General features: G+C 45.8%; 58 protein-coding genes and 1 other RNA gene (2 of these 59 only partly in view). 20 read left to right on the plus strand and 39 right to left on the minus strand.

From position 1 onward, the window contains the following. A protein-coding gene (locus G9G53_RS11970) for a YkvI family membrane protein (protein ID WP_165147779.1) crosses the window boundary here: on the plus strand, positions 1 to 1,099 show its 3' portion. The gene continues 8 nt to the left of window position 1, outside the view; 1,099 of the gene's 1,107 nt are visible here — the last part of the coding sequence; the start codon falls outside the window, past its left edge; its stop codon occupies positions 1,097 to 1,099. On the opposite strand, the gene G9G53_RS11975 is transcribed toward G9G53_RS11970, so the two are convergent. Continuing rightward, positions 1,096 to 2,220, minus strand: coding sequence for a glycosyltransferase family 4 protein (locus tag G9G53_RS11975; RefSeq protein ID WP_029516727.1), 1,125 nt, complete (start codon positions 2,218 to 2,220; stop codon positions 1,096 to 1,098). The two genes, G9G53_RS11970 and G9G53_RS11975, sit on opposite strands and share 4 nt — an antisense overlap. Before the next feature lie 205 nt (positions 2,221 to 2,425). Between G9G53_RS11975 and G9G53_RS11980 the strand changes: the two genes are divergently transcribed. Then, positions 2,426 to 3,607, plus strand: coding sequence for a GGDEF domain-containing protein (locus tag G9G53_RS11980; RefSeq protein WP_165147782.1), 1,182 nt, complete (start codon positions 2,426 to 2,428; stop codon positions 3,605 to 3,607). Between the two features lie 125 nt (positions 3,608 to 3,732). On the opposite strand, the gene G9G53_RS11985 is transcribed toward G9G53_RS11980, so the two are convergent. Both G9G53_RS11985 and G9G53_RS11990 read right to left on the minus strand, forming a co-directional pair. Next, positions 3,733 to 4,515 (minus strand): pseudouridine synthase, encoded by a 783-nt coding sequence (locus G9G53_RS11985; protein ID WP_029516725.1) that lies wholly within the window; start codon positions 4,513 to 4,515, stop codon positions 3,733 to 3,735. Beyond that, positions 4,512 to 6,176, minus strand: a complete 1,665-nt coding sequence (locus G9G53_RS11990; protein WP_029516724.1) for an RsmB/NOP family class I SAM-dependent RNA methyltransferase — start codon at positions 6,174 to 6,176, stop codon at positions 4,512 to 4,514. Before G9G53_RS11990 ends, G9G53_RS11985 begins: the two co-directional genes overlap by 4 nt. Before the next feature lie 163 nt (positions 6,177 to 6,339). Here G9G53_RS11990 and G9G53_RS11995 point away from each other — a divergent pair, with 163 nt between their 5' ends. Beyond that, positions 6,340 to 6,867, plus strand: a complete 528-nt coding sequence (locus G9G53_RS11995; protein ID WP_039270024.1) for a thioredoxin family protein — start codon at positions 6,340 to 6,342, stop codon at positions 6,865 to 6,867. 85 nt (positions 6,868 to 6,952) lie between these two features. Here G9G53_RS11995 and G9G53_RS12000 read toward each other — a convergent pair whose 3' ends face one another. From G9G53_RS12000 to G9G53_RS12010, 3 genes are read right to left on the minus strand one after another with little or no spacing between them, the layout of a single operon-like run. Beyond that, positions 6,953 to 7,522 carry a DUF309 domain-containing protein gene (locus G9G53_RS12000; protein WP_029516722.1) on the minus strand — a complete coding sequence of 190 codons (570 nt, stop codon included), beginning with the start codon at positions 7,520 to 7,522 and terminating at the stop codon, positions 6,953 to 6,955. Further along, a complete protein-coding gene (locus tag G9G53_RS12005; RefSeq protein WP_023988035.1) occupies positions 7,523 to 8,335 on the minus strand; it encodes a GTP pyrophosphokinase in 813 nt (270 codons plus the stop codon). A gap of 34 nt (positions 8,336 to 8,369) precedes the next feature. Then, a complete protein-coding gene (locus G9G53_RS12010; RefSeq protein ID WP_029516721.1) occupies positions 8,370 to 9,464 on the minus strand; it encodes a quinone-dependent dihydroorotate dehydrogenase in 1,095 nt (364 codons plus the stop codon). A 218-nt stretch (positions 9,465 to 9,682) separates the two neighbouring features. On the opposite strand from G9G53_RS12010, the gene G9G53_RS12015 reads away from it, so the two are divergent. Further along, the gene (locus G9G53_RS12015; protein WP_023988033.1) at positions 9,683 to 9,829 is read left to right on the plus strand and encodes a hypothetical protein; all 147 of its coding nucleotides are present in this window, start codon (positions 9,683 to 9,685) and stop codon (positions 9,827 to 9,829) included. Positions 9,830 to 9,856: 27 nt separating this feature from the next. Here the strand turns inward: G9G53_RS12015 and G9G53_RS12020 are convergent, their stop codons facing one another. The 3 genes from G9G53_RS12020 to G9G53_RS12030 all read right to left on the minus strand — a co-directional run bounded on the left by G9G53_RS12020 (position 9,857) and on the right by G9G53_RS12030 (position 13,231). After that, positions 9,857 to 11,281 carry a L,D-transpeptidase gene (locus G9G53_RS12020; protein ID WP_165147785.1) on the minus strand — a complete coding sequence of 475 codons (1,425 nt, stop codon included), beginning with the start codon at positions 11,279 to 11,281 and terminating at the stop codon, positions 9,857 to 9,859. A 268-nt stretch (positions 11,282 to 11,549) separates the two neighbouring features. Beyond that, a complete protein-coding gene (locus G9G53_RS12025; RefSeq protein WP_013309730.1) occupies positions 11,550 to 11,792 on the minus strand; it encodes a ferredoxin in 243 nt (80 codons plus the stop codon). A gap of 158 nt (positions 11,793 to 11,950) precedes the next feature. Next, a complete protein-coding gene (locus G9G53_RS12030; protein ID WP_165147788.1) occupies positions 11,951 to 13,231 on the minus strand; it encodes a DNA polymerase IV in 1,281 nt (426 codons plus the stop codon). A 292-nt stretch (positions 13,232 to 13,523) separates the two neighbouring features. Here G9G53_RS12030 and cimA point away from each other — a divergent pair, with 292 nt between their 5' ends. After that, positions 13,524 to 15,140 (plus strand): citramalate synthase, encoded by a 1,617-nt coding sequence (gene cimA / locus G9G53_RS12035; protein ID WP_165147791.1) that lies wholly within the window; start codon positions 13,524 to 13,526, stop codon positions 15,138 to 15,140. A gap of 39 nt (positions 15,141 to 15,179) precedes the next feature. Here cimA and G9G53_RS12040 read toward each other — a convergent pair whose 3' ends face one another. The 4 genes from G9G53_RS12040 to G9G53_RS12055 all read right to left on the minus strand — a co-directional run bounded on the left by G9G53_RS12040 (position 15,180) and on the right by G9G53_RS12055 (position 19,269). Continuing rightward, positions 15,180 to 15,824, minus strand: a complete 645-nt coding sequence (locus G9G53_RS12040; RefSeq protein ID WP_165147794.1) for a TlpA family protein disulfide reductase — start codon at positions 15,822 to 15,824, stop codon at positions 15,180 to 15,182. Positions 15,825 to 16,000: 176 nt separating this feature from the next. Further along, the gene (locus G9G53_RS12045) at positions 16,001 to 16,738 is read right to left on the minus strand and encodes an exonuclease domain-containing protein (RefSeq protein WP_029516716.1); all 738 of its coding nucleotides are present in this window, start codon (positions 16,736 to 16,738) and stop codon (positions 16,001 to 16,003) included. Then, positions 16,735 to 17,817 carry a DUF294 nucleotidyltransferase-like domain-containing protein gene (locus G9G53_RS12050; RefSeq protein WP_029516715.1) on the minus strand — a complete coding sequence of 361 codons (1,083 nt, stop codon included), beginning with the start codon at positions 17,815 to 17,817 and terminating at the stop codon, positions 16,735 to 16,737. The genes G9G53_RS12045 and G9G53_RS12050 overlap by 4 nt, the downstream gene beginning before the upstream one ends. A 48-nt stretch (positions 17,818 to 17,865) precedes the next feature. After that, entirely contained in the window at positions 17,866 to 19,269 is a 1,404-nt protein-coding gene (locus G9G53_RS12055) for an ammonium transporter (RefSeq protein WP_029516714.1), read from the minus strand. Between the two features lie 294 nt (positions 19,270 to 19,563). Here G9G53_RS12055 and G9G53_RS12060 point away from each other — a divergent pair, with 294 nt between their 5' ends. Continuing rightward, on the plus strand, positions 19,564 to 19,995 hold the full coding sequence (locus G9G53_RS12060; protein WP_049816952.1) for a MerR family transcriptional regulator: 432 nt from the start codon (positions 19,564 to 19,566) through the stop codon (positions 19,993 to 19,995). Between the two features lie 42 nt (positions 19,996 to 20,037). Continuing rightward, positions 20,038 to 20,709: a zinc metallopeptidase gene (locus G9G53_RS12065; protein ID WP_023988023.1), complete on the plus strand. Its 672-nt coding sequence runs from the start codon at positions 20,038 to 20,040 to the stop codon at positions 20,707 to 20,709. Between the two features lie 79 nt (positions 20,710 to 20,788). Here the strand turns inward: G9G53_RS12065 and G9G53_RS12070 are convergent, their stop codons facing one another. Together G9G53_RS12070 and G9G53_RS12075 are read right to left on the minus strand one after the other, a co-directional pair. Further along, entirely contained in the window at positions 20,789 to 21,727 is a 939-nt protein-coding gene (locus G9G53_RS12070) for a LysR family transcriptional regulator (protein WP_029516713.1), read from the minus strand. 97 nt (positions 21,728 to 21,824) lie between these two features. Next, on the minus strand, positions 21,825 to 22,448 hold the full coding sequence (locus G9G53_RS12075; RefSeq protein WP_165147797.1) for a rhomboid family intramembrane serine protease: 624 nt from the start codon (positions 22,446 to 22,448) through the stop codon (positions 21,825 to 21,827). A gap of 119 nt (positions 22,449 to 22,567) precedes the next feature. On the opposite strand from G9G53_RS12075, the gene tpx reads away from it, so the two are divergent. Further along, positions 22,568 to 23,086: a thiol peroxidase gene (tpx, locus tag G9G53_RS12080; protein WP_029516711.1), complete on the plus strand. Its 519-nt coding sequence runs from the start codon at positions 22,568 to 22,570 to the stop codon at positions 23,084 to 23,086. 92 nt (positions 23,087 to 23,178) lie between these two features. Here tpx and G9G53_RS12085 read toward each other — a convergent pair whose 3' ends face one another. The 4 genes from G9G53_RS12085 to G9G53_RS12100 form a co-directional block, all read right to left on the minus strand. After that, positions 23,179 to 23,571: a DUF1499 domain-containing protein gene (locus G9G53_RS12085; protein WP_013309718.1), complete on the minus strand. Its 393-nt coding sequence runs from the start codon at positions 23,569 to 23,571 to the stop codon at positions 23,179 to 23,181. 210 nt (positions 23,572 to 23,781) lie between these two features. Further along, a non-coding RNA gene (ssrS, locus tag G9G53_RS12090) (6S RNA) lies at positions 23,782 to 23,976 on the minus strand. Between the two features lie 58 nt (positions 23,977 to 24,034). Beyond that, positions 24,035 to 24,796 (minus strand): YesL family protein, encoded by a 762-nt coding sequence (locus tag G9G53_RS12095; protein ID WP_165147800.1) that lies wholly within the window; start codon positions 24,794 to 24,796, stop codon positions 24,035 to 24,037. A gap of 223 nt (positions 24,797 to 25,019) precedes the next feature. Next, complete coding sequence (locus tag G9G53_RS12100) at positions 25,020 to 26,609, minus strand: DEAD/DEAH box helicase (protein ID WP_029516709.1); 1,590 nt, start codon at positions 26,607 to 26,609, stop codon at positions 25,020 to 25,022. A 325-nt stretch (positions 26,610 to 26,934) separates the two neighbouring features. Here G9G53_RS12100 and G9G53_RS12105 point away from each other — a divergent pair, with 325 nt between their 5' ends. The 4 genes from G9G53_RS12105 (at position 26,935) to G9G53_RS12120 (ending at position 31,079) form a co-directional block, all read left to right on the plus strand. Further along, complete coding sequence (locus G9G53_RS12105) at positions 26,935 to 27,756, plus strand: YitT family protein (protein WP_029516708.1); 822 nt, start codon at positions 26,935 to 26,937, stop codon at positions 27,754 to 27,756. Between the two features lie 172 nt (positions 27,757 to 27,928). Next, positions 27,929 to 28,117, plus strand: coding sequence for a hypothetical protein (locus G9G53_RS12110; RefSeq protein ID WP_080658605.1), 189 nt, complete (start codon positions 27,929 to 27,931; stop codon positions 28,115 to 28,117). A gap of 216 nt (positions 28,118 to 28,333) precedes the next feature. After that, entirely contained in the window at positions 28,334 to 29,512 is a 1,179-nt protein-coding gene (locus tag G9G53_RS12115; protein ID WP_165147802.1) for a putative glycoside hydrolase, read from the plus strand. A gap of 196 nt (positions 29,513 to 29,708) precedes the next feature. Beyond that, entirely contained in the window at positions 29,709 to 31,079 is a 1,371-nt protein-coding gene (locus G9G53_RS12120) for an MATE family efflux transporter (protein ID WP_165147804.1), read from the plus strand. Here G9G53_RS12120 and G9G53_RS12125 read toward each other — a convergent pair. The 5 genes from G9G53_RS12125 to G9G53_RS12145 form a co-directional block, all read right to left on the minus strand. Then, complete coding sequence (locus G9G53_RS12125) at positions 31,076 to 31,285, minus strand: DUF3906 family protein (RefSeq protein WP_013309710.1); 210 nt, start codon at positions 31,283 to 31,285, stop codon at positions 31,076 to 31,078. The two genes, G9G53_RS12120 and G9G53_RS12125, sit on opposite strands and share 4 nt — an antisense overlap. A 117-nt stretch (positions 31,286 to 31,402) precedes the next feature. Further along, the gene (pfkA, locus tag G9G53_RS12130) at positions 31,403 to 32,374 is read right to left on the minus strand and encodes a 6-phosphofructokinase (protein WP_039269999.1); all 972 of its coding nucleotides are present in this window, start codon (positions 32,372 to 32,374) and stop codon (positions 31,403 to 31,405) included. Positions 32,375 to 32,397: 23 nt separating this feature from the next. Beyond that, positions 32,398 to 33,477 carry a tetraprenyl-beta-curcumene synthase family protein gene (locus G9G53_RS12135; protein WP_029516703.1) on the minus strand — a complete coding sequence of 360 codons (1,080 nt, stop codon included), beginning with the start codon at positions 33,475 to 33,477 and terminating at the stop codon, positions 32,398 to 32,400. A 237-nt stretch (positions 33,478 to 33,714) separates the two neighbouring features. After that, positions 33,715 to 35,130: an MATE family efflux transporter gene (locus tag G9G53_RS12140; protein WP_165147808.1), complete on the minus strand. Its 1,416-nt coding sequence runs from the start codon at positions 35,128 to 35,130 to the stop codon at positions 33,715 to 33,717. 208 nt (positions 35,131 to 35,338) lie between these two features. Further along, positions 35,339 to 35,536 carry a cold shock domain-containing protein gene (locus G9G53_RS12145; RefSeq protein ID WP_013309706.1) on the minus strand — a complete coding sequence of 66 codons (198 nt, stop codon included), beginning with the start codon at positions 35,534 to 35,536 and terminating at the stop codon, positions 35,339 to 35,341. A 173-nt stretch (positions 35,537 to 35,709) separates the two neighbouring features. Here G9G53_RS12145 and G9G53_RS12150 point away from each other — a divergent pair, with 173 nt between their 5' ends. The 5 genes from G9G53_RS12150 to G9G53_RS12170 all read left to right on the plus strand — a co-directional run bounded on the left by G9G53_RS12150 (position 35,710) and on the right by G9G53_RS12170 (position 39,665). Further along, positions 35,710 to 35,943 (plus strand): hypothetical protein, encoded by a 234-nt coding sequence (locus tag G9G53_RS12150; RefSeq protein WP_013309704.1) that lies wholly within the window; start codon positions 35,710 to 35,712, stop codon positions 35,941 to 35,943. A gap of 7 nt (positions 35,944 to 35,950) precedes the next feature. Continuing rightward, on the plus strand, positions 35,951 to 36,139 hold the full coding sequence (locus G9G53_RS26445; protein WP_029516701.1) for a hypothetical protein: 189 nt from the start codon (positions 35,951 to 35,953) through the stop codon (positions 36,137 to 36,139). Between the two features lie 199 nt (positions 36,140 to 36,338). Next, the gene (gene pepF, locus G9G53_RS12160) at positions 36,339 to 38,135 is read left to right on the plus strand and encodes an oligoendopeptidase F (protein ID WP_029516700.1); all 1,797 of its coding nucleotides are present in this window, start codon (positions 36,339 to 36,341) and stop codon (positions 38,133 to 38,135) included. A gap of 56 nt (positions 38,136 to 38,191) precedes the next feature. Beyond that, a complete protein-coding gene (locus tag G9G53_RS12165) occupies positions 38,192 to 38,614 on the plus strand; it encodes a LapA family protein (RefSeq protein ID WP_039269994.1) in 423 nt (140 codons plus the stop codon). Positions 38,615 to 38,627: 13 nt separating this feature from the next. Next, positions 38,628 to 39,665 (plus strand): M42 family metallopeptidase, encoded by a 1,038-nt coding sequence (locus G9G53_RS12170; RefSeq protein ID WP_165147810.1) that lies wholly within the window; start codon positions 38,628 to 38,630, stop codon positions 39,663 to 39,665. 151 nt (positions 39,666 to 39,816) lie between these two features. On the opposite strand, the gene G9G53_RS12175 is transcribed toward G9G53_RS12170, so the two are convergent. The 9 genes from G9G53_RS12175 to hemE all read right to left on the minus strand — a co-directional run bounded on the left by G9G53_RS12175 (position 39,817) and on the right by hemE (position 50,129). Continuing rightward, positions 39,817 to 41,766: an ABC-F family ATP-binding cassette domain-containing protein gene (locus G9G53_RS12175; protein WP_165147812.1), complete on the minus strand. Its 1,950-nt coding sequence runs from the start codon at positions 41,764 to 41,766 to the stop codon at positions 39,817 to 39,819. A 127-nt stretch (positions 41,767 to 41,893) separates the two neighbouring features. After that, the gene (locus G9G53_RS12180; protein WP_165147814.1) at positions 41,894 to 42,466 is read right to left on the minus strand and encodes a TetR/AcrR family transcriptional regulator; all 573 of its coding nucleotides are present in this window, start codon (positions 42,464 to 42,466) and stop codon (positions 41,894 to 41,896) included. Between the two features lie 82 nt (positions 42,467 to 42,548). Then, positions 42,549 to 43,355: a DUF92 domain-containing protein gene (locus G9G53_RS12185; protein WP_029516695.1), complete on the minus strand. Its 807-nt coding sequence runs from the start codon at positions 43,353 to 43,355 to the stop codon at positions 42,549 to 42,551. Positions 43,356 to 43,523: 168 nt separating this feature from the next. Next, positions 43,524 to 44,147 carry a fumarylacetoacetate hydrolase family protein gene (locus tag G9G53_RS12190; RefSeq protein WP_029516694.1) on the minus strand — a complete coding sequence of 208 codons (624 nt, stop codon included), beginning with the start codon at positions 44,145 to 44,147 and terminating at the stop codon, positions 43,524 to 43,526. 38 nt (positions 44,148 to 44,185) lie between these two features. Next, positions 44,186 to 44,956: a glycerophosphodiester phosphodiesterase gene (locus G9G53_RS12195; RefSeq protein ID WP_029516693.1), complete on the minus strand. Its 771-nt coding sequence runs from the start codon at positions 44,954 to 44,956 to the stop codon at positions 44,186 to 44,188. Between the two features lie 81 nt (positions 44,957 to 45,037). Beyond that, on the minus strand, positions 45,038 to 46,519 hold the full coding sequence (locus tag G9G53_RS12200; RefSeq protein WP_165147816.1) for a CapA family protein: 1,482 nt from the start codon (positions 46,517 to 46,519) through the stop codon (positions 45,038 to 45,040). 137 nt (positions 46,520 to 46,656) lie between these two features. Beyond that, positions 46,657 to 48,102, minus strand: a complete 1,446-nt coding sequence (gene hemG / locus G9G53_RS12205; protein ID WP_039269985.1) for a protoporphyrinogen oxidase — start codon at positions 48,100 to 48,102, stop codon at positions 46,657 to 46,659. Positions 48,103 to 48,109: 7 nt separating this feature from the next. Beyond that, complete coding sequence (gene hemH / locus G9G53_RS12210; protein ID WP_165147818.1) at positions 48,110 to 49,051, minus strand: ferrochelatase; 942 nt, start codon at positions 49,049 to 49,051, stop codon at positions 48,110 to 48,112. A 31-nt stretch (positions 49,052 to 49,082) separates the two neighbouring features. Further along, positions 49,083 to 50,129, minus strand: a complete 1,047-nt coding sequence (gene hemE, locus G9G53_RS12215) for a uroporphyrinogen decarboxylase (protein ID WP_039269982.1) — start codon at positions 50,127 to 50,129, stop codon at positions 49,083 to 49,085. 235 nt (positions 50,130 to 50,364) lie between these two features. Between hemE and G9G53_RS12220 the strand changes: the two genes are divergently transcribed. Further along, on the plus strand, positions 50,365 to 51,585 hold the full coding sequence (locus G9G53_RS12220; protein WP_029516688.1) for an MFS transporter: 1,221 nt from the start codon (positions 50,365 to 50,367) through the stop codon (positions 51,583 to 51,585). Between the two features lie 113 nt (positions 51,586 to 51,698). On the opposite strand, the gene G9G53_RS12225 is transcribed toward G9G53_RS12220, so the two are convergent. Then, entirely contained in the window at positions 51,699 to 52,343 is a 645-nt protein-coding gene (locus tag G9G53_RS12225) for an O-methyltransferase (RefSeq protein ID WP_185156353.1), read from the minus strand. A 157-nt stretch (positions 52,344 to 52,500) separates the two neighbouring features. On the opposite strand from G9G53_RS12225, the gene G9G53_RS12230 reads away from it, so the two are divergent. Further along, positions 52,501 to 53,661, plus strand: coding sequence for a THUMP domain-containing class I SAM-dependent RNA methyltransferase (locus G9G53_RS12230; RefSeq protein WP_023987994.1), 1,161 nt, complete (start codon positions 52,501 to 52,503; stop codon positions 53,659 to 53,661). A gap of 188 nt (positions 53,662 to 53,849) precedes the next feature. Then, positions 53,850 to 55,832 carry an LTA synthase family protein gene (locus G9G53_RS12235; RefSeq protein ID WP_165147820.1) on the plus strand — a complete coding sequence of 661 codons (1,983 nt, stop codon included), beginning with the start codon at positions 53,850 to 53,852 and terminating at the stop codon, positions 55,830 to 55,832. 199 nt (positions 55,833 to 56,031) lie between these two features. On the opposite strand, the gene G9G53_RS12240 is transcribed toward G9G53_RS12235, so the two are convergent. The 5 genes from G9G53_RS12240 to G9G53_RS12260 form a co-directional block, all read right to left on the minus strand. Then, entirely contained in the window at positions 56,032 to 56,301 is a 270-nt protein-coding gene (locus tag G9G53_RS12240; RefSeq protein ID WP_023987992.1) for a hypothetical protein, read from the minus strand. 94 nt (positions 56,302 to 56,395) lie between these two features. Continuing rightward, on the minus strand, positions 56,396 to 56,617 hold the full coding sequence (locus tag G9G53_RS12245) for a DUF1450 domain-containing protein (protein ID WP_007429791.1): 222 nt from the start codon (positions 56,615 to 56,617) through the stop codon (positions 56,396 to 56,398). Between the two features lie 23 nt (positions 56,618 to 56,640). Further along, a complete protein-coding gene (locus G9G53_RS12250; RefSeq protein WP_013370462.1) occupies positions 56,641 to 56,943 on the minus strand; it encodes a heme biosynthesis protein HemY in 303 nt (100 codons plus the stop codon). A 140-nt stretch (positions 56,944 to 57,083) separates the two neighbouring features. Next, the gene (locus G9G53_RS12255; protein WP_029516685.1) at positions 57,084 to 57,350 is read right to left on the minus strand and encodes a hypothetical protein; all 267 of its coding nucleotides are present in this window, start codon (positions 57,348 to 57,350) and stop codon (positions 57,084 to 57,086) included. Positions 57,351 to 57,486: 136 nt separating this feature from the next. Further along, on the minus strand, positions 57,487 to 57,671 hold the final stretch of the coding sequence (locus G9G53_RS12260) for a M14 family metallopeptidase (protein WP_165147822.1). The gene runs 1,036 nt beyond the window's last position; only the last 185 of its 1,221 coding nucleotides appear in the window; the start codon falls outside the window, past its right edge; its stop codon occupies positions 57,487 to 57,489.

Here is a 57,671-nt window from a genome sequence, read left to right on the forward strand (position 1 = left end):
TAATATTCATGTTTTTCAGATTGCTTTTACATACATCGGCACAATCGTCGGTGCCGGATTTGCTACCGGACAAGAAATTCTGCAATTTTTTACGCAGTACGGTCGTTGGGCTACTCTCACTATTATGCTGTCCACAATCATATTTGTATGGTTGGGTACGAAAATGATGCTGATCGCTCATGATATTTCAGCCAAATCTTACGAGGACCTGAACAAACATCTTTTTGGCGCCAATGCCGGGAAATGGATTAGCTGGTTCACGCTCATCGTGCTGATTGGCGTAAACAGCGTCATGTTGGCAGGAGCCGGCTCTGTTTTTGTAGAGCACCTTCACCTGCATTACCAAACCGGACTGCTTATTACACTGATTGGTACTTATTTGCTGCTAAGTAAAGGCATTAAAGCCATCTTACACATGAACACCGTGGTTGTCCCTCTGATGATCATCATGTCTCTTCTGCTCGTTCACAGCACGCTCTCCATGCCCAATCCTCAGAGTTTTATTACGAATACGACAGATCACAGTACATTTCGAACCTTGCTCTCTCCACTGCTGTACACGTCCTTCAACCTAACTATGGCCCAAGCCGTGCTTGTACCACTTGGCAGCCAAACCTTTTCCCGAAGAACCATCCGCTGGGGCGGAGTTTTGGGCGGAGTTGGTGTCGGGTTTATGCTGATGGCTGCACACTTTGCCATGTCAGCACATATGCCGGGTATTCAGCAATTTGAAATCCCTATGGGAAGCATTGCTTATCGTCTGGGTGCCTTCGTCGAAATCATATACATTCTACTCATTTTCATGGAAATCTTCAGTACCTTTGTGGCCGACATTTACGGAGTCAGTCTGCAAATTCGTCAACATGTCCAAATTTCGCCCAAGCTCATCACACTATTCATTATGCTCACCTGTTTTTTAATCAGTCAGTTCGGCTTTAGCTCACTGTTATCTGTTCTTTATCCTATTTTCGGGATGCTCAGTCTGATGTGGGTTAGTAAACTGATCATGGCAGGACGCGGGAGACCTTTCCGTTCCTCACGTCCTCACTCCAGCCTTCGGCATTCTGATCCCAAATCAGGTGATACTCGTCATGGTTAGTGTGGAAATTTCAAATACATTTTCTTCAACTCGTTAACCGCTCGACTCAAAGAATAGCTTGATTTAGCCTTATCGCAGGCAGATCTAGCCAACTCATAACGATAGGCAGGATCAGCGATGACCTTTTCTAATGCGTCTGCTAGTGCCTTCGGATGGTCGGGTGGCACGAGCAGACCATTGACCCCATCCTCAATCTGCTCCGGTATTCCTCCCACTTCTGTGCCTACCAATGCCAGACAACTCAACGCTGCTTCCGCAAATACCGAACCAAAGGCCTCCGCTCGAGAAGGCAAAACAAATACATCAAAGAAAGGCATAAACTCTTCTGGATGAAGGGTATATCCATAAAAAATCGTCTCATGGTATATATCAAGCTCTCGCGCCATCTCTTCCAGCTCAGGGCGAACCGGGCCATCTCCAATAATATGAAGCACAAATTCCATATTTCTTTTTTTAAGTTCAGCACAGGCCCGCAATAAAATATCCAATCCTTTCGCCGGAACAAGGCGGCAAACGGTTATGAGCTGTGTCACTTCATTTTCGTGTGGAATGGGCTTGAAGCGCTTCTCATCATATCCATTCGGAATGACTGCAATGTCTTGCGGATTCTGAACGTAAGGAGTTAAATAATGCTGAAAAGAATGAGATACCGCTATCAGGCGATCCGCCTTCTGCTCCATTTCCCCGTACAGTGATACCAAGAATTGGTGTTCAGGCCCGTTCTCCTCTATTTTCCCGTTTAGGATTAACTCCTTCTCATAGGAAGAGTGAATCGTCTGTACAAGCGGGATGTCAGGAAAAACAGTTTTCATAGCAATCCCGGCAATGGGGTGATGAGCATGAATGAGGTCATAGGGCTTCTGAATACGAAGCCGGGTCCACCACAAATAGTCACGGTACGTCTGAATATATTTTTGAACGATTGGATATTGTTCATATCTCGTCCAGTCAAAGGTATCAAAAATTACTTCGTCCCTACCCTTGTTACGAATCCGTTTAGGGATTGAAAATAGCTCCATTTCCCAACGGGGGGATGTAAATCGCTCTTGCAGATATGGAATCATGGATGAAACACCTCCCGGTTGCTCGGGTGGGAAAAAGAGAGCCTGTAGCAATTTCATGACGTGCTTCCCCTTTCAAGCATTAGACTGCCCGGATCACAGATGTATGTATAGGTTTCCGGATTTTCTGAAAGATGATATATTGAGAATAAATGTTAGTCACAAAAGAAAATTATAACATTTTAAATGGGATAAATCCTGTCTATTGTATCGGAACGATATCATCCGTTCAATAGATTGACTATTTTTGCAAATGGAGTCGGTGATGTTGACGTTGTTGTCCTTATCGGGAACCTTGGGTTTCCCATCTCTGGCCGAGGCCGTAAGTGCAGCCTGCGGTTTGTATATTATACTCATGATGGCACTGATGTGCGTGATCATATATAGCAGACAACGAAAAAAAGCCTATATCCTTTTTTCAGTTGCCGCTATTATTATTATGACATATGAAGCCATGAATCTCTATTCAGCAGGCGGAGGCAAGATGCAACTCCAAGGAATCGTGTGGAAAAATGTACTGGAGGCGTCTGCCTTCGTACTCATCAATGCCGCCGTATTTCAACTATACCGGAAGCTAAAACGTGTGCAGACATGGACCTTGCTACTGCTGGGTGCGTTATTGATATTGCCGGTTACTGCCTGGACAGCAGGTTTGTTGCCCGCTTGGATCAGCGCAGCGAAACTGGTTGGGTTCACTCTATTTTATCGAGTACTGGTACTTATACTAAGCCTTGTGTTTATCACCCCACGAATCGGACAGCCAAAGAAGTATGTAGCGGGCTTATTCATGTATTTGCTCTGGCTCGGCTATTTGTGGCTGGGAAATGACATCCCTGAAGAAGCTGGCAGGTCAAACACAGTCCTATATATGTCATTTTTACCATTGCTGTACTACACTACGTTATTCCTCATCCTGTTTGAACGGATTGTGGAGCTGCTCCAAAGGATTTACCGTTCTTCCATCACCGATGGTCTGACCGGGCTATATAACCGTAAATATTTTTCAGGACGACTACGGCGATATATGGATCAAGGAATCCGCGTGTCGGTCATTTTTTGCGATATTGACAATTTCAAAAAGTTGAATGATACGCAGGGCCATGCTCGTGCGGATGAAGTACTCAAACAGGTGGCACAGATTATGGAGGATGAACTGGATGAAATCGGACTGACCGGACGATACGGTGGCGAGGAACTGGTCGCAATGGTTGTGGATCGACGTGCCAAGGTTGGACATGTCGCAGAACGTATCCGCGAGCGGGTCGCGGAGGAAAGCATTGTCACAATCAGTGTCGGACACAGTACAGTGAAGAAGGAAATGAACCCGGATGAACTGGTCAAACAGGCCGATCAAGCGATGTACATATCCAAAACGACAGGTAAAAACAAGGTTACAGCTTATAAAGCAGCCGAAGTGAAAAAAAGTCGGGCAGCACGCGCACAATAAATTGTAAACTGCGATTCGTTGTTAAAAGTTGAGTTTGAATAATTCTCTGTCTGGTTGTCTATACCACAAAATGACGCACAGGAATCTCATAAGAGCCTGTGCGTCATTTATATTTAATCTGCTCATCAAACTTCTGACGTTGCAGATGCTATATCCCGGCCGATCCATGTCAGCTCTTCACTAGTCAGCTCTCGATAGCTGCCCAGTGGAAGCTGTTCATCCAGCTTCAATGGTCCCATGGCCGTTCTTTTCAAATAGGTCACCTTTTTACCAACCGCCTCGAACATACGCTTCACTTGATGAAATTTACCCTCATGGATGACAAGCGAAATATAGGAAATGACTTCTCCATCTGCCTGGTACGGATGTTCGTGGCGAAGAATAGTCAACTGTGCGGGAAGGGTAACATACCCATCATCCAGTTCCACTCCTGCTGTAAATTGAAGAATATCCTCCTCCGTGACATGACCCGACACGGTAGCTTCATACGTTTTAGGAACATGCCGCCGTGGAGAAAGTAGCTCATGCGCTAGTTTACCGTCGTTGGTCAATAGCAATAATCCTTCTGTATCTTTATCTAAACGTCCTACTGGAAAAGGCTCAAAATGTCGTTCCTCCGCACTCAGCAAATCCAGTACCGTCCGCTCCCTTGTATCTTCAGTTGCAGAGATGACACCTGGTGGCTTGTGCAGCATGATATAAATATACTCCCGAAAAACAACACGTTCCCCGTTCACTTCAATCTGATCCTGGTATGGATGAACCTGTAAGCCGCTATCCTTGGTGGTCTTCCCGTTTACCGTGATTATCCCTTGCTTCACCTGTCGCTTGATATCACTACGGGTGCCATATCCCATATGGGTTAAAACTTTATCCAAACGTTGCGTTTGTCTCCCTTTTCCACTCATACCGATGTCCACCTCCAGCCTGTAGGGTATTCATTTTTGAGCATGCCATCCTGCCATTTGCCCCACCCAGCCGAATAACCATCAATGCACACGAGAGTATGGCCTTTGGGCTGGACTTCGTTCCGCAGTGCCATTCTCTCAACGGGGATGGACAAGGTCTCCCCTTTTAAATACCGGATGGCCTCAGCATCTGAACTGGAGAGATTGATGCTTCTAACCGCCTCTGAAGAGCGTAATGCCACCGCCAGCGGGTGTGAAGGCACAAAGCGACCATTCTTGTCAGTACCCATAAACCAGCCTGGTCGCACCACCTTAAGGCCGTCCAAACGATGTGATGCCAGTGGCGACTGATAAATGCGATCTCCATAAACCACCGTATAGCCTGTAAAAGACACTTCCAGTTGCTCCTTCACAAATTGGTGATAGGATTCCAGCACATCCTGTGGGGAGCGTACAGCGGATTTTACATTTTCTTTGCCAGATCGGGACTTAATGCCACCCAAGCCGCGCGCGGACCTTCCTTTACCGGACTTCCCGTCCATTCCTTTTCCACTTCGTTTAGGCTCACCAGTTCCATGTCTTCCTTGACGGCTTGGTGTCTGCGCTTCCCTGACGGATAAAAACGGCTTCTTCCGTGGATACGCTGCATCTATATTCAATGCCCTATCATCCTTGTCCTCAAATGGAGTCAAATCCTCCGATTCAGTGTGATCTTCTATCGCAGCGGCATGCCCCCCCTGATGCTGCAATACAGCGATATAATGGCCTTCTCCCTCTACGAGATGCGGCCAAAGGCGTGCTGTTCCCCGCAGCTCGGGGTATGCTGACGCGACCTCTTCACTCATCCATTCCGGGTGGCCTGGTGCAAAGCCTGCTTCTGACGAAACAGGGACTACGTCAAAATCGGGGTGAGCCTCCAGAAATTCTGCGATCATTCCTTCATTTTCTTCTGGCGCAAAGGTGCAGGTCGAATAGACAATTCTCCCTCCTGCGCTCAGCATTGAGGCCGCTACACGCAAAATGTCCCGTTGCATGACTATACATTTATCTACCGAATGCGTTTCCCATTGTTTTGCCATGTCCTCATCCTTGCGGAACATACCTTCTCCCGAGCAAGGTGCATCAATTAGTATCTTGTCAAAAAAATGTGGAAAGGCATCGGCGATTCGATCCGGGCTTTCATTCAGTACCACGGCATTACGCACACCGTACAATTCCACATTTTTAGCCAACGCTTTGGTTCGGTCCGCGCTAATATCATTTGTCACCAATACGCCGCTTCCTTGTAATTTGGCAGCTATTTGGGTTGATTTCCCGCCCGGTGCAGCACATAAGTCCAATACAGCTTCGTCCTGAGCTACATTGAGCAGCTCAACCGGAGACATTGCACTCGGTTCCTGTACATAGTACAGCCCCGCATGGTAGTAAGGGTGTAATCCCGGCTTTGTACCGTGCGGAATATAAAAACCCGTGGCACACCACGGAATCGGCCGCAGTTCGAACGGAGAACGTTTCTTAAAGTCCTCTACCGGAATTTTTAATGTATTGACGCGAATCCCGGCATGGGGCGTGTGGTCATAGGCAGTCATAAATGCTTCAAATTCTTCGCCGAGCAATTGCTCCATGCGCTTTACAAATGCTGTGGGGAGCTGTACACCCATAATCGTAATCATCCTGTCCTTTTAAAATAAATTTTATTGTACCATATTCAACCTGTTATCTTGTAATATCGGTGTGATTTACAAACTTTCACTACAAGATGTAATGTTGTATAATAATAAGATTCATAGCTGCATATTTTGAATTTTGATAGGAGAGATTGCATTGAACGCACAAAAATCCAACAAAAAAAAACTTATACCTGTCATCGGCTTTTTTGTTGTGCTGGTCATTTTGATTGGTGTGCTGCTCGCTTTAAATTCAGGCACTAAAAACAAGCTGTATGGCGTTTCCACAGCCTCGTTAAATCCTGCTACTCAAGAGCTGCTGAATGACCCGAACTATCAGCAAATTATTAAGCCGGAAGATTTACAGAGCAAAATTGACAAAAAGGAAAACTTTTTCGTCTATCATTTCGCCTCCGACTGTGTGCATTGCCGCGCCACTACTCCTAAGCTCTTGCCTTTGAGCAAGCAGGAGAACATCACGATGCACGAATTTAACCTGCGTGAGTATGAGGATGGCTGGGACAAGTATAAGATTGAGTATACCCCTACGCTCATTTATTACGAAAAAGGCGTGGAAAAGGAACGTATGGTAGGCGGGTTGAAGGAAAATCCTTCGGACAATGGATACACACTCGACGATTTCAAAGCCTTCTTTGAGAAATATAAAAAGAACGTAACCTCCTAGGCAAACCTTCACACACCTCAAAACGATAAAGCAGCCCGATCCTCATGAAACGGATCGGGCTGCTTGCTTATCATGCGCTTCAAACTCAAGGTGCATCCTTCGTTTCCGCTGAGACAGAACCTGAGCCGCCAGCGGCCTGTCTTCGCCTAATAGAAGCTTCCAGCGCCTGCTGACGCTGCTCATGCTTTTCCCCACGCCGAGGACCTCTTTGCTGCGGAATGTTGACCGGAATAGACGACGATGCCTTCTCCACGGCCCGGCGCAACCCGGGCTCGACGATTTCAATCGTCATATCCCGATAAACCGGCGGTTCTTGCTGAAGCTCTTCCGTGCCGGTCATAACAGCTTCAGCAAGCTGACGAGCGCAAATGCGCGCCTCTTCCACCAGCTTCACCATATTAATGCCCAGCGCCTGCGAAGGAGCATGCTCCAACCGGTGGACCGCACTATCCAGCATCATATGTCCACCACGATAGTTACCATTCCGAAAATGATACAGCCCTACAGCAACTTGCAGCAAACCTTTATATACAGGGTCACGGTCCAGCTTAAGCCACAGCTCTTCCAGTACCTCATGACATTCAAAGTAATCCCGATCACGATTGAAGTATACCAAATAAGTCACGTATAGCGGTTCGTAGGAAAGGTGTGCCATTTAATACTCATCCCTGTCTTCTTCCTTGGTAGAGGCTTCTAGCATCTCCTTGACCTCATCGTGAAGCAGCTTGATTCCTTCCATGTCGTGCCGTTCCCACAGTTCATTGAATCTGCGCTGCGCATCAATCGTTTCACTGATCTTATGGTAGAAATACAGCCGATGCATGCCTGTTAGCACTTTGGAAACGATATTGGCTTCATCCTCGAATTTTTTCTGCGCTTCCAATATTTCAAGACGCATGGAAGACATCTCATTATCCAATACAAAGGCTGCCTCAGCTGCCTTTTTCAACCGTGTACGCATATTATCAGGCAAGCTTTCACGATACTTATAGCTAAGAGAATGCTCTATGGTTGCCCAAAAATTCATAGCCAAAGTACGGATTTGAATTTCTGCCAGCACGATTTTCAGCCCGACTGCTGTCTGAACCGGATACTCCACAATCATATGAAAGCTGCGATAGCCACTGTCTTTATAATTGGTGATATAGTCCTTTTCATACAGTACGGTCAAATCCTTACGTCTTCTGATATATTCGGCCACCCGCCGAATATCCTCTACAAATTGACACATAATGCGAATACCTGCAATATCCTCGATTCCCGTCTCCAGCTGATCAGAAGGAACCTGTAATCTCTTCGCCTTATCGAGGATGCTTGATATTTTTTTAACCCGTCCGGTTACGAATTCGATAGGAGCGTATTCCTCGCGCTTTTTCAGCTCCGCACGCATTGTTTTGAACTTGACCTTAAGCTCTTCCACCGCCTGATCGTATGGCAGTAAAAATGTTCCCCAGTCTCTTCCGTCCATCCCCGTACCTCCTGTCTCTTCCGACAACACTTTTTTATCTGTGATCTGCACCAACAGCCTCGGTAATGTGTCTAAAGCCGTCCTTTCGAAGCAGCTCACGCAGGCCAGCATGTATAGCTCTATTTACTTCCGGCCCTTCGTAGATCAATGCTGTATAAATTTCAATCAGACTTGCGCCTGCTTTAATTTTGTCATAGGCATCACGGCTCGTGAATATACCGCCTGATCCGATAATAGGAAGCTTACCTTCCGTCTGGCGATACACCCGTCCGATGACCTCTGTGGAACGGTCACGCAGCGGCTTACCACTCAGCCCTCCTGTTTCACTCGCATTTCGGTGCGTTAAACCAGCTCTGGATATCGTTGTATTGGTCGCAATAATGCCGTCTACTCCACTGGCAGCAATCGCATCTGTCATATATTCCAATTCCTCATCCGATACATCTGGCGCAATTTTAACCAGTACAGACTTGGCATTGCCATACTTTTTCGCCTGGACTCCCATCTCTGCCCGAACCGCTTCCAATAACGACTTCAGTTCATCACCATGCTGGAGCTTTCGTAAATCCGGCGTATTCGGCGAGCTAATATTCACTACAAAGAAGTCCGCATACGGATACAGTGCGGAAATACACTTTTCATAGTCCTTATGAGCATCCTCATTGGGCGTGATTTTATTTTTGCCGATATTAACTGCGACCGGAACAGGTCGATGTTTGAGTGCAGCCAGACGCTTGGCCATGCTCTCAGCACCCAGATTGTTAAAGCCCATCCGATTGACTAATGCCTCATCGGGAGGCAGTCGGAACAAACGTGGCCGATCGTTACCGGGCTGTCCCACAGGTGTCACCGTTCCCACTTCCATAAATCCAAACCCGATGGAAGAAAAACCAGTAACCGCTTCTGCATTTTTATCCAGTCCTGCAGCCAGTCCAATCGGGTTGGGAAAATGAATGCCAAACAGATCAACGGCAAGATCCTCCGTCTCCTTGACTCCGTACATTCCTCGCAGTGTCGCTGCTCCACCAGGAAGTGAGCCCGCATGTTTTAAACCGTCAATGACTACATGATGGGCCGTCTCTGGACTCATTTTAAAAAAAACAGGTTTCGCAATCCTTCGATACAACACGATTCATCCACTCCGTTCTATGCCCTTGCACAATCCTAAAAAAACATCTCTACAAAATAGTTTAGCTTTTTCCATACCAAAAAGAAAGTAATTTGCGAGGTGCAACATCAGAACAATTCAGTTGTCATGGAGATGTCATTGAAAATGTATAATCAAACCATTTACAATGGACATAGTAAGACAAGACCTTAGCTCGTTAGAAAAGAGGGATTGCTGATATGAAGACCAAGCGCAAGCCGCCCAGTCTGCAAAAGAAAAAGGATGAGGTGAACAAGAAAGCGATTGTATGGACCGCCGTCAGCTTTGTTCTCCTCATCATTGTAATTATTCTGGTCATTGTTTTAGCACAAGCAGGAAATCGTTAAACACCAAGTAGCAATAGCATCAAAATTTTAATTTAGCCAGTGATAGGTTTTGCGGGGATTCGTCTGGTCATGCTGCGGCTCACTTGTAAATCGAGAACCAGGCACAAGCACTTGATCAGGCAATCCCCCGTTACCAATGACTACCTCCGTACCCGAAGGTACGAGTGCAAACAATTCCTCCACATCCTCTTTACCCATTCGGACGCAACCCAAAGACTCATTTTTGCCAATGCTGTCCGGCTCGTTCGTGCCATGAATGGCATAATTCGTTGCAGACAGTTGCATTCCACGGCTGCCAAACTCACCGTTGGATTTTCCGTTCGGATTTACTACTTTATCGGTAACCACAAATTTCCCTTCTGGTGTTCTTTCTCCACCCAAACCGATAGGATAATTTCGAATAAGTACATTGCCACTTACCAGGGCGAGCCTATGCTTAGATTTGTCCACCACAATTCGCAGCGGTTGCCCCAGAAAAGGCCTTCCGTGCAATGACGATGCCAGTAATGGACTGCTTCCGGCCAACGAGTCAGCGTCTAAATCTACTGCCTTCCCTGTTCCCTTTCCTGGTGAAGCAAGTAAATTACGCATAGGTGTAAAAGCCTTCTTCATCCCGTCTGTCGTACCATACATCGTGTTAGCGGGAAAGTCTCGAGTCAGTTCATCAAGACTCTGGGGAAGACGTTGATGCTGTGAGCGAAAAGCACGCATGGAGCTATTCAGCACAGCTAATTCCTCCTGTCCAGCAGCCCATTTTAGACCTGCTTTGCGAAGATTTTCACTGTCTGACGGCTTACAAGCACACGCAGCTGCGTCGTAAGACTGAACAGCTAATCCGCCGTTTCCTTTGTTCTGTACACTAAGTAATGGTTTCATGCCCTCTCTCCAGAGCAGCCACGAGCCCCCTTGCTCCATGCCCAACACCGTAGTCCTGGATGGCAGTCGGCTAGTCTTAGCCAACATATCAGTAAGCCCCGTTCCAGCTTCACTCCCTTTTCGAGCTTGAGCCGTAAACACACCACCAACCACACCGATCTGGGCCGTCTCCTTCGGATCAGCAGTGGCCACTTTCGTAACTTCAATATTATCAATTGCTGCCTGCTCAGTTCCAGATGGATCAAATGTATTCTCATTTGAAGGTCTCGGTGAATTAGCTGAGGGAACCCATATGAGCAGTAGTACCATTAACGCAGTTAACAAGCGACGTGTTCGAGCCGTTCTTCGCTCCTTCTCCTTGGACATCTGAACCAGTTTATCCTGATATTCCATCCATACGTCTGCCGGAATCTGTTTATGCTCGAAGGCTTCGAACACTTCTCCTGCGCGATTAAAGCAATAATTTGCTTTGCCCTCCTGACCGCTGCTCTCATACTCTTTGCCGAGTAAATACCAGGCCATTTTATTATCAGGGTGTTTTTTCACATACGATTTAAGATGAGGCGAATGGTTCATCGGATCCTCCTGATCGTGTAATCTTGCATACTTCCTATTATGTATATCGGTAAAAATAGACTTGATGGACAGCACATAAGAAAAACGTCTATCGACGTACTTTCACAGAAGCCAGACCGCGCTTGGCAGAAGTTTTTCTTGCGGTTATAGAATGGTTCAGCCTCCGCTGAACCATTCTATAACCTAAAAAAACAGCACCAACAGCTTACTTTCACCGTTATACGGCGAAGGGAACTGTCGGTGCTGTGCCTATCAAAGAAGCCTACGCTTAACCTTCTTTATTGAACGGCTCGTCTGCTACTTTAATGGAATCCGTAGGGCAACCGTCACAAGCATCCTGCATATCATCAAACAGGTCTTCTGAGATCGCCTTGATGCCTTGGTTGGCATCCCCTTCAAAGATCACTTCAGCCAAACCTTCATCATCATAATCATAAATGTCTGGTGCTGTAGCGCCACAGGCTCCGCATGCAATGCATGTATCTTTTTCTACCCAAGTGTATTTAGCCATAACTTTTCTCTTCCTCCTATACAATCAAACAAACCAGCTTTTGCATTCTATTCACATATTAATACAAACCCAATATTATTACAAATTATTTTCCTTTATCCTTCATGCAAAAAATGCTTATAACGTAAGCTTCTGCTTGCACTAATCTATCCAAAAGTTCACTCCGGAGTTGGTAGATTGTCTTTTTGCAGCGAAGTTCCGCGCAACTTGGAGTTGCGAAGAAGTACCGAAGGATCATCTCCCAGCATCCCAGCGGTCAAAATTGCATTTTCACCAAACTTGTCGCGAAGTGCATCCATCGTCTTCAATAAGCTTTCTTTCTTGGGCTGATCCTGGTATTCAAATAGATCCATTTGAACGGCCGCTTCCTCCTTTGGAATAAGCTGCTGTAGCGTAATCCCCAGCAAGCGCACAGGCTTATCTTCTCCCCAATGGCGACGATATAACGCACAAGCTTCCTTATATATGTCCTCTGCACTTTCCGTAGGAGTGCTCCTGACTTGAGAACGCGTAAAGGTCTTCATATCCGGCGTCCGAATCGTCAATTGTATACCTCCTGCCAGCATACCGTGTCGTCGAAGCCGCCGGGCTACCTGATCACTAATGTTAAGAAGTACCCGTTGGGCTTCTTCCAGTTTGACCACATCCATAGGTAAGGTGGTCGTGTGGCCGATAGACTTGTTTGGCTCCCGCTCAGTGCTGACTGGAGAATGATTAATCCCGTTAGCAGCCAATTTTAACCACGAACCCGTCACACCAAATACCCCAACCAGCATATGTTCATCAGCCTTAGCCAGTTGCCCAATGGTGCGAATGTTCATTTGTAGAAGCTTATCTGCCGTTTTGCGGCCCACACCAAACAATTGACCACAAGGTAGGTTCCACAAAATGTTGGGTACATCACGCAAACGTAGAACAGAGATCCCACGTGGTTTTTTCAGATCAGAGGCCATTTTTGCCAGCAACTTGTTGGGAGCAACTCCAATTGAACAGGGCAGACCGAGTTCGTCTTCTACTCTGCGCTGGATTTCCTCAGCAATTTCCATAGGTGTTCCAAACTGTTTGGATCCAGAAATATCCAGATAACACTCATCAATTGAAGTTGCTTCCAGCATAGGCGTATACGAATATGCAATGCTCATAAATGCTTTGGAATAACGACGATACAAGTGAAAATCAGGCTGTATTACGATGAGCTGTGGACAGATCCGGCGAGCCTGCTGAACGACCATTCCTGTTGAAATGCCCAATCGTCGGGCTTCATAAGAGCAGGTTACAATTACACCTTTGCGCAGCTCACTACTGCCTGCCACCGCGGTAGGCAGTCCCTTATATTTCTCTGGCTCCTCCGCGGCATGAACGGAACAATAAAATGCGTTCATATCCACATGCAGAATAACTCGCCCGCCAACCGGATAATAAGCACTGACATCTTTCATGCTCAACCCTTCTTTTAACTGTAAATTCACCCGTCATCGCGGGAATATGTGTTTTGATTTTACACTTGAGATACCCTTAAGTACCATTTCTATTTTACATAAAAAATAAAGGTTTTGCGGCTAAAAATGATAATTATATATTACAATTGAAGTCATAAGTTGATATAATCGACTAACATACGAACACGACAAACTAACGCTTTCCTGTTTTTAAGCGTTAAACAACTAAATTAATGTGCTTAAAAAAGCAGAATATTACCAATCTGAGCAATCCGCAAAGGAGGAGTCCCTCATGTCCACCGCTATTTCTATCTTTGACACAACGCTGCGAGACGGCACTCAAGGAGAAGGAATTAGCTTGTCTGCTGATGACAAATTGAAAATCGCCAAAAAACTCGATGATCTCGGTGTTCATTATATTGAAGGCGGGATTCCCGGAAGCAACAGCAAGGATATCGAATTTTTCAAACGGGTACAAGAACTGGGCCTTCGGGCAAAGATTGTCGCCTTCGGCAGCACGCGCCGCAAAGATAGCATCGCAGCACAGGATGTCAATCTGCAACGAATTCTGGAATCCGGCGCTCAGGCTGCTACACTTGTGGGTAAATCATGGGATTTTCATGTACACACCGCCTTACAGACGACACTGGAGGAAAATCTGTCTATGATTTACGACTCCATCGCCTTTTTAAAGCAAGGGGGCATGGAGGTTATTTTTGATGCCGAACATTTTTTTGACGGATATAAAAACAATCCCGAGTATGCAATGGCCGTTATGAAAAAAGCAGAAGAAGCAGGCGCGGATTGGCTCGTGATGTGCGATACAAACGGCGGCACCTTACCGCATGAGATTCAGGAAATTGTCACTGTGCTGCAAAGCCAAATAACGAGGTCGCAGTTGGGTATTCATACACACAATGACTGCGAATTGGCAGTAGCGAACTCTTTAAGTGCTGTACAAGCAGGCGCAAGGCAGGTTCAGGGTACCATCAACGGCTACGGTGAACGGTGTGGTAACGCTAACCTGTGCTCCGTCATTCCTAATTTGCAGCTCAAGCTGGGCTACGACTGTCTAGATACTGAGAAGTTAAAGCAACTCCACAATACAGCCCGCTTTGTGAGCGAAGTCGCCAACGTCAATATGCCTGTGAACCAGCCTTATGTTGGCAATGCAGCTTTTGCCCATAAGGGGGGCATTCATGTGTCAGCCATTCTGCGCGACTCACGAACTTATGAGCACATCGCTCCTGAACTTGTGGGGAACAAGCAGCGGGTCTTGGTCTCCGAACTGGCCGGGCAAAGCAACGTGGTATCCAAAGCGCAAGAGCTGGGCATCACCCTTGACCCATCCAGTGATGAGGCACGTGGCGTAATTAGCCGCATCAAGGAACTGGAGCATCAGGGATACCAATTTGAAGGCGCGGATGCTTCGCTGGAACTGCTCATTCGTGAAGCAGGTGGTGAAGTGAAGGAAATGTTCTCTTTTGAGTCCTTCAAAGTGCTGGTAGAGAAAACAGCCGGTCGCCCGGTCGTATCCGAGGCATTCTTGAAACTGAATGTCGCAGGGACGAGTGTCTATACTGCAGCTGAAGGCAACGGTCCTGTCAACGCGCTCGATAACGCACTCCGCAAGGCTCTTTCTCAATATTTCCCTGCTTTGCGGGACATGCATTTGGCCGACTACAAGGTACGTGTGCTTGACGAAAAGGATGCCACCGCCGCCAAGGTACGTGTGCTCATTGAGTCTAAAAATTACGAGGACGTCTGGAGTAACGTAGGCGTATCCGAAAATGTAATTGAAGCCAGCTGGGAAGCTCTCTTGGACAGCTTCCGTTACGCATTGTTGGAAGCACCAACTCCAACAAACGATCAGTCAGAGCTTACTCATCATGGATTAGTTAATCATTAATCAGTTGCTCGCATGAGCTTATAAGGTGCCTTTGGCGGTCTACTCGGATCCCAAAGACACCTTCTTTTTTTGAAGAGTTTCAATTTTGCGTTCCAACTCCTGCTCACTGAGCATGCCGATGATGATTTCGCTGACCTGTCCATAAGGATCAACCATTACATGAGTCGGAAAAGCCACCCCTCCAACTCGTTCAAACAATACTCCTTGCTCATCAAGTAAAATGGGAAACTGGAGATCCAAAGAGCGGGAAAACTTCTGTACATCCTCCAATCGATCATAACGAGTTACATTGATACCATACACATCTACATCATCTTTGTACTTACTATACAACTCATTCAGCATAGGCGCTTCTAATCGGCACGGATCGCACCATGAAGCCCAAAAGCTAATAACCAAAGCCTTATTGCGCGGGGCCCCTACATCGTAGGTCTTGCCGTTTAACCCCTTTAAAATCATAGAAGGAAGCCGTTGACCAGGCTTTATCTTTTTCATTACCTCTACCGCATCTGTTTCAGCCTCTACCTCTTTCTCAGCTTCAAGTCTTTCTCTACCGTATTCCTCTTTTAATAGTGCATTTTCCATGGACAGGTTTGCTGCATAAGTTGTGTTTGCAATAACTCCCCATGAAGCCCCAACCACAACCAGTATAATCATCGCTCTGATGAAAAGAATTTTTTTCACAGTCTTATCACCTGTCTTTCATCTGAATGGCCCTTACCTTCTCCATAGGATGCCCATACTGTTCCCAGCTCTAACCTTCTAAATCTGAACAAGACGCAAAAAAAAAAAACAGCAAAACGACGAAATCGCGAACTTGCTGTTTTGATGTGTATATGAATGCTATGCCTTGTACTGAATCAGGCATGACTTAAATGCGCGTAGACATCTGCCAAATTGGTCACATTACGCTTCAACATTTCCTGAACATAAGCAACCCACAGCTTAGCCGTCATTTTCGCATCCTCTAACGCATGGTGCCGCCCTTCAATCGGAATGGATTGATAGGTCAACAATTCATCCAAACTGTAGGTTTGATGTTGCTGTGGCTCAAGCCATTTGGCAAGCATCATCGTATCCAGAACACGATGAGTCAATTGAACTTTAGATGTTTTCCATAACGCAGCATTCAAAAAGGCCTTATCATGAGCGCTAGCATGTGCTACAAGTACTCGCCCACCTACAAAGGACATAAAGTCGTGCAGTCCATTCATAAGTGGTGGAGCTTCATCCGTCATTTCCCGGGTAATCCCAGTTAGTTCAGTAATGTACTCAGGAATCACAGTCCGTGGATTAACAAGCGTATAAAACTGCTCTTTTTCCATAATCATGTCCCCGACAACCCGAATCGCCCCGAACGATAAAATCTCATCTCCATGCTGTGCTGAAAATCCCGTTGTCTCCAGATCAAAAACTACCGTCTCCAAACGATCCAGCGGGGTCCGCAATACTTCAGAGCGCCGTTGTTCCCGGGTTAAGGAGCGAATAAACGCCATCTGTTGAGCCGTAGGAGCCCCCATTACAGATGCGATCGCAGACGGCACTCCTCCTCTGCGGAGAGCGCTCCAGAAGCCACTTCCCTGCGCTGGTTCCTTCATGACCTTCTCCCTTCCATAAATCGCAACTGCCTTTGCAACGCACGATGCAACCGTCGTACCGTCGAAAGCGCCTCGCGCAACTCATGCCAGCCTTTACCTTGTTTCAGCGGCTTTACAGCCAGGTAGCCATTGCTGACCAGCAATCCATCATTCTCCTTCACTGGTGTAGCCATTCGTAGCTGAAGCGCAATCCGAAAGGCACGCTCGCAAGCATCGAGTAAAGGCAACGGTGCCGCTTCCAGTGATGCGAGACGACTGAGCCTTTTGAAGGTGGAGGTTTCCTCTACACCATGTTGCAACGCCAAAAAACGGACTGCGTTCACCAGCGGAATGTACAACCCGTATTTCACATCAAAATCGCCCGCATGCTCACCGAAGCGCTCGGTAACAACCTGACCTAAAATGTTAAGTGTCGCTTTATGCCTCACCGTGTTCCTAAGTACCGCCGAGGGTAAATCAGGATGTATTCGGAACAACTCATAAAAACTTCGTTTCCAGTTTGCAGATAGTCGTTCATCTCCAGCGATATGCCTCATATCAGACGAGATAATCAGATAACGGATCGGCTCCCAAGCAAAATCGTCCGACCATTTTGTTAGCTGTTTTTGCCATTCAGATAATGTTTGACGCCACAACGGCTCCGAGCACATTACTTTCCCCTCACATTTGGGATATCCCAAATACTCTAACATCGCAGACACTTTGCGACCAAACTCTCTAAAATATAATTCTTTGTCGGCAGATATCGTGTCACTGATAATCATACCGTTATCCTGGTCACTCCACAGCGTTGATTCCGAGCGCCCCATGCTTCCGAAGGCTATAAATGCGTAAGGGACGGGAGGAGGGCCGAAGCCATCCTCAACCATCCCTTTTTCGCACATTTGTACAGCTCTGGCCGCGATGCGGTCATGCATTTCATTCGCCGTTTGTAACCAGTCTGATAACGGAGCGGAGGCTTGAGAAGCCAGCAACCATTTTTGAGAGTCGACCCTGGCCCGCCTTAGCGATTCAGGTGTATCTGCATGATCAATCGCTTCGGCGGAACTCACCCAAGGGGCCATATTTTGCAGTTCCATACTTCCATCTCCTCCGCTCATCCATACTGGTTCTTTATATTTTACATATTAGTTCACAATTCCAGAACGCTTTTCAGCCTCAGCAACCAACTTCATTTGCTCAGGATAGCCGTACGTACCGTGTTCACTGATATCCAATCCCATTGTTTCTTCCTCTTCTGTAACGCGAATACCCATAATCGCTTTCATCGCACCCAGAATAATGAAGGAAATGACAAACACGAAAGCCAAAGTGCCAATCAGTCCAAGCAGCTGTACTCCTAATTGGGTAAATCCACCACCATAGAACAGACCCGCTTGACCTACACCAGTTATTTTTACAAGCTCAGGAGTAGCGAAGAACCCTGTGGACACTGCGCCCCACATCCCTGCAACACCGTGCACGGAGAAAGCATATACCGGGTCGTCTACTCTTGCACGCTCGAACCATTGCGCTGTGAAGAAAGTAACGATCCCTGCAACTGCACCAATGACCAATGCCGCCCAAGGTGCTACAAAGGCACAAGAACCAGTAATAGCAACCAAAGCCGCCAGCACACCGTTTAGCATAGCAGGAATATCTGCTTTTCCATATACCATCCAGGATACGAGCAAAGCGAAAACCCCACCTGCCGCAGCAGCAATATTGGTAGTCAAGGCCACATATCCAAAGAATCCGTCGTTCATAGCTGATACAGCACTACCCGGGTTAAACCCAAACCAACCAAACCAGAGAATAATAACACCCAAGATAGAGTACACCTGGTTATGACCAGGGATAATGTTCGGCTTGCCATCTTTATTAAACTTGCCCAGACGCGGTTTGAGCAGCAGGGTAGCGACGAGTGCTGCCGTAGCGCCTGTCAAATGGACTACCGTCGAACCGGCATAATCCTGCATCCCCAACTTACCAAGCCATCCACCGCCCCACACCCAGTGAGCTACAACCGGATAAATCACGATGGAGAACAAAATACCGAAAATAATGTATACACTTAATTTTGCACGCTCTGCCATCCCCCCACATGCGATAGAAAGTGATACCGCAGCGAAAGCAAAGTGGAACAAAAACATAATTGTAATCGGAACATCCAGACCTGAGAGAGCATCAAACGATGCAGCCGCATCCGTACCACTCATGAAGAAACCCGTCAGTCCCATAAATCCGTTTCCGCCATCATTACCAAAGCCGAATCCAAATCCAAGTGCCCAGAAGGACAAAGCCGCAACACCCGTGGTGAGAATCGTTTTACCAGCGACATGACCCGCATTCTTCATTCGAGTCGAGCCTGCCTCCAGCAATGCAAATCCCGCTTGCATAAAAAATACAAGTATAAATGCCAAGAACGTAAAGGCCGTGTTTAGCCCGGCTTGAAGTTGAATATTTGTCGGACCGTCAGCAGCAAACGCACCTACCGGAAAAGCTAATACTGTCAGCATGGCCAATAATACAACTAACCACTTTTTTCTCATGAAGCCCACTCCCTCGAATGTTAAGTTTCTTTACATTTCGTGAAATTCTTATTGTCATTATAATCAGAATACATGAAAGTTGACAAGATTTTTTTTATTATGTTAAAAAAATATGGTTCCAAACACTACATGTCATATTTACTAACTATAAAAGTAGCTTGTTTCTGTTCAAAAAAAGCATAACGTTTGACTGTATGGTTGGGAATCATGTAAAATATTCTTTATAAACACTCCGTTTGCAAATGCTAATATTGAAGGTTGAACGAAGAGCGCGAGGTGAAGACAGATGGGGATATGAAGCTGTATCGAATTGGTGAGCTAGCCAAGACGGCTGGTGTCAGCGAACGAACTATTGATTATTACACAAAGCTTGGTTTGATCACACCTGAAGAACGATCATTGAAAAATTATCGGCTCTATAATGATGAAACCTTAAACAGGCTTGAACGTATTAACCAAATGAAACAAGAGAAGTATAGCCTAGAGGAAATCAGACAGACACTGATTAAATGGAACTCGGTTGCGGGGGAAGAGCACGTCACTGACAAACTAACGAGTCTGGAGATGCACATGCAGCGTCTAGAACGCGAAGTCAATGAACTACAGCCTCTCTTGGGGCAGCTCAAGCCCGTTCAAGCGCGCAAGTTGCTTACTGGTCTACTACCACAAAGCGCCGCTTGTATCGAAGCTCTGAAGTATCTGCTGGAGCATAGTTCTATGATGTAGATACCCTGGCTAGTATGATGAACAATATTGGAGGGTTGCTTTATGATGGGTATGTATATATTGATTATTCTTGCGTTCGGATTATCCTTATGGGCGCAATTCCGTGTAAAAGGTACTTTTAATAAATGGTCTGATGTCCCAAATGAAAATGGGTTGACCGGTTATGATGCAGCTCGGCATATGCTAGATCGCAATGGTTTGCATGATGTGCCTATTGAACCAGTACCTGGTGCGTTATCTGACCATTATGATCCAATGCAAAGAGTCGTACGGCTGTCCGAGCCCGTTTATTATGAAAAATCCATTTCAGCAGTTGCCGTAGCTTGTCACGAGGTTGGTCATGCCATTCAGCATAAAGAGCATTATCCCATGCTGGCACTCCGTCACCGGATCTTTCCGATCGTAAACTTCGCTTCTGGGATTGCACCGTTTCTGCTGATTGCCGGTTTCTTATTCAGCTACACGAACCTGATTGGCTTGGGTATTATCTTTTTCTCGGCTACTGTTGCTTTTCAATTAATTACATTACCGGTTGAATTTAATGCTTCCAACCGGGCCCGAGAAATTATGGTTTCGGAAGGGTTTATCCGTAGTGATGAAGAACGGGGTATAGCCAAAGTATTAAATGCTGCTGCATTAACTTATGTGGCTGCAGCTCTTGTTTCCTTGCTGGAACTAATCCGCTTAATCGGTATCTTCAACAGCCGGGATTAATTGCTTGTGTTGCAAAAAAGGTTGTTCCTCTACCAAGTTAACGGTAGAGAACAACCTTTTTTCTTTATCTAAACTATACTCACTGTCCTAAATCCGCTTTTGCACTTCCGTTCGGAGTAGCAACACTACCTTTAAGACCAAAATATTGCAACAAAAAAGTTCGGAATGACTTTGCAACTAATGGCAGTTTATCATCTCTACGATGAATCAAGCCAATAGTTCGCGTGACTTCTGGATCAACAATTGACACTCTTGCAGGTTGAAGCGGGTTGGTCTGAAACAACGCCATTTCAGGCAAAAGGCTAACGCCCATACCAGCCGCAACTAATCCGCGTATCGTATCTGTCTCTTCACCTTCAAAAGCAATATCTGGGGTAAATCCTGCCTCCAGACAAGCCTGCCAGACAATCGGGCGTAACGAATATCCATCTCTGAACAGAATAAATTTTTCTCCCTTAAGCTGACTCAGCGTGATATGTTCGGCCGTGGCTAAAGGATGATTGGGCGGGAGAACAGCAAACAACTCCTCGGTCAGCACCACATCCCCCTCCACATGATCATGACGATCGGGAAAAGGAGATACAAAAGCCAAGTCCACCTCACCCGCTAACACATCACGAATTAAACTCGGATACATCCCCTGTTTAAATCTAAATTTAACATTGGGATACCGCTTTCGGAATTCAGCCACTACCGTAGGAATAAGATGAATCCCCAAACTGTGCGGAAAACCGATGCGGATTTCGCCCCCCTCAGGATCCAAAAACTCATGAACCTCCAAAACAGCTCGCTCTAGATCTTTTATTATCGTCTCAACCCGTTTGCAAAATAGCTGTCCCACTGGCGTAAGCTGCAAATTGCGACCCTTTTGCATAAAAAGATTAACTCCCAGCTCCTCTTCAAGCTGATGAATTTGCCGACTTACCGCAGATTGCGCCACATGTAGCTCCTCGGCTGCCTGAGTGACATGTTCTTTCTGCGCTACCTTCATGAAGTATTGTAACTGTCGTAATTCCACTCCGATATTCGCTCCAATCTGTTTTTCAACATCCGGAAGAAGACGTCAATCGAACATCATCCTCTTTCTTCCCTGCTAACTTACGGTAAAACTGTCTTTAGTGGCGTTTGCGCTGGCCAGTCAATCTAATCAATAATCCATACATGAAAAATCCACTGAGTAATCCCCCAAAGTGAGCGGTCCAATTAATGTTCGCTACAGCAAAAGAAAACAGAATACCAAACCCAAGCAGCGTGTACAGCGTTTTGCGCGAAGCATCATCCATCAAGGAACGTTGGAACAAGGCAACGTACAGAAACGCCCCATAGATGCCATAAATCGCTCCTGAGGCTCCTACAGAGACTGTCGTTTCCGCCACCATGTTGTAATGGGCAATGGACAGTATGTTCCCTACAATACCCGTGATCAGATACAATAGCACATAGCGGAAGGACCCCAGCAAACGCTCCAGCGGAGGAGCGAAGACGAGTATGGCAAAGGAATTGAACAGAAGATGATCAAACCCTGCATGTAAAAACATGGCTGATACATATCGCCACAGTTGATCGGTGAATGGCGCCTCATTAATCAAAGCTCCATATCGGATCAGCGTCAAACTATTTTCCGATCCACCCTGTACGGTGAGTACAATAAACATCACAATATTGATGAGCAAAATCAGACAGGTTACTGGGTAAAACCGCAAATAACTTTTCCAGTTCTCATAACGTAAAAAAATCAAGGCAATCCTTCCTTCATGGGTGTCTCCACCTTATTCAAATTGGACAATGTCTTTTATAAAAGATTATAATAGATTTCGGCAACGATAACCAATGCTAAAAACCAAGGAGGCTATTACATATGGCACAAGAACGTACAGGAGCTGCTACTTTTAAAGGCAATGCTTTGACACTCTTAGGTCCTGAACTGAAGGTTGGAGATCAGGCACCTGATTTCAAATTACAGAAAAACCTGTTAGAAGCAGCTACGCTCCAAGACTTTGCAGGCAAAGTCAAACTGATCAGTGTTGTTCCTTCTTTGGATACAGGTGTGTGTGACGCACAGACTCGACGTTTTAACCAGGAAGCTGATTCCCTTGGGGATCAAGTCGTGGTGCTAACTGTCAGCGTCGATCTGCCTTTCGCTCAAGCTCGTTGGTGCGGTGCTGCCGGTATTGACCGCGTATTGACACTGTCCGACTATAAGGATCATTCCTTTGGCGAAGCTTATGGTGTGTTCATCAAGGAATTCCATTTGGATCATAGAGCTATTTTTGTGATTGATCAAAATGACAAAATTGCTTACGTAGAATACTTGAGCGAAATGTCCGAACACCCTGACTATGACCAAGCGATTGCAGCAGTGAAAAAACTCGTCTAAATCAAGACTGCATATTAAAAAAGCGAGTGAAGGGTTGCCTTCCTCGCTTTTTTTGACGTTTGTCTGCCACATCACTGCTCACACATCTACAATCACTGCACAACCTTATGAGCAGACAGCTTCTTGTCAATCACAGCGAACAGTTGCAAAATGATGCGGTAATTCGCGCCCAAGTCCCCTAGCGATCCGCGTGAAGCAGAATAAATATCCACCGCACTCCGAACTGGTGAGACAGACAATATGGAAACGGTAATGTCGACGGTTCTACCGAACGCCGTTCGCTTCTCTAACGTAATTTCACCTACGGATGCTACCTCATGAAGAACCTTGTAGCCAGGAATTTTTTTTAGAATAGATGATACTTCTTCCCAAGCCTTGTCTCTCGATAAGTTATAATAGCGTGTCTTCATTTGGGGGTCCTTGACCCGGTCGCTTGTACCTTCTTGGCTGCGCACAATCCCTACCAGAGTCCTCTTCAACGACAAGACATTTCCTCCTTCACGATAATCGTTGCCATAATGCAGCACATCGGTTTTTTTGCTGCAAGCGCTTTATAAAACGTTAAACAACAAAAAGTTAACCGACCATACCTGTGGTATGCGACCTTAGTACCTCATGTCTTAGTTTAACATTGTTGCATACAAAAAACACCCTGTTTCTGCAAGAAGCATGAACAGAGTGTATTCATTATCTTTGGAGTACCCGCCGATGCCGTCCGACCATAGCGTCTTCTGAACCTGCTTTAGCAGGTGGGTGACCGCAGAATAAACTTTTGAAGTCCCCTTGTCAGGAATTGACAGGGCTTTTCAGCTATTCATCCGTATAGATCTCCCTAGACATTGTCATTGGTTCAAAACAACAAATGACCGTAACGTGCATCGCAGGATGTGACCTTATTATAGCGCTTCTCACTCAGAAAGTAAATGCTAGGAGAAATATGTTTTATTTTTAGAGGTTATCACTTTTCTTGTCTTCAATGCTTGCCGTATCTTCATCTTTCTGCTTCATCTTTTCCATTTGATCCTGCATTTTAAGGAATGTTCCATAAAAATTAAAGAAAGCGAACCAGGCAACTACACTACCGATGAAGAATAAGAAAAGCACAGGATATTTGACTCCAATAAATATAACAACGGCGCTACCGAGCATGGTGGAAAATACACGGAATGGTCGAATCAGCGTCAGTAAAACCGCATTTTTGATAATTTGTCCGGTAGACATATGATAATGAGCCACCATCGAAAAGAAGTTAAACATAGACACAAGCAAAATAATGATAAGAATGAGCATAATTACGCCCACCATTTGCAAGTTGCTGAGTTGTGTCATATATACGGTATAATCCACATACATGATGACAAACAGTAACGTGTAAAAGATACCCCCGATTAGACTCTGCTTATAGTTCTCTTTGTACCCTTTAAAAAAGGTACGAAACACGCCTGTATCGGTATCCCCCATTACCCATTTGCGAACCACTGTGAACATAGCCGATGTGGCTGGAAATAAAGTAAGCGGTGCCAAAACAGCCATCGCCCAATTCATTTGTAAAGATTCATTAGCCAAATTCTGATTCATTACAAGTAATTTCAGTATGAGGCAGAACACAAAAGGCGACGAACATAACACCCATAACAAATTTGTAGCCGCCAGTCGGGTAATCCACTCGGTCAGGCGGTAAATACCACCCATAGCTCCTTTAAACTCCAATGTCAGTCTCTCCCTCCGCAAGCCTTGGCAGTTCCAAGACTCATGTTGCTATGCCTATAAATTCCGGCTCTTGGCTATATCATACCGTATTTCAGCCCTAATGCGCCAGTGAAATCAATAAGTGCCTCATTAAAGCAGATTGCTAAAAGGTTCATACATACTGATTCAATCATAACAAAAAAGCCGAAGCTTCATCTGCTTCGACTTTTCATTATTTCATTTCTTATTCGGAAGAGGAATCTTCACGTCTTGCAGGACGACGAGTTTCCCCATTGCTGCTCGGGCGTGGTTTGCGATCTCCACTGTACCGGCTTCCGGAATCACGGTTGTAGCCACCGCCTTCTTTGCCACGGTTGTAACCGCCATATCCACCTTTGCTGCCACTTCCGCCGCTACCACCGGAACGGTTGGAATTGTAACCACCGTTGCTGCGACCGCTGTAGTTGGAAGGCTTGCGACCGCCAGAACGCACGTCTGGTTTACGACGTTTTGCACGGATCGGATCTTCTGGAGTCAGCTCAATCGATGCTTCTCTCTTCTCACCAGTCATTAGTTTCAGAGCTGCGGAGAGAAGTTGCACAGAATCATATTGCTCCAGCATTTGAATAGCCAAACCTTTGTACTCGTTCAGCTCGCCGCTTTCTACAGCCTCTAGGAGACGTTCAGCAATGATACGTTGTTTGCCTTCCAGAGCTTCAGCCAACGTTGGAAGCGGCTTGCGTGGAATGCGGTGACGAGTTACACGTTCGATAAAGTGCAAATGGTCAATTTCACGAGGCGTTACGAAAGACCAAGCTTCCCCTTCTTTACCTGCACGTCCAGTACGTCCAATACGGTGAACATAGCTTTCTGGATCTTGCGGAAGGTCAAAGTTCACAACGTGAGTTACACCGGAAACGTCCAAGCCACGGGCAGCTACATCAGTCGCTACGAGCACATCGATGCTTCCGTCACGGAATTTACGCATTACAGCATCACGTTGGTTTTGAGACAAGTCACCATGCAAACCGTCTGCAGAATATCCGCGTTTTTGCAGAGCTTCAGCCAGCTCGTCTACCCGACGCTTGGTACGACCAAATACGATAGCAAGTTCTGGGGATTCCATGTCGATCAAACGGCTCAATGCTTCGAATTTTTGACGCTCAGGAACTTCGATATAGGCCTGATCAATCAGTGGAGCACTAACTTGTTTAGGAATAACTGAAACATGCTCAGGATTTTTGAGGAATTGTTCAGCCAATCTTTTAATATTAGGAGGCATTGTAGCCGAGAAAAGCATCGTTTGACGCTCGTCTGGAACTTGCTTCAGAATGGATTGAATATCTTCCATAAAACCCATATCCAACATTTCATCTGCTTCATCCAAAACAACTGTGTTTACATCTTCCAGCTTGATGGTTTTACGATTAATATGGTCAAGCAAGCGTCCTGGCGTACCAATAATAATTTGAGGTTTCTTTTTCAAAGCGCGAATCTGGCGTACGATATCTTGTCCACCATAGATTGGCAAAGTACGAAGACCTTTGAAACGGGAGAGTTTTTCGATTTCTTCAGCTACCTGGATAGCAAGCTCACGTGTTGGTGCCATGATCAGAGCTCTGATTTTTTCGTCGCTTCTAGAAATTTTGTTGATCAGCGGAATACCAAACGCAGCAGTTTTACCAGTACCTGTTTGGGCTTGGCCAATCATGTCTCTGCCTTGTAGTGCAATCGGGATGGATTGCGATTGAATTGGTGTTGCTTCTTCAAAACCCAGTTCTGTAATCGCCTGAATTACTTTCGGTTCAAGATCAAATTCTGCAAATGTCGTCAAATTTATTCAAACTCCTTCTTAATGGTGGATGTGGTGGACAATCCACAATGTTGTCTGTATTCTTAAGTAGCGATATTATTGTATAAGTTTTCCCCAATACAGTGACAGTTTATTTAGACCTATAACTGCAACTTTCTGTAATGAATTTGGGGAACCTATCCGATACATCTTAAACGAATTTATCCTTTTTAAAACAGTTTAAATTTTAAGTGTTTCTCTGGACATAGGTCCCTACTCAAGAATATCCACATCGCATTATAGCACAGAACAATTCATGAATACCAGCAAGTTGCTTCCCGTATAATTTAAATGAGGTGAAAATAAGTTGTTAAAAATGGTGTTAAACTGCTTAACTGTCATTCTTGGAGCCGCTGCCATTGCATGCGGTTTTAATCTGTTTCTCGTGCCACACCACTTGCTGAGCGGAGGAGTAGCTGGGCTTTCCATGTTAATCGGCTACTTCACAAAATTTGATATCAGCGCGATGTATTTTATTATCAATATCCCGATGCTTATTACAGGCTGGTTTATTTTAGGCAAGCGTTTTATTAGCCTGAGCATTTTATCCGTTGTCGTTACAACATGGATTTTGGCCTTGGTGCCGGTGCGATCTGTCGTGTCGGACCCCCTGCTAGCCTCCGTTTTTGGAGGAGTGATGATCGGCGTTGGAGCAGGAATTTCCTTTCGGGTAGGGGGGTCTACGGGCGGTTTTGACATTATCGGTTCCATCGTCACTCGTTATCGTGACTTCCCCGTAGGAACTGTACTTGTTGGCATGAATGGACTGGTCATTCTTGCAGCAGGATATTTGAACGATGATTGGAATATTGCACTTGCGTCGATGCTATCTATTTTTGTGACTGGCAAAGTGTTAGATCAAATCTATGTCAGTCACACGAAGATTACCGTCTACATTATTACAGAACACACCGACAAGCTACTGGAGCGGATGTTAACCACACCACGCGGTGTTAGCAAAATAAAAATTGAAGGCGCATTTTCACATACTGAAAAAGACATGCTGATGACTGTCACGACACGCTACGAGCTAGTTGAATTAAAACGGATCATTAAAGAAGTGGACCCTTCTGCTTTTGTCAATATTGTGGAAACGGTTGGGGTGATGGGTTCATTTCGCCGAAGATAAGCACAAACCCAAGTGTCAAAATACAGTTTCTGTGGTACACTATATGTGCGCTGTTCCCATAGTATATAAAGACCAGCTTTACCTGCTATTTCACAGGCACTTTGCTTTTCCGAATCGTATTGAATGATTCTTTTGGAATGATTCCGAGCAGGAAAGGGTGATTTTTGTGGAAATGGAAACGGTAAAACTGTCCGACATTGTCTTAAGATGGTATCCGGAAATGCTCCCTTCTCTCAAAAAGGATGAGCTGAACTCGATGATTGTGCTTCGGGACGGGATGTCCATACTCAAGCCAACGGATGCGCTAGAAATTATTCAGTACAGTATTTGCGAGCATCAAGACAATAATTATCTTCAATAAATTTCTTTACCAAGTGCCGCTTCTTCCGGTTGCATCTACAACTGCGAAGAGAGCGGCATTATTTATGCATTTTTATGGATTCAATAAACATAAGTTGGGTTAATCATGTAAGACTGTGCCTGAAGATTCCAGTATTGGTTACAAGCGTGTTGTTTTTCGATACATAACTTTACGTATAATCAGGTAAGCGACATCCATAAGGGAGAGAGTTAGGAAATGAATATGATTTGGGCAATTATGCTATTGGCGATGGGGGTAGGCGGAAACGGGGACCAGTCAGCCAACACTCCAAATGTAAAAGATACGGTGGCAACAACAATTAGCAGCGCCATGATTCAGGCTCAGCACAATAAGATGAAGGTGGATGCCTCCAATCCTCCGGTTAAAATTGACCCACAACCGACGACTCCTGCTATCAAGGGCATCTATGTCACAGCTTATAGCGCAGGCGGTTCGCGTATGACCCAGCTGCTTGAACTGCTTGATAAGACAGAGCTCAATTCCATGGTTATTGATATTAAAGACGATGCAGGTTATATCACTTATCCAACGTCCAATCCCGAGCTGCTCAAATTGGGCAAGCCGCAAAAATTCATTCGGGATATTTCCGGTTTGATGGACCGATTGAAAAAGCATAATGTTTACCCGATTGCTCGTATTGTCGCATTTAAAGATACGGTACTGGCCAACAAAAATCCCGAGATGTCTTTCCGTAATCCTGACGGCTCTGTCTGGAAAAACGGCAAGGGAGACGGGTTCGTCAATCCCTATAATAAAGAAGTATGGGATTATAATATAGCCATCGCTAAGGAAGCAGCCAAACTTGGTTTTAAGGAAATTCAATTTGACTATGTACGTTTCCCTGAAGGCTTTGAGAAAAGAGCAGACAAGCTGAAATATACCAAATCAGATCAATCCCGCTCGGATGCAGTCGCTGAATTCGTACAATATGCCCGCAGAGAGCTTGCTCCATTAGGTGTACGAGTATCCGTAGATATTTTTGGATATGCCGCATCCGTTCCTGCTGCGGAGGGAATCGGACAGGATTTCACTAAAATTTCCGAAAATGTGGATGTTATTTCACCCATGGTTTATCCAAGTCACTACACCACAGGCTGGTTCGGTGTAAAAGACCCTGATAAGAATCCCTACCAGACGATTAAAGGCTCCATGGCCGATACACACAAAAAGCTAGATCCGACAGGCAAGCTAAAGCCAATTATTCGTCCTTGGATCCAGGATTTTACTGCAAGTTGGTTAGGAAGCGGACATTATGCTAAGTATGGAAAAACTCAAGTAGAGGACCAAATTCGAGCGCTTAAGGATATGAAAGTGGATGAATATTTACTCTGGAATGCCACAAACCGCTATTCAAGCGGAGTAACTTACAAATAATTTATCCCTCCGGACTTCTCGTTATCTAATACGAAATTTAGAAATTATATAATTTTTTCGAAGGCTGTCCCGTTGTTTGGCGAACGGGTGCAGTCTTTTTTATTACTGTTCAAATGTGGCGGTATCCCTTACAATAAATACTTACATGTTATGATACATACGAATATTCAATCCCTAGTAAATGAGGAAAACAAAAATGCAATTGACTTCAACAACGGGGCAGAAATGGAAGCAGCTTTTATACATTTTGCTCCCTATCCTGATTACCCAGCTTGCACTATCTGCCATGACTTTTTTCGATACGAATATGTCGGGACACTTTTCCCCTGCCGATCTGGCTGGAGTAGCCATCGGAGTAAGTCTGTGGATTCCTGTACAAACAGGCCTTAACGGAATACTTATGGCTATCACACCTATTGTATCTCAATTAGTGGGAGCACAGCGCAAAGATAAAGTCTCCTACTATGTCATTCAAGCACTTTGGCTCTCTCTTGCCCTATCCATGGTCGTTTTGATTGTGGGCATCATTTTGGTCAAGCCTATTCTAAATGGTATGAATCTGGAATTGAGAGTTCATAATGTGGCCCTGTACTATCTTTGTGCGATGGCCTTCGGTATTGTTCCTCTATTTGCCTACACGGTGCTCCGAAGCTTTATGGATGCATTGGGACAAACCCGCTTTACGATGTTAATCACGCTCATGTCGTTACCCATCAATGTCTTGTTGAACTATCTACTTATTTATGGGAACTGGGGTTTTCCGCGTCTGGGAGGTGTAGGCTCCGGGGTGGCAACGGCAACCACCTACTGGATCATTATGCTGGTCGCTGGTATCACTGCGCATCGGGGAAAAATATTTGCCGAATACCGAATCTTCAGCAAAATATACGGGATTGCTGCTAGTGCTTTGAAAGAGCTCATCAAGATTGGAGTACCGATTGGATTTGCAATATTTTTTGAGACTGCCGTCTTTTCAGCCGTCACTCTCTTCATGAGTAGCTATAATACAGCTACCATAGCCGCACATCAGGCCGCGATGAACTTTGCATCTACGTTATATATGATTCCACTCAGCATTTGTATGGCACTTACGATTCTGGTTGGCTATGAAACTGGAGCTACTCGCCCGCGGGATGCCAAAGCTTATAGTGTAATGGGCATCAGCAGCGCAGTAGGTCTATCACTGATTACAGCTATTGTACTGCTTATCTGGAGTGAACAGGTCGCTCGACTTTACTCCACCGATCTGCAGGTCATTCAGTTGGCACAGCATTTTCTAATCTATGCGATTTTCTTTCAGATATCTGATGCTGTCGCTACACCTACACAAGGAGCGCTACGCGGGTATAAAGACGTCAATCCAGCCTTTTTGCTCACATTCCTCTCCTATTGGGTCATTGGGCTTCCTGTAGGATATATACTGGCACGCTGGACTTCATTGGGGCCCTACGGCTACTGGATCGGTTTGATTACAGGGTTGGCAGTAGGCGCTATTTTACTTCTCTGGCGTCTGGTGAAAGTACAACGTCGTTTCTCCGAAAAAAAACAACACGCAGAGGTTATTTAGCCTTTGCGTGTCTCGATTACATATGCTGCGCCTAAAGTTATTCGTTTTTTCTCCACAATAGCCACTTCGTTCAGCTTGGGAGGATATAGAAAGTGTCTCTCCACATGTTGTTCAATCTCTTCAAATGCCTGTTCTTCATTTTCAGCAGCGAGAATGACAGTCAGCGCTCCTTCCGAACTATCCACTTCGATTTTGAATAGGTACATGTATGACTACCTCCTGATAGGACTCAAAGCTAAAAAATAGCGGATGACTCGGGTCATCCGCATAATTTTGATCTTTTCCAATATCAGAACCGATCTACTGTACGTAGAAGGCTCTTATTATTGGGACAAACGCAAAGCAAGTTCATAAAGCTCCATGTTGAAATCTTTTTTAGTATTTACAACCTTGTCAATATCTGTAGCTACCAACTTACCGTCGATCGTTCCGCAAGCCTTATCAGATATGCCCTCGATCAATTGGCGAACAGCAAAGTCACCCAAACGGCTCGCCAGGTTGCGGTCAAACGCGGTTGGTGTGCCTCCACGTTGGATGTGTCCAAGCACTGTAACACGAGGCTCATAATCCGGACAGTTTTCTTGGATTACCTTTGCTACATCTTCACCTTTGCCTACGCCTTCCGCAACGATAATAATACTGTGGCGCTTGCCATGCTTGAAATTTTGTTTCATACGATCAGATACTTCGTTCAGGTCAAATTCTACCTCAGGCACCAAAATTGTTTCTGCGCCAGAAGCCAGACCCGCATGCAGAGCAATATCACCACAATGACGTCCCATAACTTCAACAATGGAAGAACGTTCATGAGATGACATTGTATCACGCAGCTTGTTGATTGCGTCCACTACGATACTAACCGCTGTATCAAAACCAATCGTGTAGTCCGTGAAGGAAATGTCATTGTCAATCGTACCCGGAAGACACATGGTTTTAATGCCTTGCTTGGTCAGTTTGTTAGCTCCTTGGTAGGAACCGTCTCCACCAATCACGACTACGCCGTCAATCCCACGGTCACGCAAAATTTGCGCGCCTTTTTTCTGCCCTTCTTCAGTCGTAAATTCCAGGCATCTTGCAGATTGAAGTACAGTACCCCCACGTTGGATAATATCTCCGACGCTTCTCAGATCCATTGGAAAAATATCGTCGTTCAAAAGGCCTTGATAACCACGTTGAATCCCGAATACTTCCAGTCCGAAATACAATCCGCTACGTACGACGGCGCGAACTGCCGCGTTCATCCCTTGTGAATCTCCACCACTTGTTAATACTGCAATTTTCTTAACTGCTGTCATGGTTTATGACCTCCTCAAAATAATCATATAAGCCTTCTTATCCATCGACTGTTTAATAAGAAAAACAAACGCATGAGCGGACTATTTTTCATTAAACGTCTCGAAACAGCGCGAACGTCTTGCTGCTCGCTAACTTTAGGGTCGGATAAATATAAAGCCAGCAATCCCTCGATAATCATCCGGTGAAAGGAGCTGGCAGGGACATCTGCAATATCAGCCCGCGCCCGATTCACAACGTAGGCGATCCGGTTTAGCATCATGTCGGTATCTTCATAATAATTGCAAAAGTTAAGATCTCCGCCCTTCCGGTCTTCGTCTTGATCGATTAGATAATCCAGCAAAATATGAAGACTGCACACATGTGGAAAATACGATGCATGTATTGAGGCAGCCCCCGCATCTGTCAGATGCTGGTCGCTGGCAGCAAGAAACAGCATAAAGACCCCCAGAGTTGAACCGGTAGCCGCAGCAAACTCATTCCAGCGCAACTCTGGTGTACGGTCTTTATGAAGCGACCACCAGTCCAAAAGCGCTTGTTCCCGCAGCTCGGGTTTAATATGCTTGTATACTTGCAAATCCGTGTATAATCGCGCCAAATCCTGAACGTAAGGCATTGCCGCCTCATAGCCCGGAAGCCTGCTTACACAAGACTGACAGGTTGTCACCAGCCCAGTCAAATAACCGCCATCCTCCTGCTCACGACGCAACTCATAATAATTCACTGGCCTAGCCGCCGGATTAATCGCATCCAGCATAGCCTGATGCAACAGCCTGAAATCATCCGGGTCCATGGACGTACTGCGATCACACAGGTTGTCCAGATAATCACTAATGGTCTGATACGCTACGATCAGCGGAATTAACGTCTGCCGGGCAGACATATTAGCTGCGGCATAAACCGCTCCACCCACGCAGTGAAATGTCTTATCCGCTATGCTCGCAAGCGCCTGGCTTCGCAGTTCAGGGTCCGGAATTTGTTCGGCCTTGCTCTTCCAGTTACTCAATTCTTGTTTCGTTTCAGGGAGAATGTGCTTGTACATTCGGCTCATTAGACCTATGGGGCCTCTCGGTACTTGATAACGTCCTTGCTCAACATAACTCAAATGACGGTGCCTCCACATTGTTGTCTACGTAATTATACCTATCCAAACCATATCCATTATAATATGATCGTCCTTTTAGCACAAATGAACAACCTCACTTTTTTCTTTAAAATTCAAGAAAAATGAGCTGTTCTTACAAAAAGACTTTACACCTGTAATGTTTCATTAGTCAAAAATAGGAGATACACAAAATCTATCCTTATAAGACTTTATTCGCAAATAGTATAAATGGCCTACCTAACCCTTGTCCTCTGTTGGCTTCACGTTTTGGATTCCCTCCCCCATGCTTGCCTGCTTCCATTTCCCGAAAGCATAATAGAAGATGACTGCAACGGCAGAGATAGCAAAACCAACAGGAAAGCTCCACCATACAGCATCTAGACCATACTCATCGACAAATGCATAGGCCAGAGGTATACGAATGCCCCATAATGAAATAATGGTAATTAAAAGCGGTACCATTACGGAACCCGTTGATCGAACAACACCTGTAATGACATTGGTAATACCGAATATAACAAAAGACCACAAGGTGATCAGATTAATCCGCATACCCAATTCCAATGCACCCCCCGTAGAAGGAAGGAACATGAGCAAGGCCTGACGGTTAAACATGTAAATCAATACCACTGCTCCACCAGTCAACACAAAATTATACACAATCCCAATCCAGGTTGTTGTGCGCACTCGATCCCAACGTCCGGCTCCGATATTTTGAGCGGCAAAGGAAGAAACAGCTGCACCTAACGCCATTGCCGGCATCTGCACATAGCTGGACAAATTATTGGCTGCTGTATAAGCTGCAGCTGCAACTGTCCCGTAGCCGTTAATCAGATTCATTAAAGCAATCGCACTGGTAGAGACAGCAATCATTTGCAACCCCATCGGCACTCCCTTACGGATTAGGGTCCAAATAATCTTCCAATCAAATCTCAGTAAATGAAGCTCTGAAGATGTAATGCGCAAAAAATATTTTATTCGATATAGGTAAATGAGGATCAACACAAAGCTGATCCCTTGAGCGATTAGAGTAGCAGTAGCGGAACCTCCAATACCCATAGCCGGAATCGGCCCCCATCCGAATATGAACAGCGGGTTGAGCAGTACATCCAGTACGACGGAAACGATCAGAAAATAAAATGGTGTTTTGGAATCTCCAGCCCCTCTCATTACAGTCATGATGTAGTTATAGCCGTACAAAAAAGGCATGCCTGCGAATATAATACGCGTATACGTGATCGCCATATCTACCGATTCGGCAGGTGTATTGAGTACATGAAGAATCCAAGGCGCACTCAAAAATCCGATAATACCTATAGCAAAGGCGAGCACCAGAAAAAAGACAGCACTTGTACCTACTACACGCTTGGTTTCAGCTACGTCTCCTGCTCCGATATTTTGTCCGATCATAATAGTGGCAGCCATGGTGACGCCAAAAATCGAACTGATAAGAAAAAACATTATAATATTTCCGTTGGAAGCGGCAGTCAATGCGGCTTCTCCCAGAAACTTCCCAACCCAGATCGAATTGATCGTTCCATTCAGGGATTGCAGAATGTTTCCGAACAGCAGCGGCAAAGAGAACATAAACAGCGTTTTGGCAATAGGACCTTCAATCAGGGAAGGCTTATGATTAGCCTCTGCTGCACTCATTTTCTCAACTCCTTCAAATCAAAATGTCTTCTGCCTAGTTTTATAACGTATAATACCCTATTCCTGCTCAATGTTCTCATATCATAAACGTATTTACGCAAAAAAGCGCAGTCCCTTAAATTTAAGGAACTGCGCTCTCAATTCATAGTTTAACCGTAATCTATAAGACATCCGTAGAAACGGAACCGTTCTTACAATTCAGTTACACTTACAGTTTAATTACGTTAGCTGCTTGGGGTCCACGGTTACCTTCAGTAATTTCGAATTCAACCGCTTGACCTTCTTCCAAAGTTTTAAAGCCGTCGCCTTGGATTGCGGAGAAATGTACGAATACGTCCTCGCCACCATCCATTTGAATGAAGCCATAACCTTTTTCTGCGTTAAACCATTTAACTGTACCTTTCAAGTGAACAACCTCCTAAAAATACCGCCATCTATGGCGAATATCCATATTATACTTCATGCTTTTTCACAATGCAATTGATGTTTTTCCGGTTTTTTTGGGCTGGAATGATTTGCTTTTGCGGCGGAAACTGCGGTATCATGAACCAAAACATCTATAAAATCGGAGACATGCATATGATGAAAAAACACGAAATATACAAAAAAGACAATTGGAACATGATGACTGTCGAGGTGCAGGGCCGTTACATCGTTCTACGGGAAATATCCGATGATTGGGGCGAGGAAGCCCACACGTTTTTAAGCCGCCCGGCGCTGATGCATTGGGCTCAAAATCGGTTTCCCAAGCAGTCCTTTCAAGATAATGAGGAAGAATGGCAGCGGATCATGAACGCTTTCAAACAGGTCTAGCCTATTCATGGTGTCCAACAGCTATCTCATCTTCATTATTCTGGCCTTCACGCTGGGCGGAGTGCTGATCATGAAGCGTGATACGATACCGACTCCTCTCAAAAAGTGGATGGCCCTCACTGCTGTAATCATGGTTTGCTTTGCCTTTTATCTCATTGTATACAGCTTATTAAATATAGGTTCCAACCCACAGTAAGGAAAATTATACTTTCGGGCGTAAGAGGTCATACTATGGCATAACAAGCCATGGTATAAGGAGGATCTGCCGTTACATGCATCCTGTAAAACCTCTTGCCCTGCTGCTTACGGTAAGCGTGGCGGTTTCTTCGTTTTGGCATCCGTCCCTTACTGCCGCAGCCCTACCCCACATTACGTTCGATCAGAGGAGGCTCTCCATGAGTGAAATTGTAAAACGCGCTGATGCGCCAGTGGAAAATACATGGAAATTGGAAGATCTGTTTCCCAACCGCAAAGCATGGGATCAAGAATACGAAGAAGTCAAACAACTAGCCAAAAAGGCTGAACAATTCCAAGGCAAGCTCAATTCAGCAGAATCGATTGGCAACTGCTTTAAATTGGAAGATGAATTGTCGCTGAAAACCGAGCGTGTATATGTGTACGCACATCTGCATCATGATGAGGATACAGCTGAACCTACATACCAGGGTCTTTCGCAAAAAGCCAAAAAATTAGGCGTTGAGGTTAGCGAGTCTCTTTCTTTTGTGACACCTGAAATTTTGGCACTGCCAGATCATCAGCTCGATGCCTTCATTGAAGATCCGAAGCTTGCAGATTATCGGTTCACCCTTCAAGAAATGAAGCGGGAAAAAGCACATATTTTGGGCAAGACAGAAGAAGCGCTGCTCGCTCAGGTTGGCAATCTGGCTCAAGCCCCGCAAACGATTTTCGGCATGCTCAACAATGCTGATCTGAAGTTTCCAAAAATTAAGGATGAGAACGGCAAAGAGGTTGAGCTGACTCATGGCAGCTACATTCAATTCCTCGAAAGTCCACACCGCGAAGTACGCGAACGTGCTTTTAAAGCGGTGTATGACACGTATGCCAAAAATAAAAATACAATTGCTTCTACACTAAGTGCCAATGTGAACAAAAATATTTTTTATTCTCGTGTTCGCAAATACCCTTCTGTACTGGAAATGTCACTATACGGTGACAATATTCCGAAGGAAGTGTATACGAATCTCATTGACACCATTCATGAAAGCTTGCCCCTGCTCCATCGTTACATGAAGTTGCGTAAGAAGTTGTTAGGTGTGGATGAGCTCCATATGTATGATTTGTTCGCTCCACTTGTGGACGAATACAAGATGGACATTACGTATGAAGACGCCAAAAAGCAAACAAAGGAAGGCCTTAAGCCATTGGGCGCGGACTATCTGGCTTCGTTGCAAAAAGGCTATGATGAGCGCTGGATCGACGTATACGAGAATGAAAACAAACGTACGGGTGCATACAGTTGGGGAGCTTATGGTACCCACCCCTATGTGCTGCTGAACCATAAAAATAACCTGAACAGCATGTTCACGCTTGCTCATGAAATGGGGCATGCGTTGCATTCGTACTATTCAGACAACGCATTAAAGTATAGAGATGCACAGTACACCATTTTCCTGGCTGAAGTGGCATCCACAACCAATGAAGCGTTGCTAATGGACTACCTGCTGAACAAATCAACCGATCCAAAAGAGAAAATGTACCTTCTCACCTACTATGCAGATCAATTCCGCACAACGGTATTCCGTCAAACCATGTTTGCGGAATTTGAGAAAATTGTACATGAACGCGCTGAACAGGGGGAATCCCTCACACCGCAGCTTTTATCAGAGATTTACTATGATCTGAATGTGAAATATCACGGACCTGGCATGAAGGTAGATAAAGACATTGAAATGGAATGGGCACGAATCCCCCATTTTTATAACAGTTTTTATGTCTACAAATATGCTACTGGCTTCTCGGCAGCAACCAGTTTCTCGAAACAGATTCTGGAAGAAGGCCAGCCAGCCGTTGACCGTTACTTGGGCTTCTTGAAGAGCGGTGGCAGTGATTATTCAATCAATATTTTGAAAAAAGCTGGCGTTGACATGTCCTCTCCGCAGCCGATTCGCGAAGCGATGAGCGTATTCGAAGAAGTCATCACAGAAATGGAAAAGCTAACTGAAGGAAAGTAAAACCGTGCGCACTTAAAATCCAGCATTGAAAGGATGCACGGATAAATCCCTTGTCCATGGCGGGCAAGGGATTTTATAATGTAACGGGAGGAGGTGGCATTTTGAAAACACAATGGTCTTTGATCGCAGCTCTTGTTATTGCTTTGTTAACAGCTGTATTTGCTGTTATTAATGTGAATTCGGTTCAAGTGAACCTTCTATTCAGTATGGTCAGCATTCCTTTGATTCTGCTTATTCTCGGTTGCACTCTTCTAGGTGGACTTATTGTCGGTTCTTTCGGTATTTTCCGCCAATATAGGCTTCAGAGGGAGATTAAACGTCTGACGACTCAGCTTCATACACTACAAGAAGAGCACACATCCACGGTAGAAGCAAACGCGGATGTGACCTATGACACGACTGGTTCTTCCAGCACAGGGTCTACATCCGACCAAGATATAGAGCAACCGTCCTCTAACTCTGATCGGTTGTCCAAATGAGGAGGAGCAACAAATGACGATTCAATTAAATGAGAATTATATGATGAACTTTTTAAATCAGCTACTGAACACACCCAGTCCCAGTGGATATACACACCATGTGATGGAGCTGATTCGTAAAGAAGCGGAAAGCCTCGGGGTACAAATCGAATGGAATGCAAAAGGCGGTGCCATCTTGACTCTGGAAGGTCAGGAAACGGACCGTACGGTGGCGCTGAGCGCACATGTGGATACATTGGGCGCAATGGTGCGTTCCATTACAGCACAAGGCACCCTACGTCTGACATCCGTCGGCGGCTTCATGATGAACAGTATTGAGAATGAATACTGCCTTATTCATACCAGAAGCGGACAAACGTATACGGGCACTATTCTGTCCAGCCATCCATCTGTGCACGTCTATGATGATGCACGGAGCTTTGAGCGCAAGGAGAGCCATATGGAGGTACGGATTGACGAGCTTGTCGAGTCAAAAGAAGACGTGCTTCAGCTCGGTATTGCGGTGGGTGATTTTATTTCGTTCGATGCGCGTCCAGTCGTAACACCAAGTGGATTTATCAAGTCACGGCATCTGGATGATAAAGCTAGTGTAGCTGCACTGTTTGGTTTACTGGAATCTGCTGTACATGGAAACTGGAAGCCTCGACATACCGTTAAATTGCTCATTTCTAACTACGAGGAAGTAGGGCACGGGGCGGCTTACATACCTGAAGGAATCAGTGAGATGATAGCTGTCGATATGGGCTGTATGGGTGAAGATCTGAGCTGTAAGGAAACGGATGTTTCTATCTGTGCCAAAGATTCCTCCGGGCCTTACGATTATACTATGACGACCCGTCTGATTGAGCTGGCCAAGGAGCTGAATATTCCGTATGCAGTAGATATTTATCCACACTACGGTTCGGACGCTTCGGCTGCACTACGAGCAGGTAATAACATCCGTGCTGCGTTGATTGGCCCTGGCGTACACGCCTCCCATGCTATGGAGCGCACGCACAAGCAGGCCGTGGTGAACACTGCCCATCTGCTTGCAGCTTATGTGACAGTTTAATTCGAATAACGACAATCAGCCTGTTACATCGTCGAATAGATCAGTAAATAAAAAAGCAAGTCTTCCGGTTTTTCGGATACTTGCTTTTTTAGTCTGAGCAACATGAAGAAATAGCTCTGGCAGAATGCTATTAATGTGGCTTTATCATTGCTTAAGATTTACTTTGTTCAATCTGCTCGGCCAGCTCATTAAGGTAGGTCCAGCGTTCCATTTGGTGCTCCAAATGCTGTTCTGCCTTCGCTTGCTCAGCCATGAGCTCCTGTAGTCGTGCTGAATCACTAAAAGACTCTTCCATCTGCCGCTGAATGTCGGCCAACTTCTGTTCGGCTTGTTCAATCAGCTCATCAATTTGCTCATATTCCCGCTGTTCCTTAAAGGTGAATTTAAGCTTGGTTTTACTTGTCTCCTTGACTGACTCGGAAGGACCCGCAGACTTAGGCGTGGAAGAGCGATTCGAGGAATCCGTACTCGTCGAGACAGACGTATTCACAGAAGATTGAGCATTTTTACTAATCCATTCTGCATACTCGCTATAGTCGCCCACATGTACACGTACCTGTCCATCCCCTTCAAACGCCAGTATTTTGTCCACTGTTCGATCCAGGAAATAGCGATCATGAGAAACAATAAACACCACGCCCGGGAATTCATCCAGATAGTCTTCCAAAACGGAAAGGGTTTGAATATCCAGATCATTTGTTGGTTCATCCAGCAATAGCACATTCGGTGCCGACATCAGAATACGAAGCAGATACAAGCGCCGTTTTTCACCCCCGGACAGCCTGGAAATAACCGTCCATTGCGCGCTTGGTGCGAACAGGAAACGCTCCAGCATTTGTGCAGCTGTAATCGTCGAACCGTCTGCTGTACGAATCACTTCGGCTTCTTCCTTAATATATTCAATAACACGTAAAGATTCGTTCATTTCCTGATGTTCCTGAGTAAAATAGCCAAGCTTCACCGTCGGTCCCAGCACAACGTTGCCGGAGTCCGGTTCTATATGCTGGGCAATCATTTGGAGCAAAGTGGATTTCCCACTACCGTTAGGACCTAGGATACCAACACGATCACCAGGAACCGCAATGTAGCTCAAATCCTGTATTAGCTTACGAGAATCTACCGATTTGGAAAGATGCTCGATCTCCAATATTTTTTTACCCAGACGTGTGGAGGCGACGGACATATCTACAGATCCAGAACGAGCTTCCGGTTGCTGATCCCTAAGCTGCTCATATCGGTCAATACGCGCTTTCTGCTTGGTGGAACGAGCCTTTGCTCCACGGCGAATCCAAGCCAGCTCATTACGCAGCAGGTTCTTCCTTTTTTGTTCCGTAGACGCTTCCCGCTCCTCGCGTTCTGCCTTCAGCTCCAGAAAACGGGTATAGTTAGCCTCATAACGGAAAAGGCGACCATGATCCAGCTCCAGCATGACATTTGCAACTCTATCCAGAAAATAGCGATCATGCGTGATCATTAACAACGCACCACGTCTTTTTTGCAAATACTGCTCCAACCATTCAACGGACTCATTATCAATATGGTTTGTAGGCTCGTCCAGAATGAGCAGCTCGCAGGGTTGGATCAAAGCCGCCGCCAAAGCCACCCGCTTACGCTGCCCACCGGATAGAACGCCCATACGAGACTCAAACTGGGTGATCCCCAGTCGGGTAAGTATATTTTTGGCCTCACTCTCCAGCTGCCATGCCTGGAACGTATCCATTTGCTGACTTGCTCGCAATAGACGTTTTTGAAGCTCCTCGCTACCCGGATTTAATTCCAACAACTCCATGGTTTCTGTGTATTCACGGACCGCTTTCATCTCAGGCTGACTGCCATGAAAAATATGCTGGAGTACCTTCATTTCAGGATCAAACTCCGGATTTTGTGCTAGATACTGAATTCGCACATCGTTGTTCACTGCAATATTGCCATCATCCGGCGGCTCTAAGCCGGAAATCACGCGTAAAAATGTTGATTTACCGGTGCCATTTACACCAACGACTCCTATTTTGTCACGTTCATCCATACCAAAGGAAGCATCCTCAAACAACATTTTCTCGCCATAGCTTTTCGTTATATGTTCAACGGTCATAATATTCATACGGATTCCCTACTCTTCCCCAATTTTGTGATGCATCCTGTTTATTTTAACACAGACACAGCCAATGATTAAAAAAACCGTTATCTGAATGAATTCAGTACGGTTTCTTAGCAATAAGATGTCAGGATTAATGTATTCCGGCTTTACAGCCATGCATAAATAAGTTCGCTGCTAGTTCAGCCGTCTGATCCACGTCACATTCTCGGAAATCTTTATTTAATAAAATATCCATTTTTAGGCGCTCCAACATCCCAATGAATGCCTTCGCATGAAACTCGGACTGCTGTACACCCTCTGACGCCAGTTTATTTTTGACCAAATCAGTATAGTCCTGAATAAATCCCCGCATAAACTCCATTAGATCGGGGTCACTGTTGGGGGTCATAAAAAATAATTTCGTATGCTGCTTGCGCTTGAAATAGTAGTGCAGATGCAAATTTGCCATCCGCAGCAGACCTTCTCCCAAAGTACGATTGATTAATGCGCCTTGCATTTCGGCTAGGTATTGCTCGCAATCTCTACGTGTGACTGCTGTAAATAGCTGCTCTTTGCTTTTAAAGTACAAGTATACTGTGCCTTTGGCAACTCCCGCTTGTTCTGCAATCTCGGAAATTTTGCTTTCATAAAAGCCTTTGGTGCCAAAGACTGTGTAAGCGGCGTCCAAAATGGCTTCATATTTATCTCCGTGTATATCGCCCATCTTAGCACCTCCTTATACAAGGATCGAAACACCGTCAATTCTTATAATAATTATTCCCTTGTAACGATCCCCAGCTCCGTGTTCAGAGTATAAGAAAAATACCTGCAAGAGCGACCAATCCTCCGAAAATAGAACTAATGCTATTCACCCGATCATTACTCATCCAACGCCAGCCTCGTACATAGACTGTCGTTTGTCCACAATGTGAGTCTACTTCTACTTCCCGTCCACAAACCGTGCAGGAACGCATCATTTGCACCGTAGCACCAAGATAGGAATCAGCAAAGGCTCCGGCGCTACCGGAGATACCTCCAACCAGTGCCCACAGCCATAACGGCAAGCTCGGCGTTCCTATGGCGTGTCCAAAGCCCCATGCACCTATGCCAATCAGTACACCCCCAGCCAAGGCCGCAGCCGTTCCCAATACAGATACTCCGCCTGAGGTTCCAGGTGCCAGCACCTTCCCGTTAAGCACTGAACGGGGTGGCTTACGACTCAGACTGCCAAATTCCGTTGCCCACGTATCGGAAGTGACCGTAGCCATGACACCGACAAAAGCCAGCTGCCACGTAACATGGGGCCATATCGCATAACCCAGGCATAACAGCATACCTAATCCCCCATTAGCCCATACTTGGCCTGCATCCCGGTTGCCGGTTTTGGCATACGATTTTTCCAGCTCAGCCTTGCGCTCCTTTTTGAACCTCGACAGGAGGGTTGACGTGATAAAGAACAAGAGCAATGTGCCGAACCAGAACAGGTTACCCGCCCCATAATATACGGTTCCCATCAGTACAGCCGCAGCAAAGCCAGATAAGGTTAAGGATTTTTTATAAAATGCAGCTCCCGCCACCACAGCAGCACAAAGCAATCCGATGATCCAGTCCATGATATACCCCCGCTTTTGAAATGAATCTCCGTTTTTCTTTATTCGTTCTGTATATTATTGTACAACGCTCCACGCTTATATAAAAGCCGTGTCCCATGCTTTGGCACAGGACACGGCCTTCAAAACATTCCCTTTTTTAATCCTCTTCTGTGGATTCCGTTCACAAATTTATGCGATGGTGAAGCTTCCCTGACGCTCACTCCCCCAGAAAAGCTCAAAGCGATCCCCGCTTGCTGTAGGCCCTACTCCTGCTGGAGTACCTGTAAAAATAATATCTCCCTCGCCCAGTCCATAATGAGTAGCTATATATTCAACGATGTGCTGGATAGAAAAAATCATATTTTTGACATGTCCACGCTGCACTTCCTGTCCATTTTTGAGCAAGGAAAAATCCTGCAGCTCCAGCATGTCCAATTGTTCTAAAGGCAGGAATGGTGTCACGGGAGCAGACGATTTAAAGCCTTTGGCGGCGGTCCATGGATGGCCTTTTTTCTTGAGAACACTTTGTACATCACGCAGGGTAAAATCGATGCCGAATGCAAATGCGTTCAGACACGTATCTGCGGACATGCCCGGTTCGTATTTACGTCCTACAGCTACAACCAGCTCAGTCTCAAAATGAATATCTCCCTGCCCCTGCGGAAGCTCCAGCGTGGCGCCATCCAGCGGCACAACCGCATGAGACGGCTTCAAAAAAATCATTGGTTCTGCGGGAACCTCATTACCCAGCTCCTCCGCATGCAGTTTATAATTGCGCCCAACACAGTAAACATTACGAATTTCCACGTTCATTACGACCCTTCACCCTTCCCGCGTATGTAGTCCAATTATTAACGTATAAGTTTACGTATATAGTGCCACATCCGATGCTTGGAAAGCAAAAAAACCCGTTCCCAGCGATCCGGCCAATTGGTGCAAATCATCAATTCAGGATGCAATGAGGCCAATTTCCGCATTATACGGCGGTCATCCACCGTCCACGCCATGACAGTAATACCGCGTCCAGTGAGATCTTTCATCAAGTTTCGATCCAAACGCGGATAGCCTATAGATAAAAAAGTGCATTGTAGCTGTTCCAGTTGCTTTGCCAAGTCATCTGGACGCGCGTCAATAATCAATCCGGTACGGATCTCAGGACACAGCTCCTTAGCCCGGCGTAATGCAGCACGCTCAAAAGAGGTTAATACCACCTCTCCCTCCATCCCTCTCATCGCAATTTCACGGAGTACGGCTTTCTCCAGTCCTGGATACATATCTCCCGCTGTTTTAAGCTCAATATTGAGCGATACGCGGCCACGACATAAATCCAGCACCTGTGCGAGGGAGGGGATTATTTCTCCACGGTATTCTGCACTTTTCCAGCTACCAGCATCAAGTTGTTGCAATGCTTTCCAGTCCGAATCCTTTACTCTCCCTGTACCATTCGTCGTTCGCTCCAGTGTAAAATCATGAATTACCACCGGAACACCGTCCTTTGACAGCTGTACATCCAGCTCAATCCAGTGTACAAATGGTTGCTCCAACGCAAGCTGAAAGGCTGCCATCGTGTTCTCAGGAGCAATCCCCGAAAAACCGCGGTGAGCCACACACAAATTATTCATCTTGTTATGACCTCCATCCACAAAGGAGTCCCTCATACGCTCATTCCGTCAATTCCTATATTAACAATTTCTTTCGAAATTCTATTGAGCACTTACTGTACCATCCGTCCCAATCGAGACATTTCCCGGTGACAGTGCCGCCACTCTCTGCAAAATTTTGCTGGCCTCCGTATCCTTCAATGGGATCGGCTGACCCAGCTCCGCCCGATAAGGAGTCAGCTTCATCTCGCAAGCCCCTTTACGGGTACATGTTGCCTGAAATATCGCTGTATCCCAAGTGGCTGGCACCGTTGATTTAGAAAAAATAAAATTGCCTGTGCTGTATGCAATCCATTTACCTTTATATTGCTCCATCCCTTGAAGCACATGTGGATGACCGCCAATGACAAGATCAGCTCCAGCATCAATAAAAGCGTGCGATAACTCGGTTTGATGGGGCTCAAGTGCAGTTGCGCGCTCCTTCCCCCAATGGGTAATGACAATCACCAGATCGGCCTGCATTCGTGCCTCACGGATAGACTTTACGATAGCGGTCGAATCATAGGCTCCTGCTACACCGGGCTGTTTGGCGCCCGCATTCCAGTTGGCTTCAGGCATAACACGTGTAGTCCCCAACAAGGCAATTTTGATCCCTTTACGTTCAAAATAATGCGGTGCATATGCTTCTTTTGCATTACGTCCGGCTCCAGCGTGGGCTATACCCTTTTCATCCAGATATTTCAGTGTATCCAGTAATCCGCCTGTGCCCTGATCCAAAATGTGATTGTTGGCCAAATTGACAGCGTCTATCCCTGCCGCAGCCAACGCAGTTAACGCTTTGGGCGAAGATTTATACACATACGTTTTATTTAACGCACCCACACCATTCGTTGTCACGGGCGTTTCCAGATTGGCAATCGTCAGATCGTCTTTATGAAACAAGTTTCCGAGATATTGATACGGAAAATCAAACCCATTCTGCTCCAAACGCTGCTCAACTTTACCGGAAAACTGCACATCCCCTACAAAGTGAAGCGTGACTGTCGGAGAGTCTGCACCGTCTGTTTTGGATTTCTTTATATCCTCCGTTCCTCCCTTATCGGTGGATGGATTACCGTCGTATATATCCTTATTGGACGTATCGTTCTGTGCTTGCCCGTCTTTCCCCGAGGACAATTTTGCTCCTGTGGAACTGCCTTCGGGAGCATCTGTGTCAGACGTTGTCGCGGGACGATTGCTTGTGTCTGAAGCAGCAGATTGCTTTGTTTCATCGTCAGCAAATTTCTTTTCTGCATGGGGGCCTTCATCCAGCTGTTTATTTGACAAGGCTGTAACATTTTCACTGACCGAGGGAGTAGACCGATCTTCACTAGCAGATCCTGTTTGGATTTTCTTCTCCGTTTGCGAATACCCGGCATTTTCCGCAAGAGAGCCACTGTTGTCGTGTTCAAATATGTAATAATAACCGAAAAGACCTACAATCATAAGCAGTAGGACCAGATTTGTAATGATCCAAGCCTTGCCTATTTTTGGTTTTCTTGCTTTTTTGCGACCTTCATTTCGCTGTGATCTGGGAGGGTACATTCTTCACTCCTTCTATGCTATTGCATTTGCATAACTTCTTTATTAGCTGGCGAACTTTACACCTTCTCCATTATATATCAAATTTCAATATAAATAGAACCCCTCGCCTGGATCGCGAAGGGTTCATTATCGAACATTTACACCTGTACCTTGACTGCTTCCTGTTGTGTCGTTTGGACGGCATTGGAGGCCCATTCCTTAGCCTGACGGATGCAATCCGGTAAGCCAATTGCATCATAGCCAGCGCCCAACACATACACTCCCGGCATCTCAGTGCGTAACTCTTCACGCAAATCAGCTATAGCCTGCGGGTGCCCTACCGGATATTGCGGCATGGAATTGCGAAGACGTGTAATTTCCGTGAACAACGGAGTCGCTGTAACTCCCATCATCTCTTTCAGATCCTTACGTACCAGTCCAATCAACTCATCATCCGGTAACTCTACAGTGTCTTCAGCTCCTGCTCGCCCTACATAACAGCGCAACAGCACCTTATCATCTGGGCTGGTATGAAGCCACTTGGCAGACGTCCATGTACAAGCGGTCACGCTGCGTCCTTCTTTACGAGGAACCAGAAAACCAGAACCGTCAAAGACGTTCTCAATATCTGTTTTATCGAAGGCTAGGACCACGTTTGCTACGGAGACGTAATTAACAGCTTCCAGTGCAGCCACATTGACATGATCTCGCAATAGCGGCGCAGCAGCAAAGTTGGGAGTCGTTACAAAAATATCATCCGCCTCCAGCATCTCTCCATTGTCCAGCATAACGCGATATGGGCTGCCTTCACTTTGCGGTGTCTTTGTGAATTCTGTAACAGCAATACCGGTGCGTAAATCACAGTCATACAAATCATTCAGTAACGCATGCACCAAACTTTGCAAGCCTTGACGGAAGGTCAAAAAGGCGCTTTTTTTCGTACCCGTATGTGTTTCAGCTGGTTTTCGACCTGTCATCATTCCGTGAATGAGACTTCCGTATTGCTGCTCTACCTCAGCAAATTGTGGGAAGGTCGCTTGCAAACTTAGTGTCTTCATGTTGGCAGCATAAATCCCTGCCAGTAGTGGTTCGGTTACATTTTCTAGCACTTCTTTGCCAAGTCGGCGTTCAATAAAATCACCCAACGCCTCATCTCCCGGTACACGGCGAGGCGGAATGACAAAATCCATCATAGCCCGCATTTTCCCGCCTAAAGAGATCAAGCCGCTGCGCAAAAAGGGTTTCAGCTCCGTTGGAATCCCCAGCACCAGTCCAGGGGGCATCGGATGAAGCTGTCCTTCATGCAAAATGTATGTCTTTTTAGCCTCAGGATTCGTGCTCACCAGTTCATGATCCAACTCCAGCTCTTTTGCCAGGTCTATCATGGCCGTTTTACGGGCCAGAAAGGAATCTGGCCCCTTTTCAATCACAAAACCATCTTTATGCAGTGTTTCAATTTTTCCGCCCAGCACGGATGCTTTCTCCACCAGCGTAATTCGAGGTGTGTAGCCAGCTTCTTTGTACATTTTTCGTGTATAAAAAGCAGTGCTAAGCCCGGTCAAGCCTCCGCCTACAATTACAATATTACGTAACCTTTGCTCCATTATGTCCTCATCCCTTTTTCCATTGGTCTATGATGACATCACTAAGCGTCTCCATATACAGTGGATCACTGTTGAGTGAATCAATACGCTGAAAACGCATATCCAATTCCTTCGCCAAAGCCTGTGCTTCAATATCCAGATCGTATAACACCTCTAAGTGATCAGAAACAAAGCCAACTGGTGTAGCCAGCACATACTCCACTTGCTCCTCTTTAAGACTGTGCATGGTATCCAAAATGTCTGGTCCCAGCCATGGTTCTGCTGTACGACCGGCGCTTTGCCACGTAAACTGCCAGTTGGTAATCCCCACCTTATCCGCAACAGCCTGCGAAGTAGCCATTAATTGCTCTACATAAGGATCACCCATAGCCAAAATCCGCTCAGGCAAGCTGTGCGCACTAAATAGAACACGAACCTCATCCCGCTTGGCTCCAGCTTCTTCAAAAAGCGCCAGCTTGGCGTTCACACGCTCAGTTAGCGTCTTAATCAACTTTGGATGAAGATAATAGCTCTCCACAAATGATATGGCCAGATCCAGTTCCTGTGCCTTAGCCTGTGCGCGCTTAATATAAGTGCCTACACTCATAACGGAATAATGCGGAGCCAGCACGACACCCACCGCAGCACGAATGCCATCTTGCACCATGGCTTCCACACCGTCCTCAATAAACGGTTTCGCATGTTTGAGTCCCTGATAACAGGCAAATTCAATGTCCGGGTTGCGATTTTCCCGATTTAGGGTTTCCTGCAGGTTTTGAACCTGCCGATCCGTATTCTGACGCAGCGGAAACACACCGCCCACAATAGCTTCATAACGATCCTTTAATTCCTTTAGCTGTCCCGGCGAGGGAGCATTACCGCGACGGATATGTGTATAGTAGGCTTCCACCTGATCCAGACTTTCTGGCGTCCCGTAGGACATAACCAGTACACCCACTTTGGTTTTCATTAGCAGATCACCTCTTAACATTTCTAATGGTTTAATTCTTTGACAAAATCGAGTGGGAATACTCATGTACATAATCAGTAAGCTCTCTTAGCTTATCTAGCGAGGCTTCAGGAAATAAACCGTGACCGAGATTGAAAATGTAACCCGGCTCCAAGATACCTTCATCTACAATGGTTTTCGCATACTGCTTGATAACATCTATTGGCGCAGTAAGCACATAAGGATCCAGATTTCCCTGTACACCAAAACCGTTGCCCAAGCGACGACGTCCTTCAGGTATACTTACCCGCCAGTCCAGTCCAATCACATCGGCTTTTAACCCATTCAAGTGTGGGAGCAATTCACCAGAGCTTACGCCCGGAAAATAAATTTTAGGTACATCCAGATCAGATAATTCATGAAAAATACGTGTGATAGTCGGCAGCACAAAAGTTTGAAAATCATAGGGCGAGAGCGCACCTACCCAACTATCAAACAATTGAAAAGCCTTACCGCCATTAGCGATATGAGCTCGCACGTATGTAATAACCATGTCCCCTAGCTTATCCATCAGGCGATGCCACAACTCAGGCTCTCCATACATCATCGCTTTGGTGCGAATATATCCTTTGGAGGGTCTTCCTTCTATTAAATAGCTTGCAATGGTAAAAGGCGCTCCAGCGAACGTAATCAATGGCACTTTCAGTTCACGGTCCAAAATGCGGATCGTTTCCAAAATATGGCCCAAATCGCGTTCCACATCAATTGGACGCAACTTGTCTACGTCTGCAGCTGACCGGATCGGATTATCAATAACCGGTCCAATATTTTTGACAATATCAAAATCAACCCCTAGCGAGGCCACCGGATTCATAATATCAGAATATAAAATTGCAGCGTCCACCCCGAGCTTGCGCACGGGCATTAAAGTCACTTCTGCGGCCAACTCGGGCTGGCGGCATATCTCAAGCAACGTGTATTTTTCTTTAATTTTGCGATACTCAGGGTCATACCTTCCGGCCTGCCGCATGTACCATACGGGAATATGATCCACAGCTTGCTTGCGGCAAGCGCGGATAAAAGTATCATTGTAGGTCATGACTTCAGCCTCCAGTTCGAATCATAAATACTATAATTTAATTATGCCCTTTTTCAAGAGTCGTAACAACCGTAGCTCTCGAACAAACCATGACAAACCCATGACATTTGGATAAAGTTTCAATGAAGTGTGCTATACTAGAGAAATGGCTTTTTTTAAAGCTCCGGAGAAGTTATGCGTTGATACGTAGGATTTACAACAGGATGAGAATGGGCAGAAAGGAAGTGAAAGCACATTGAAAACGTGGGAGACGTGGAAAATCAATCTCATTGTGCTTTGGTTCGGTCAGTTTCTGGTCAATGCGGGTATTACGATGATTACTCCGTTCCTCGCCCTGTATCTGGCTCAGGACCTTCATGTGAAGGGAGAGCACGATATTGGTCTATGGGCTGGAGTTATTTTTGCCGCTAACTTTTTGACCTCATTTATGTTCCAGCCTTTGTGGGGCAAGCTGGCTGACCGATATGGACGTAAAGTCATGCTGCTTCGCTCAGGCTTTGGTATGGCTTTGGTCATCGGATGTATGGGTTTGGTCACCCATCCGTGGCAACTGCTGGCGCTTCGCCTGCTGAACGGTACGATTTCGGGTTTCAATCCGGCATCGATTTCCCTAGTATCGGGCACCACTCCCAAAGAGCGAACCGGATTCGCTATGGGGATTATGCAATCCGGTCAGATGGCCGGCACGATTCTCGGTCCTCTGCTAGGCGGATTTTTGGCTGATTGGGTCGGATTCAGACCGATCTTTTATATTACAGGCGCTCTGATTTTTATAGCCTCGCTCATTGCAATGTTTCTGGTTAAAGAAAATTTCAGTAAAGCGGAAGCCGCACGCACACCGCAAATTTCGGTTCTTGCCGGATTAAAGGAGCTAAGCCATACGCCCCAGCTTCCGGCTTTGTTCACCGTAACGTTTCTGCTCCAATTTGCCATGATCAGTACGGTATCTCTGCTGCCGTTATATGTGCAAAAACTATATGGGTCGGCAGAAGGAATTGCACTGATTGCCGGGTTCGTTACAGCTATAACAGGCGTATCCAATATGATTGCTGCACCACTCCTTGGAAGATTGAGTGACAAGATAGGAGCGCACAAGATCTTGACCATTGCACTGCTCGGAACGGCGGTTATGCTCATTCCGCAGGCTTTTGTCAATGAAGTGTGGCAACTTGTCATTATCCGTTTTTTCATGGGTGTATTTATGGGCGGTCTGCTACCAAGCGTAAATGCGCTGATTCGCACGTATACACCGGAAGGAATGGAAAGTCGTTCTTTCGGCTTCAATACCAGCTCGCTCGCGCTTGGGAATATGCTGGGTGCTGTCATTGGCGGGGTGCTATCCGGGTTTATCGGCATCGAAGGACTGTTTATCATGTCAGGTGTCCTGTTAATCGTCAACATATTCTGGGTACGCATGAAGCTTTTTGATCGTAAGGCTACGCCTGATTTCAGGTAAGAAACCTTCAGGTAAGACAAGCCCACCTTAACAGACAAGAACCTCCTTGTTCACGCTATAGTGGACAAGGAGGTTGTTTTTTTGTATAGATAGCTATACATGGGGAATGAACGCTATTTAACTCGAGCTAGCGCCAATCCATCGTAAGCTGGCAAAAGCGTGCTGACCAGCCGCGGATCTGTTGCTATCGTTTCGTTAAAACGTCTCACGGCCTGGACGGCAGGGCCGTTCTTATCCGTATTCAGCGTCCGTCCGCGAAGGAAACAGTTGTCTCCCGCAATAATGGCACCTGGATTCGCCAGAGCAATCGCATACTCCAGATATACTGGGTAATTTTCCTTATCTGCATCAATGAAGAAAAAATCGAAAGTTCTTCCCTCTTCTTGAAGTTCTTTCAAGCTGTCCGCTGCGGGTCCAATACGATATTCGACACGGTCACCGTAGCCATTTTTTTCCATATGTCGATGTGCCAGCGCTGCGTACGCTTCTTTCAGCTCCAGTGACACAATACGGCCCTTTTCTCCCAACCCACGGGCCAGACATAATCCACTGTAGCCGCCTAATGCGCCGATTTCCAGTACATGCTGTGCGCCAGATACTTCAATTAGAAAGGTCAACAGTTTTCCATAAGGATGGGCAACGGATACTTCCGGCATACCTTCTTTAACGATAGCCTCCCTAATACTGCGAAGTGCTTCATCCTCTTGTACCAGCTGGTCTACATATTGTTCAGGCGTCATATTGGGTGTAATTTCCACGGTTCATCTCTCCTTATTACTTAATCATAACGCAGGTAGGACGTGGTGTCCTTCGTAAATTTTTTACCTTAATGATTTGTCTCTTCGAGTACAATGACCTATACTATAGGGATTGAACCAAGCTTACATGATTATGGGGACGGAGTGAATACGTTTAATGACTCAACTGCAACTAATTGCGACTGCGCCAATGGGACTTGAGGCCGTCGTGGCCCGAGAACTCAGAGAACTCGGGTACGAAGATCTAACCGTCGAAAACGGCCGCGTCGTTTTTACCGGAGATTATATGGATATATGCCGGTGTAACCTGTGGCTTCGCACATCAGACCGCGTACTTATTAAAATGGGTGAATTTGCTGCAACAACCTTCGATGAGCTGTTCGAGGGTACCAAAGCATTACCCTGGCAGGATTGGATTCCTGTAGATGGTGAATTCCCCGTAGAGGGACGTTCGCACAAATCACAGCTTAGTAGCGTACCAGCCAGTCAAGGAATCGTCAAGAAGGCGATTGTAGAGAAGCTCAAGGAAACCTACCACACAGATTGGTTTGCTGAAGATGGCCCTCGTTACGTCATTGAGGTCATTCTATTGAATGATCGTGCGTTGCTGACGCTTGATACAACCGGTCCAGGACTGCACAAACGCGGCTACCGTAAGCTCGTTACAGAGGCGCCCCTCAAAGAAACGATGGCTTCTGCTCTTATTCAGCTTAGTCGCTGGAGCCCGGACCGCCCCTTCTATGACCCATGCTGCGGTTCCGGTACTTTATTGGTCGAAGCTGCCATGCAAGCCTGGAATATTGCGCCAGGACTGAGACGTACCTTTAACTCGGAAGACTGGCCTGTCATTGGCAGAGAATTATGGGATCAGGCTCGCGACGAGGCGATGGATTTGACCCGCGATGACATTCCTTTTGAAATTGCAGGTAGCGATATCGATCCAAATGCCATACAAGTTGCTGAGGCAGCTGTAAAAGCAGCAGGCTTTGCTAAAGACATCCCTCTTAAGGTGATGCCTGTAACTAAAGTCAGACTCGAAGGACAATATGGTGTGATGATTACAAACCCACCTTATGGCGAGAGACTGAGCGAACAATCCGAGGTGGAAAAGCTGATCCGTTCACTCGCACGCACGGCAGCCGAAATGAAGACCTGGTCCTTCTTTGCCATCAGCTCCACCAAGCAATTTGAGCATTATTGGGGCCGTAAAGCAGACAAGCGCCGGAAGTTGTTTAACGGCCGGATCGAATGCCAATACTATCAGTATCTAGGCCCTCTGCCTCCGCGCCGCAAAGATACTTCGCCGTTGCAGCCTTAAATAAGATGAAGCCTAGGCCAGGAAACGAACTCTCCGTTCGTTGTTCTGGCCTGATTTGTGCTGTATTTTCTTTACTTAATCATTGAAATGCGCGAGATGAGCGCTATAATAATTAAAGGCATTTCGGTTTTAACATTACGTTAATATGTAATTTATACTAGCCGAACATTTCTGCCAGAGGGGGTAAAGTGTTGGTTATTCGCACGTCCAGTGCAAGTCGCACTGGTAACACGTTCAGCAGAATGCTGCTGTCTCGATATTTTGGACTAGGTCTGTTTTTTGTGCTTATGATCGGCAAGCTCGTACTGATTCACTATAACTTGCATGCCCAAAATATTGACATGAATCCGCTGGATTATGTCATCGCTATTGGTTCGCTTTTACTTGTGAGCTTCTGGACCTTATGGCTGCCACGTCGCGGACGTTTGATTGCTCTTGTGGTGCTCGATATGTTGCTCACCGCGCTCATTTATTCCGACATGGTTTATTATCGGTATTTCCAGGATTTCATTACGATTCCCGTCTTACTTCAAGCCGGACAAGTTGATTCTCTGGGCGGAAGTATCGCATCCCTTATGTACTGGGGGGACATTCTCTTTTTTGCAGACTGGATTCTATTCATTCCGTATGTCATATTTGTGGCTTCCTTACGACGTCGACTTACCACGAATGATACTTATTTAAAAGCATCCCGAAGCTCCTTCACAAAGAGGTTCCTGCTTCGCTTCTCCAAAGGAGCATTGGCCTTCCTGATTGGCTATGTATTAACATTTGGGCCGATCAAATATTATACCTCCACGTGGGCAACTGGCATATTTGTCGGCAACTGGTGGTCGATGGCCTTGTACAATGTAACAGGGTTGATCGGATTTCATGGATATGACATCTACCGCTATGGTCAGGATCACCTTGGTCCTCAGCCTACATTGGCTCAAGCGGAATCCGATAAGGATAAGGAATGGTTTAATCAGCACCAAAAGTTGCTTCAGGTAAAAAATGATCTATCTGGCAAGTATAAGGGCAAAAACGTGATGGTCATTCAAGCTGAAGCGTTCATGAACTTTTTTATCGGCAAACAGATCAACGGTCAAGCGATTACGCCTAACTTTGACAAACTGACGAAGGAAAGCATGTATTTCAACAATTATTTTCACCAGACTGCGCAGGGCCGTACTTCGGACGCGGACTTCTCTACACATGCTTCGCTGCATCCGCTCCCTACAGGCTCAGTATTTATCCGTTATGCGGACCATAAATTCGATACGTTACCTTCCATTTTGAAGGATACTGGGTATAGTCCTAATGCGTTTCACGTGTATGACAGCAGCTTCTGGAACCGCTACACTATGTATAAGGCAATGAACTATGACAAGTTCTACAGTAAAAAAGATTTTAAAATTGATGAGCCATTGGGCTGGTCCCTGGGAGACAAATCCTTTTTCCGTCAAACGCTCAATGATCTCACTACCGAAGTTAAGCAGCCGTTCTACGCCTATATGGTCGGTATCTCGAGCCATCATCCGTACAACCTGTCACCTGACGCGGTAGATTTAGACGTTGGCGAGTTTGAAGGTACCATGTTCGGAGACTATCTAAAATCTGTCCATTATGTAGATGAAGCACTAGGCGAATTGGTAGATCAGATGAAGAAAGACGGACTGTGGGATGATACGATCCTGATGTTTTATGGGGATCATGATAATTCTATTAAAGACAAAGCACTGTATGAGAAATTTTTAGGCAAGCCACTTACGGATCTGGACATGCAGAAAATCATGAATCAGGTGCCATTGCTTGTGCATCTTCCTGACGGAAGTCAGGCGGGCACGTATACAGAACCGGCAGGTCAGTTGGATCTGACTCCTTCCGTAATGCACCTGCTTGGGATTTCTACAAAACCATATCATTTTATGGGAAACGATCTGTTTAGCGGGAAGCCTCGTATGGTTGTGCTACGTACTGGTGCTTTCACGGATGGACGAGTGTACTACATTCCATCTGAGGACGGTACATTCTCCAAAGGGACCTGTTACAACCTGAGTACAGGCCAGCCTACAGACGTAAACGCCTGCGGACCGGGATATACCGAAGCTCTCAATCGGTTGAACATATCCGATCAGGTTATCACATACGATCTTATTCGCGAATGGGAACCACAAACAAAGAAGTAACTCCTTCTGTATCTGTATCTAATAGACTTTATGTGGGAGGTTGCTGATACAGCATCTTCCCAAACCCCTTTAACGATGTCGCCGCATAACTACTCTGTATATAACAAAAAAGCACGATCCATCGGCTTGTAAGTGCTGTGGATCGTGCTTTTTTATGGATTGTCACTCGACTGCGCTCGTTGTTACCAGTCACAAATGCTTAGGAACGCAACGTTTTTTTGGCCTGTTCAAGCCGTTGTACCTCTTCACCAAGCATATCCTCCGCAACTTCTACTGAGTCGTCACCAAGGCTATCCTTCGCCTGCTGTATGGCATGTTCAGCATGAGTGCGAGACTGCTCCGCCTGTTCAATCAGTTGCTCAGCTGGATGTGACAATGCCTGAGAGACGGCATTGTGGAGCCTGTCCACCGAGTTTTGTGTTTGAGCCTCAACACTGTGATTGTCGAGATTGGAATCATATTGGGCCATGAGTCACTCCTCCTTCTGGGCAGTGGTCTACATCCATTAGCATGGATCAGAAGAAGGGGAACTATTCAAAAATTGCGAATGCTGCGTACTGGAACTATTTGATAAAGCGCGCAGCCTTCTCCAATACTTCATCCTCCGTGGCCGCACTCACATAACGTCCGTTCACATACACAAACGCCCGTTTCCCACAAGGACCGCAATACGATTTGCAGCCGATTTTGATCTCGGCATCTGGTGCCATCTTTTGCAACTTGGGCAAGATTGTTTTCAAGCGAATATGATTGCATTCATCACATACGCGAATATCGTTGGCCATCTGTCATCCCTCCGAGCTCCGGCTTAGTGGTCGCCGTGATTACCTTGGGAAGGGTTAGTAATGACAAATCCTTCTTCGGGGAAGTACAAGTAATCAATTTTCACACCATCCAGCAGCGGCTGGCCGCTTTCCAAAATTACGTCAATGCCTTTATCTGTAGATACGACAGTATCTGTTTCTTTAGGCGTGTCCAAATCCAGCCCGTAATGAGCATGATCTCCATGAGCATGAGTAATAACAACGCGCAGGCTCTTCCCTTGGTTCTCTTCCTTATCCAGTTCAAGTTTCAATACTTTAGCTGCGTTACGAGTAATTTTGCAGTTCATCAAACTTCATCTCCTTCATATTCATTAAATGAAATGTGGTTTATTGGATAAATCACAATTATGTTTAGCATAGCAAAAGGCAATATTCCTATTGTAAAGAAAATCGTGAAAAATCGCAATCACGAAATTCATAAACTTATCTACCGAACACGTACATGTTGCTTTTCAAGCACATCTGGATATTTTCGTTCGGCACGGGTCACAAACCAATTCATAAGCAATAACGTCACACCAATATCGTCGATGGGCATAAATGGCATGACATCAGGTAATACCCAATAGAGCAACACAGGCACCGCAAAGAGTAATTTTTCTCCCAGCGGAATCCTTGATGAAGTAATCAGTCGGGGCATACGACGAAATACATGTGACCATTGACGGAGAGATAGTAATCTTTTCCACTTCATAGGTTGTTCACTCCATTTCCAATGCTCCTAAGTATATATACCCCATTGAAGGGACATGTAAAGAGGAACACTTATAAAAAACGTGTTCCTCCTAATACGTGCAAATGATTCAATACGTTTCAGTAGGCCGAATTTTTTACCATGACAGCACTGTTGCCATTAACATGCTCACTTCTGCTGCAATATCATCGTAATCACGCATGGGCAGCGGATTTACGCCTAGACCGACTTCAACGGTAAACCCCGGTTTACCAAATCGCTGTATAAACCAATCCTTGTACCCTGCATCGCTCCCACCCAGCTTTACCGCCCGGTAACCTG

The organism is Paenibacillus sp. EKM206P (genome assembly GCF_011066155.1).
Lineage (GTDB): Bacteria > Bacillota > Bacilli > Paenibacillales > Paenibacillaceae > Paenibacillus > Paenibacillus polymyxa_D.

What these genes read in the sequence shown, in the direction of transcription:
- G9G53_RS12005 (WP_023988035.1), bottom strand. Translation starts at nt 8,335, where the DNA reads ATGGACGGAAGAGACTGGGGAACATTTTTACTGCCATACGATCAGGCG.
- G9G53_RS12015 (WP_023988033.1), top strand. Translation starts at nt 9,683, where the DNA reads ATGAAGACCAAGCGCAAGCCGCCCAGTCTGCAAAAGAAAAAGGATGAG.
- G9G53_RS12025 (WP_013309730.1), bottom strand. Translation starts at nt 11,792, where the DNA reads ATGGCTAAATACACTTGGGTAGAAAAAGATACATGCATTGCATGCGGA.
- G9G53_RS12245 (WP_007429791.1), bottom strand. Translation starts at nt 56,617, where the DNA reads ATGGCCAACGATATTCGCGTATGTGATGAATGCAATCATATTCGCTTG.
- G9G53_RS12190 (WP_029516694.1), bottom strand. Translation starts at nt 44,147, where the DNA reads ATGAACGTGGAAATTCGTAATGTTTACTGTGTTGGGCGCAATTATAAA.
- G9G53_RS12120 (WP_165147804.1), top strand. Translation starts at nt 29,709, where the DNA reads ATGCAATTGACTTCAACAACGGGGCAGAAATGGAAGCAGCTTTTATAC.
- G9G53_RS12065 (WP_023988023.1), top strand. Translation starts at nt 20,038, where the DNA reads ATGATGGGTATGTATATATTGATTATTCTTGCGTTCGGATTATCCTTA.
- G9G53_RS12240 (WP_023987992.1), bottom strand. Translation starts at nt 56,301, where the DNA reads ATGGCCCAATATGATTCCAATCTCGACAATCACAGTGTTGAGGCTCAA.
- G9G53_RS12255 (WP_029516685.1), bottom strand. Translation starts at nt 57,350, where the DNA reads ATGAAGTGGAAAAGATTACTATCTCTCCGTCAATGGTCACATGTATTT.
- tpx (WP_029516711.1), top strand. Translation starts at nt 22,568, where the DNA reads ATGGCACAAGAACGTACAGGAGCTGCTACTTTTAAAGGCAATGCTTTG.
- G9G53_RS12230 (WP_023987994.1), top strand. Translation starts at nt 52,501, where the DNA reads ATGACTCAACTGCAACTAATTGCGACTGCGCCAATGGGACTTGAGGCC.
- G9G53_RS12050 (WP_029516715.1), bottom strand. Translation starts at nt 17,817, where the DNA reads ATGGAACTGCAAAATATGGCCCCTTGGGTGAGTTCCGCCGAAGCGATT.
- G9G53_RS12175 (WP_165147812.1), bottom strand. Translation starts at nt 41,766, where the DNA reads ATGAATATTATGACCGTTGAACATATAACGAAAAGCTATGGCGAGAAA.
- G9G53_RS26445 (WP_029516701.1), top strand. Translation starts at nt 35,951, where the DNA reads ATGGTGTCCAACAGCTATCTCATCTTCATTATTCTGGCCTTCACGCTG.
- pepF (WP_029516700.1), top strand. Translation starts at nt 36,339, where the DNA reads ATGAGTGAAATTGTAAAACGCGCTGATGCGCCAGTGGAAAATACATGG.
- G9G53_RS12115 (WP_165147802.1), top strand. Translation starts at nt 28,334, where the DNA reads ATGAATATGATTTGGGCAATTATGCTATTGGCGATGGGGGTAGGCGGA.
- G9G53_RS12150 (WP_013309704.1), top strand. Translation starts at nt 35,710, where the DNA reads ATGATGAAAAAACACGAAATATACAAAAAAGACAATTGGAACATGATG.
- G9G53_RS12125 (WP_013309710.1), bottom strand. Translation starts at nt 31,285, where the DNA reads ATGTACCTATTCAAAATCGAAGTGGATAGTTCGGAAGGAGCGCTGACT.
- G9G53_RS12170 (WP_165147810.1), top strand. Translation starts at nt 38,628, where the DNA reads ATGACGATTCAATTAAATGAGAATTATATGATGAACTTTTTAAATCAG.
- hemG (WP_039269985.1), bottom strand. Translation starts at nt 48,102, where the DNA reads ATGGAGCAAAGGTTACGTAATATTGTAATTGTAGGCGGAGGCTTGACC.
- hemE (WP_039269982.1), bottom strand. Translation starts at nt 50,129, where the DNA reads ATGACCTACAATGATACTTTTATCCGCGCTTGCCGCAAGCAAGCTGTG.
- G9G53_RS12185 (WP_029516695.1), bottom strand. Translation starts at nt 43,355, where the DNA reads ATGGACTGGATCATCGGATTGCTTTGTGCTGCTGTGGTGGCGGGAGCT.
- hemH (WP_165147818.1), bottom strand. Translation starts at nt 49,051, where the DNA reads ATGAAAACCAAAGTGGGTGTACTGGTTATGTCCTACGGGACGCCAGAA.
- G9G53_RS12195 (WP_029516693.1), bottom strand. Translation starts at nt 44,956, where the DNA reads ATGAATAATTTGTGTGTGGCTCACCGCGGTTTTTCGGGGATTGCTCCT.
- G9G53_RS12020 (WP_165147785.1), bottom strand. Translation starts at nt 11,281, where the DNA reads ATGAACCATTCGCCTCATCTTAAATCGTATGTGAAAAAACACCCTGAT.
- G9G53_RS11975 (WP_029516727.1), bottom strand. Translation starts at nt 2,220, where the DNA reads ATGAAATTGCTACAGGCTCTCTTTTTCCCACCCGAGCAACCGGGAGGT.
- G9G53_RS12200 (WP_165147816.1), bottom strand. Translation starts at nt 46,519, where the DNA reads ATGTACCCTCCCAGATCACAGCGAAATGAAGGTCGCAAAAAAGCAAGA.
- G9G53_RS12140 (WP_165147808.1), bottom strand. Translation starts at nt 35,130, where the DNA reads ATGAGTGCAGCAGAGGCTAATCATAAGCCTTCCCTGATTGAAGGTCCT.
- G9G53_RS12000 (WP_029516722.1), bottom strand. Translation starts at nt 7,522, where the DNA reads ATGGCACACCTTTCCTACGAACCGCTATACGTGACTTATTTGGTATAC.
- G9G53_RS11980 (WP_165147782.1), top strand. Translation starts at nt 2,426, where the DNA reads ATGTTGACGTTGTTGTCCTTATCGGGAACCTTGGGTTTCCCATCTCTG.
- G9G53_RS12180 (WP_165147814.1), bottom strand. Translation starts at nt 42,466, where the DNA reads ATGGGCGATATACACGGAGATAAATATGAAGCCATTTTGGACGCCGCT.
- G9G53_RS12110 (WP_080658605.1), top strand. Translation starts at nt 27,929, where the DNA reads ATGGAAACGGTAAAACTGTCCGACATTGTCTTAAGATGGTATCCGGAA.
- G9G53_RS11990 (WP_029516724.1), bottom strand. Translation starts at nt 6,176, where the DNA reads ATGGGTGTACAGCTCCCCACAGCATTTGTAAAGCGCATGGAGCAATTG.
- G9G53_RS12030 (WP_165147788.1), bottom strand. Translation starts at nt 13,231, where the DNA reads ATGAAAGATGTCAGTGCTTATTATCCGGTTGGCGGGCGAGTTATTCTG.
- G9G53_RS12060 (WP_049816952.1), top strand. Translation starts at nt 19,564, where the DNA reads ATGAAGCTGTATCGAATTGGTGAGCTAGCCAAGACGGCTGGTGTCAGC.
- G9G53_RS12055 (WP_029516714.1), bottom strand. Translation starts at nt 19,269, where the DNA reads ATGAGAAAAAAGTGGTTAGTTGTATTATTGGCCATGCTGACAGTATTA.
- G9G53_RS12165 (WP_039269994.1), top strand. Translation starts at nt 38,192, where the DNA reads ATGGCGGGCAAGGGATTTTATAATGTAACGGGAGGAGGTGGCATTTTG.
- G9G53_RS11985 (WP_029516725.1), bottom strand. Translation starts at nt 4,515, where the DNA reads ATGAGTGGAAAAGGGAGACAAACGCAACGTTTGGATAAAGTTTTAACC.
- pfkA (WP_039269999.1), bottom strand. Translation starts at nt 32,374, where the DNA reads ATGACAGCAGTTAAGAAAATTGCAGTATTAACAAGTGGTGGAGATTCA.
- cimA (WP_165147791.1), top strand. Translation starts at nt 13,524, where the DNA reads ATGTCCACCGCTATTTCTATCTTTGACACAACGCTGCGAGACGGCACT.
- G9G53_RS12045 (WP_029516716.1), bottom strand. Translation starts at nt 16,738, where the DNA reads ATGAAGGAACCAGCGCAGGGAAGTGGCTTCTGGAGCGCTCTCCGCAGA.
- G9G53_RS12250 (WP_013370462.1), bottom strand. Translation starts at nt 56,943, where the DNA reads ATGAACTGCAAAATTACTCGTAACGCAGCTAAAGTATTGAAACTTGAA.